Raw genomic sequence first — 57,671 nt, 5'->3', positions numbered from 1 at the left:
CAGCGTTTATAATTATAACGTCCTATTACAACTAGCTCTCTAAAGTTTGCTCCCCAAAGGTGTGCCATTGGCTGATTAAAATGACCGTAATTAAGAATTTGTGTATTGTGCGAATACGTATAAGGTCGCACTCTATTAAATTCTGCTTGAAGTAATAAGTTATCAACTTCAAAGGCATTAAAATACTTAACACCTAACTGAAATCCGAATTTATTCTTCCAACTTTTTTCACCTCCTTTAACATCACTCAATGAGAATTCATCCAATATAAATTGCCCATAAATATTAACTTTATTGTTCCATTTGTATTTAGAAGAAAGTCCAAGAATTGCGTTTCCGGCACCTTGTCCTGTTTGAAATTCTATGGCTCTAAAAAATATAATAGGATTTAAGTAATTAACATCAAAACCTCTTCCGTTAGCATCAGCCCACATTACTGACTCAAACAAACCAATATTTAATTTTTTAGAAACATTCCAGCTTAAGTAGTGATTTGCCATGTATTTGGTTAAAAATGCTTTATCAACCACAACTTCATCTCTAACGTCTTTTAACCACATCCATGTACTTGTATATTTAATTTTCCAAAACGTAGCATTTAATTTTAAGAATGGATAAGGACTTGCAACATCACTTTGCAATAATGAACGGTAACCATCTCCTATAAAGTTTTTTCCATGACCAAATTGAATGTTTAAAAAATCTGCAGGAGTATACGACATATACGCTTCTGCAACGGGATAATCATAAGAATTCTCTTTGAAACGCTTGGCAATTCCTCGACCCGAAATAATAGCTGGATCTGGTCCAAATGCCTTTAAACTTTCACCGTATTGATTAAAATAATCTGCAAAACGCCCTTGGCTTTCATACACAGAAGCTGTTAAATTAAACCGTTTTCCTAAACCAGCTTGTATGTTAACACCTCGAGTGTTGTTCCAGGTTGAATTGAAGTCAGCTTCGGAATCTTTACCCACTTGTAAATCTAATATAGGATCTACGGTAAACCAATAATCTTTACCTTGTATCTCTACTAAATGTTCATTAAACACTTTTCGTCCTAACCAAGAATCAGTGTCCTTTGATAAGCTTTCCTTTTCGGCTTTAATATCATAATATCGTGCTACGTCACTATATAAAAATGGTTTTGCCGCAGTGTGACTATTAGTGCCAATAGCATTCATTTCGTCATCAAAACGTGCGTAGTACGAATGTGTAAAAGGGATGTTTAGCTCACTATTATATTCTAGTTTTTCATAATCCTGTATTGCCTTGTTCACATCATCAAACTCACTTGATAAGGTGGCATTAAGACTATCTTTTGCCGTAAGATTAACTTCATCCGTTGGTAGTACAGTATTTTCAACAGGTTCTACTAAAGGTATTGAAATACTAATACTATATTGAACAAATGTAGGATTACCATTATAAGTTGCTGGTTGTATTTTAGGGAGTGAATCGAAAACACGTTTGCTTTCCTCCTTTAATTCATCATAAATCGCATCAGTATAAATGGCTTTAAATTCACCATCTTTATTAACTTCAAACAGTACTTTAACATCACCAACGTAAGACTCGTCCGAAACTATTTGAGGCACTTTAAAGTTCTCGTAAATAAACGTGTTTAGTGTAAAATTGAAACAAGATTTTAATTGTTCAACAGCAACTGAATCACATTCTTCAAAAACTGGTGACTTTTCGTAAGTCAATAAGGTTTGCGTATAACCCAATGAGGTGGTTAACAGTATAGCAAATAGCACAATGCGCTTCATAAAGGACTAATTTTTAATGTGCGAAAGATACTTATTTTTTTTAGTAACCTAGAAACCAATTGTTGTATAAAAAACCGTTATTCTGAGAATAACGGTTATCTTTTTTACTGACCAATTGTTTTTCTAATATCTAGAATCAAAAACAATAGGTAATGTATAGATGACACCAACTGGAACTTGTCGCTGTAAACCAGGTTCCATTTTAGGGATTTTATTGATTACACGATTAGCTTCTTTTTCTAGAGCAGGATGTGGTCCTCTAATTTTTATATCTGTAACATTCCCAAATTTATCAATTGTAAACTGCGTAGAAATTCTTTGTTTTCCGGTTATCCCATACTTGGACCCAATATCTAAATTAAATTTCTTTCCAATTAATTTGGTGATTTTATCGGACATACATTTTTTACGATCACTATTAGTAGTGTATTTCTCGCAACCTGGATAAACTGGTACTTTTTCAATTAAAGGAAATGGCACAAAGACATCCGTATCTTCTGGGTCTTCTTCCTCAGGAATACTACTTGGTAAAATGGGTTTTGACACAGGCTCTTGCTCTTCTGGAGTGATCAATTTCTTTTCTATAATGTCCTTGTCATCTTCAACCGTCTCATATGCATCAATTAACTTTGTACTTCGGTCCATTTCTGGCTCAACTTTTTTAGGTTGAATAACTTCTGGCACCACTGCAGGCATAACATCAATTACAGCTAATTCATTGTCTGTTAAAGGGTCAATAGTAACAACCCGTTCTTGAAACTTCATTTCGAACAGTGCATAGGTACCCAATAAACAAAGAATCAACCCTATTTGAAAATAAAGGGTTGAGTTTTTTTGTAAATTTGCATCATGCTTGTGTGATTTCTTTGCTTCAGTGGTGCTCTGACCAGCAACACCGAAGTCTTTGTTAGAATTTTTCATAATATCTATGATTTAAATGTTAATATTATGTAAAAATCACAATAAGCATACCAAAACGAAAATCCCGCTCAATTAATTTTGAACGGGATTTTTATATAAAAACTGTTGACTTATGTTTTAGTCTTGTACTTGGAATACAATTGGAATAGAGAATGGCATAACCACTGACTTTCCTCTTTGTTTACCAGGTTGCATTTTAGGCAATTGACCAATAACTCGTTTTGCTTCTCTTTCTAGTCCTGGGTGAGGACCACGAGCTACAATGTTTGTTACATTACCAGATTTATCAACTTTAAACTGAACAAAGATTCTTTTTCTACCAGGAGGTAATCCTAAATCACCAGCTAAATCTGTATTAAATTTTCTACCAATGAATCTATTCACCTTTTCATTCATACATTCTTTCTTTGCTGCGTTAGTTTTTTCCTTTTCACAACCAGGAAAAACGGCAACATTTTCAATAACTGAGAATGGTACTTCTAAATCTTCTTCTACCTCTTCAACTACAACGTCTTCAACTTCCACAATTTCTGCTTCCATTTCCGTCTCTGTAGATTCTATAATAGTTTCTTCTACCTCTTCTTCATCTTCTACAACCTCTATAATTTCTGGTGCAGGTGGTGGTGGTGGTGGTGGTGGTGGTGGAGTCACAATCTGTTCTGTGATTGGCACTTCTTCATCTAATTCATCATCTAGGTTTAACGAATCTGCAACAACATCAACTTTATCGTAAGTTTTATAATTGATTGTCAAATAGGTAATACCCATCATTAAAGCTAAACCAACAGCAAAAAACAGCGAACTGTTTCTGCTAACATCTGATTTCTGATTCTTTTTAGGTTCCATAATATCATTTTTTAAACAACATCGCTAATTTAACTAAATAATAGTAAAATAAACAAGGGTTTGGGTTAATTTAATTTATATACATTTATTTTAACTGCAATTAGCGTACCAAAAATAGCACCAATACTGTTTGCAATTAAATCATAGGTGTCGTAGGTTCTATTAGGGTTAAGAAAATATTGTAACAGTTCTAATATATAACCGAGAAAAATAGCAGAAAGGCAAATGATAACATATAACCTCTTCTTTTTAATTGGTTTAATATATAAAAGCCATACTAATGTTAAACCACAATAAGCAACGACATGATATATTTTATCGTCGAAAGAAGTCCCAACACTTGGCATTCCAGACAATGTAATTAAGCTTGCTATTACCAATGCCAAGGTATAAACTATTGACACCAATAAGAACATTTTTTTAACCACTGATAAGTGCTTTATAATCTTCTGCAGAAAGCAAACCTTCTATTTGTGATGCATCTGAAAACTTTAATTTAATCATCCAACCTTCACCATAAGGGTCAGAGTTTACTTTTTCTGGTTCGTCTTCTAAGTTGTCATTGAACTCTATAATCTCACCAGATAAAGGTAAAATTAAATCTGAAACTGTCTTTACAGCTTCAACCGTACCAAATACTTCTTCAGCATCTAAAGTTTCATCTAAGGTATCTACTTCTACATATACAATATCACCAAGTTCTCCTTGTGCAAAATCTGTAATTCCAATTATAGCGCTATCGCCTTCAATTTTCACCCACTCGTGGTCTTTAGTATACTTTAATTCTGATGGTGCATTCATTTTTATAGGATATAAATTGTTTTGTGCAAATGTAATTTTTTAATGGGTTCAATTCAAACTTAATTCCCAAAATTATAACGTAAGGTAATTCCAGATCTTAGTGATGTTTGTGGGAATGATGTAGAAATTGCAAATTCTGAGAAGGTATAATCAAAATAGAAGATAGCTGTTAGGTTTTTGCTAAACGCGTAATCCGCATTGTATTTAAGTCCCCAAATAGTCTGACCCGCAGTAATCTGGTTATTCTCTAAATCTAAATACCTAATAATGGTTTTGTTATCTCTAACAGTAACATCTAAACTCATGTTTAAATCACTCACAACAATTTGCCTTGGTCCTGCAAGTTGCGACCTAATTCTTAAATCCTTAATACGATATCCTAATCCTAATGTGTATTCTTTACCTTGGATTTCAGTCATTAGATTATTATCAAAACTCAATGATAAAGTTCTATCCGTTTTCATTTCGGCTAAAACTTTTATAGAGTTTTTCATTTCGAAATCTAAACGGAACAATGGACTAAACTGCTCTTCTAAGTTAATGTTACTATATAGTGTTTCGTTTTTAAAATTACCGGCTTGATCTATGACATCGACCGACTGATTATCATAAGACAACCCTGGGATTAATTCTTCTGTATCTAAGTCTAAGTTCGTTCTAAACTGATTTATAGTGTAGCGTGATCTATAGCCATGCTGAACAGAGAAACGTTTAAACGTTTTCTTAAACCATGGCAATTTCATTAATCCTGTATATTTTAAAGTCCAATTTGGAATAGGAACATCTCTAAAAGCATCTGTACTTACTTTTTCTGGATCAGTGCCATGATATGCTGATAAAAATGCTGGCAACAATACGCGCTGGCTATTTTTACCAAAACCTTCTGGATAGCCTTCTGCATCTGTATTAAATGGTGTTGCTCCATAGAAATCTCTTGCTAAACGATTGGCGATAACTAATCGGTTGGCTCTAAAATCATTAAAAGCAGCGGATTGATTTTCATCACTTTGACTAAAAGCTGTTTTTATTAGTGCGGTTGAAATCATAAAATTCCCAAAAGAATTAGTGATTAAATCTTCATACGTATCACTTAAGCCATCACCATCATTGTCTATTGCTCTAAAACTTTCAGAGATATTTTCGGCATAGGTTCTATTTCCGGTTAAATCTATTTTTAAATCTCTCATCGGTTCTACATTTACCGAATAGTCGAGAGTCTTGTTTTCTACTTCTGTATATTGTTCGTTAAAATCAGGGAACGTGGTTAACCAACCATTTCTTGCTGTTAAATCTCGTATGTTTCGTTGGCTACCGAAAGTGTATCCTAAAGTTGGCCTTAACGTCCCTACAAATCCTGGTGTTGGTAAATAGCCTGGTAAAAATGTTCCATTGTTTTCAGCATAACTAAACTGAACTCGCTTCACCATAGTCGCCAAATCAATTAAGGTATTGTATGCTTTTTTTCCAGCACTTAGTTTATTTGGATCATCTGCATTCTCACCATTTTCCTGTCTATTATCTGGTGTCGCTCCTCGTCTCCTTACCGCTGTAGTTCTTGTTCTACCTCTAGCGTTTTGGTTCCCTGCCTTAACCAACCCTAAGGTTCTGTACAGGGTTTCCATATTAAGGGTCGTATTAATATTGTGGGTGTTTGAATTCTGAATTGAGTTTCCTAAATTATAGGTATTGTAAGTCCCTAAGTTATTAGGATCTTCAACTTGTAAGCCTTCATTTAAATCTGATCCTTTTTGCCAATCAAACGCACCATTATACGCATAAGTCGTTCTTAAGAAACTTAAAATTGGTATTTTATGTAGTGGTAATTCATAATTTACCTGCAATTGCTGTGTCTGGTAATTTGGGTCACCAAAATCAAAAAAGCCATCCCAAACATCGAGTTCTGGATCTTGCAATCCATTAATACGATTATCTACAAAATAATTACGGACTATATTGGTATTAGCGGCGTTAAAATTAACACTTAAAGCATCTGTTAGGTTATAATTTATAGCGTACTGAAAATCGAAGGTATAATTTCTTCGGAATAATTCTTCGATACCAATATTACCTTCTGCTAATTCAACCTCTCTAAATTTTTGTTTATTAAATTGCCTATTAACATCTGTATTTACAGAAAAACTAGATGGTAATAAATTCAAGTTAAAATCCTTTAAAATTTTCCAGTTTTTACCAGTGAATAACGAATCGTTCTTTTTAAAAGGTTCGTATTTTAATGGTTCAAAAGCAAAATTATAATTTACTCCGGCTCTTACCGTTTGGTCTAATGCATTTTCAATTTCAAAATCGCGATGCTCTACTTTATTATAAGAGTAATTAAATGTTAGGTTTTCTACATCGTAAACACGAGGTTTAGAATCTCCTGTTTTTTGCTTTCTTACACCAATAAAGTTAATGCTCTTTCGCTTGGTATAATCTTCAGATTGTTCTCGTATGCGATCTTCTTCGGCACTAGAACTCGCGGCATCTAATCGCGATTCTAAAGTAAGGTCATTATAAAACTGATCGAATTTAGGAGTTATCATCTCCTCACTTTGCGCATAATTGAATGGTAGCTGAATTCCCCATTTTTTTGGTAATAATTGTCCTAATTGAATATTAGTAACCACATCATATTGTGCTACGTCTTCTAAACTACGCTGGCTTGGTCCTTGCTCTACTCCACCAAAACCGATTGTGCTTCGTCTTCCTGTTGCACTAATACTTGCAAAATCTGCAATCTTGGTGTCCATACTTAAAACAGCTGCCCAACCACCTTCATTGTCCATATCGGACATACGCAGTTCATTAAACCAAAACTCTCCACAAGAGTTCATGCCAGTAGAACCAGAGTTTTTAACACCAACCATCAGTACTCTAATGTCTCCAAAATTTGGATTTCCTTTAATACCAATACGTTGTTGTTTTTGAGTTCCATCAACGGGATTATATGGTGGATTTAAAGTCGTTTCGTCTAGCTCACCGTCTATTACATTATAAAATGTGGGATCTTCACTATTTAGATTAGCACCAATACCAAGGGCTTTAATTTTTTGCAAAAACTCTAAAGGAATATTTATTTCATTCTGCTCTGGCCACACTTGTTCTCTAGGACTACCTTCTGCTTCTGATGATGGTAACAACGGTACTTCTATTTGATAATAGTTTTGAGTAAAATCACTACCCATTCTAATAAATGCAACCATTTCACCGGCTTGCAGCATAGAGCCTTCTTGTGCTTCAGCGTGTACAAACATACGTAGTTTCTTATACTGACGCATATCTACATTAATATTTTTATAAACTCCTTTTGCATCGGTTGGTCTTAGGTCACAAGCCTGAAGCACTAACGATTGCTCGTTTTGTCTTATAATAGTATTGTTATTGTTTAGCTCCTCTTGCTCAACTCCTGGAGGCCTTACATAACTTGCATTATCCTGTACGCCAACAACTCCAACATTAAATTCTGCATTTGGACTATTATTTGTATCGTCATTATCTAAGTCTAACGTATATCGTCTCCAGTCACTACGTACTAAATCTAAAGTCGCAAAACGCAAGACTGTATTTTGAGTAAAGTCAGACACATATAATCGTGCAAATCGAATAGATCTAATATCGGAAATTCCACCAATTGATTCACGAATATCACTCTCTGCTATAGGAATTCTAAATTGGTACCAGTTGACATCATTTCTAACATCTCCATTAGGTAAAACAACTTGCACATTTTCCTTTACATCATTAATATAAGGATTATCTAAATTTAAGCTAGATGGTGTAATATCTACTTCATACTCATAGTAGCTATCAATAGTATTCATGGTATTATCTCTATTGATATCTTCTACATCTGGCTGTGTTGTAGATCCTCTATTGGTATCGGTAAAGGTTTCTGGCGTATTACCTTCAGTACCGTTATATTTTTTATAGCGCTCAAAAATATCACCATCCGTATTTAAATAATACTCATAATTATCTTTTGAGGGATCATCTCCAAATTGTGCTCCAAATTCGCTAATCTCCTCCATATCATTCAAACCGTCCAAACCTACATCTTGATTTGCACGTTCTGCTCCTGTTGTTCCAAACGTATAAATTAAGGATTGATTTTGTGGTACAACAGTTCCAAATTCAGTTCTCTCTAAGTTTGATATATCACCATTTTCTGGTAAACCGTTTTCGAATTGTTTTTTGCCATCTTTAATAATGTCTTCTGAGATGTTACCAAGATTTACAAATAATTTACCACCTGTATTAGATGGGTTATCTAAAAACGGATCTTGAACCCAAAATTCTATATATTCAACATTAGCTTGTTCAAAATCTGTCGACGTAATTTGTCTTGTAATACCAGCCCAACTTTTTGATGGGTCTAAAGGATTTTCATTTGCAGCATTTGGATCAAAGTTATATGGTCCACGCTCTGTAGGATAATAGGCTAAATCTAATGTATTAATTACTGAAGATTGCCCTTGTACAATATCTTGATTAAATAACTCTTCAATAAAAATACGACGTGTGTATAAATCCGAAACATCATCGTCTGTGATACCATCTGGACGTTGATTACTATAAAATATAGGATCTACGGTGTACCAATTTAAAAGTGCTCTTCCGTAACCGTTTTGAGGACCATTAAGATCATTTCCTGGAATTGTATTTGGCAAACCTACTGGTCTACTAGATAAGTTCCAAGATAAAGGACTCAATAAATTTATGGCTCCTTGTGTGCCTTCAAAATCATCGATATAGGCCGTTGGTTCATTATTAAAATCTGCACCTTTTGACGCTCCTGGCAATAAATAGGCAAACTCACCTCTCAGTGAAAGATCAGAAGGTACATCTGTATCTATATTTGGTAGTTTATTGACCATTCGCGTTAAAAATGGAACTTCAGTTGAGTAGTTTCCATTAAATCCAAAAATGGTATTGTTTATAGGTTCAGAATTAAAATTAGCTTTTTGTGTTATCGGTCGTTCGTTAAGATTTAATAAGGTGGCACCTAAAACAAAATTTTCGTTAAATTGATGCTCAACATTAATTCCTGTAAAACGTTTTGTTTGCTGACCAAAAACAGCATTGTTTTCAACAGACACATTAATTGGTGTGTTAGATGCCTTTAAAGCTTCGTCTAAAATTTCTACACGTCCCAATTGGTAATTTACGGTATAATCTACACCTTCTACAAGTTGTCTACCACCTGCTGTTACTCTTACCGAACCTCTTGGCACATTAAAAGCACCTATAGGAATTCCGCTATCTCCACCACTACTTTTAAAACGGCCTTTTATTTGGAATTTATTCTTTTCAGCTTCATCTAAGGCTGCCGTTTTTGTTGATTTATAAAGTATATCGTAAACGTATTTTTTCTGATTCTCGTTAAATCCACTTTGCGTATCTGCAATATCCTCGTAGTCTGCCGCATTGTTATTTGGGTTACCGTCATTATCTAAAACATCGAATAAATACCGTCCAAAAGGTTCTGCTTTGGTAAAAATAATCTTTCCGTTTTGCGACAATACGGTGACTCCTTCTACATAATCGAAGAAACCATCTCCACGTTCTTGCGGATCGTTATTAAAATTTAATTGATCTAAATGGAATAATCGAATTAATGGTGTTTCACTAATCTCGGTATCATCGGCCGGATTATTTGGTGTATTACTATCAAAAGTTGGGAAAGGAACCTCTACACCACCGACAACAACAGGTTTAATGAAGTTTACAGCAGAAGCTTCTGTGTAAAAGATATTTAACTTAAAATCTTCTTGACTAAGTTGGAATGCTCCAGTATCATAAATGTTTTTCATCATTAAATCCCAAATAGGCTGATCTACCGAAGTAACCGCACTTTTTAGCATCTTAAGGACTAAACTTTGATTATTTACAACGTCATTACCAGATGTATTGTCTACTGTTGTAGCATCGACACCATCATTGGCAAACTCACCGACTTGAAACACTTCTCCTCCAACCGTATACTGGAATGCCACTGCTAAAACCTCGTCGTTAAGCAGACGTTGGTTTAACGATATATACCCTAATTTTTCATTTAGAACGTATTCTTGTCCTTCTCTTAGTTTCCTTGCAGATTCTAACTTACCAAAATCAAAACCTTCTTGAATATTTATATTTACACCTGCTTGCGTGTTGGTAATATTTCTAACTTGTTCTGTTAATAAAGATCCTGGGCCACCTATATTAGTTGGATCAAAATCGTTATTTTTATTATTTGGCTTTGCATTAGGAATATTTACAAAACCTGCAGGTAATGGGTCAAGTCCAATGTTTTCGGGCTTAGACTCTCCTAAATCTTGGAAGGCAACAATATTTCTAACGTTTTCTGTTTGATTATTTCTATTGGTTACCCAAACCTCAATTCTTGTAATTTGAAGGCCTTGATTATCAATAAAAGGATATTGTAATAACGATTTATCGTATGTTTCCTGAAAATGTTGCGCTAAAAAGAAGTGCCTATTTTCATCGTAATCTCTTGCAAAAAACTCAAATTCCTCTACAGTTCCACCACCTTCTGCGACTACCGATTTTGATTGCGACTGTTGCTCTGAAAATACTGCTGTCACTCTAGTTTTACCAAATTGCAACTCGGTTTTAACACCAAACAGACTTTGTGCACCTGTAATTAACGAACTGTTTAATGGCATGTTAACATTACCAACTTCAATTTTACGAATAATATCGTCTTCCGTTGGAGTGTACTCTAATTTTACAACCTGCTGAAAATCGAAAGTTGCTTCTGTGTCATAATTTGCCGTAACCTGAAGGCGTGTTCCTACTTTACCTAATAAACTCAGACTAATTCGCTGATCAAAATCGAAAGTAAAATTAGTTCTATTTCTTGGAGAAAAAGAAGGGTTATCTTGTTTTGAGAACAGCACTCCCAAATCTACCTCCACAGAACCTTGTGGAATAACATTTATGGTGTTACCTCCAAAAATGGTTTCAAACAAACCTGAGTTCACATAAAACTCTGGCAGTAAATTTTTCTGATCTTCTTCTGAACCTTCTTTTTGTCCAGCTTTAGCATCAGCCATTCGTTTATAATACGCTTTTAATTTTTCTTGCAACACAAGCTCCTGAAACTCTTCTGGAGTTAAAATTAAAGGGTAATTAATATTAAAATTTCCTATTTTTTCTGAATAGACATAGCGATCTAAAATAGGATCGTAAGTATATTTTGAAATGATGCTGTTTGGGTTAGGCATTTCCAATTTCCCAAATGCAAAGGTCGTCTTAGTAGAATCTTGTTCTGTTTCTGTTTCTTGCGCAAAAACAGAATTGCCAACTAGCATTGTAAAAGTTAGTACACATAAGTATACATAGGTAAAGCGTTGCTTATGTAGCGTTCTATTCAATTGCATTATAAATTTTTTAGAGCTGCTTTAATAATTTGCTCCACTTGGGCATCAGGTTGGGTTTGTAAAATTTTATCGACAACTTTTTCGGATTGTTTTTTATTAAATCCTAAAACATCTAAAGCAGATAACGCTTCTTCTTTGTGTGTATTGTTTGGTACTGAAGAAAGTTCATCTAAGCCATAGACTTTTAACACTTTATCTTTTAAATCAATAATAACACGCTGAGCGGTTTTTAACCCAATTCCTTTTACACTCTGAATTAACGCCACATCTTCACCTGCAATTCCTTCTTTGACTTGGTCTGGTGTTAATGACGACAACATCGTACGTGCTGTATTGGTTCCGATACCACTAACAGAAATTAATAATTTAAAAATCTCACGTTCTATCGTCGATGAAAATCCGTATAAACTATGAGAATCTTCACGCACTTGAAGATACGTGTAAAGTCTTAAATGTTCTTTATCCGGAATTTGGGAATATGTTTGTAATGATATATTTATAAAATAACCGACACCATTGCAATCAATAACAACGTCTGTCGGATTTTTTTCTACAAGTTTACCCTCTATATGTGTAATCATTTATAACCAAAAGTTGAAAAACCAAATGTAATAAAATTATTTTCATTAAAACATTTAGAGTCAAACTATGAAAATCAGATGCTTTTCACATCTGATTTTCTGAAATTTACGCTTTTTAAAACAAGAATTAAAAACAATTCCTACGCCTGTTTGTGCTGTCTTTTTTCTCTTTCTTGCGCATCTACAACGGCAATTGCAGTCATATTTACAATTTCGTCTACACTTGCACCTAATTGTAAAATATGAACAGGTTTACGCATTCCCATCATAATTGGTCCTATAGATTCAGAATTATTAAGCTCTTTTAATAATTTATAGGTAATATTAGCGGCATCCAAATTTGGAAAAATAAGCGAATTTACCTTTCGACCTGCTAATTTTGAAAACGGAAAAATGTCTTGAAGCATCTTTGCATTAAGCGCAAAATCTGTCTGTAATTCACCATCAACTATCATCTCTGGATAAGCCTTATGCAAATAAGCCACAGCTTCTCTTACTTTTTCTGCTCTTGGATTTTCTGAAGACCCAAAATTAGAATACGAAATCATTGCCGTTACAGACTCAATACCAAACATTTTGGCAACACGCGATGTCATTCTTGCAATTTTAGCCATGTCTTTAGCAGAAGGATCTATATTTATAGACGTGTCACTTAAAAACATAGGTCCTCTTTGTGTCATCATAACATTGGTCGTTGCAACTCTTGTCACTCCATCTGCCATCCCAATTAACTCTAACATTGGTCTTACCACTGAAGGGTAATTACGCGAATAGCCTGTAACAAGTGCATCTGCATCACCTTCATTAACCATCATGGCTGCGAAATAATTACGCTCTCTCATTTTCTTTTCAGCAGAATACAAGGTTACACCTTGACGTTTTCGTTTTTTCCAATACGCTCTTGCATAGTTATTTTTACGTTCGGTCTCTTCATCTGATTTTGGATCTATAATCGGAACATCTGCATCGAATTCAATTTCTGTCATCAATTCTACAATAGTTTCCTTTCTCCCTAAAAGAATAGGTTGTGCAATACCTTCATCATATGCAATTTGAGCAGCCTTTAATACATCTAATTGATCTGCTTCTGCAAAAACCACACGTTTTGCGTTTGTTTTAGCTCTACCTAACAACATACGAACTAACTTATTATCAGAACCTAAACGCTCTAATAATGAGTTTTTATAACGACCCCAATCTTCAATTGGCTCTTTAGCCACACCAGATTCCATGGCTGCTTTGGCTACTGCAGGAGGCACTTCAGAAATAAGTCGTGGATCAAAAGGTTTTGGAATGATATAGTCTCTTCCGAAAATCAATTTCGTTTCCGCATAAGCAATATTAACTTGTTCTGGAACCGATTCTTTTGCTAAATCAGATAAGGCTTTAACGGCTGCCATTTTCATAGCCTCGTTAATTTTTGTCGCTCTCACATCTAACGCTCCTCTAAAAATAAATGGAAAACCAAGCACATTATTTACTTGGTTAGGATGATCACTACGACCTGTTGCCATAATGATATCGTCTCTTGTATCAACAGCAAGTTGGTATTGAATTTCCGGATTAGGATTTGCCATTGCAAATACAATAGGATTCGCTGCCATTGATTTTAGCATGTCTGGTGTCACAATATCAGGTTGAGACAAGCCAATAAACACATCGGCATTTTTCATGGCTTCATCTAAGGTATCAATTCTTCGATGCGTTGCAAATTCTGCTTTTTGAGATGTTAAATTATCTCTATCATCTCTAATAACACCTTTACTATCTAACATCACAATGTTTTCGCGCTTAGCGCCAAAAGCTTGGTATAATCTTGTACAAGAAATTGCAGCTGCTCCTGCTCCACTCACTACAATGTTAACCTCTTCGATATTCTTTTCAGCAATTTCTAAAGCATTTAAAAGTGCTGCTGCCGAAATGATTGCGGTTCCATGTTGATCGTCGTGCATTACAGGAATGTCTAACTCTTCCTTTAAGCGACGTTCTATTTCAAAAGCTTCTGGTGCTTTTATATCTTCTAAATTAATGCCTCCAAAAGTTGGTGCTATATTTTTTACGGTTGCAATAAAAGCTTCAACATCTTCGGTATCCACTTCAATATCAAACACATCAATGTCTGCAAATATTTTAAACAGCAAACCTTTACCTTCCATTACTGGTTTAGAGGCTTCTGGTCCAATATTTCCTAATCCTAAAACTGCAGTTCCGTTAGAGATTACGGCAACTAGATTTCCTTTTGCCGTATATTTATAAACGTTTTCTACATCTTTAGCTATTTCTAAACAAGGCTCTGCTACACCAGGAGAATACGCTAATGAAAGATCTCGTTGTGACGCATACTTTTTAGTCGGTACAACTTTAATTTTACCAGGAGTTGGTTTGGCATGATATACTAGGGCTTCTAAACGTTTACTTTGTTTGCTCATAATCTTTAAAAGAATTAAGCTACAAAGATAAGAAAAGGAATGCACGAAATAGATGTCATATTTATTTAAATACATGAGATCTCTACATATCACAATGATAAAAACCGATAAGAATTGAAAAACCAAGAGGGTATTAGTGTAACTATCCCTTTAAAAACTTAATACTCCCCTTTAAACCATCAAACTTAGTGCGCTTCACTTCAGAATTCTGAAGCACTTTTTTAAAGGTATCTTCCGTGATTTCTTCCCAATCTTTGGCAAATTATTTCTAATAGAAATAACATTCATAAACTGGAGATTAGAAATACATTAAATCACTTTAGCCTCTATTAAATAGAATCTACTAGTGTTAAACCTACTTTTTATATCTTTAATTTCGACTATTTTTCTAATGTAAAAATAAATGTTGCTCCATGACCAAGTTCAGATACTACCTTAATTTGCCCATCGGATTTTTCAACTATCTTTTTCACCGTAGCTAAACCAATCCCATTACCTACAAGACCGAATCTATCTTGTTTAGCTACTTTTTCAAAAATATTAAAGATTTTACTGTGATTTTTAGAAGCAATTCCTGGTCCATTATCTTTCACAAAAAACTCATAATGTGTTTGGGTCTCAGATACACCTAACTCAATCTCAACTTTAGGCTTATCACTATATTTTATAGCATTAGATACCAAATTCATTAAAATATGATGGACTGCTGTTTTGTTGGTTTCTATTTGAGTTAAAGATGAATTTAAAACCAGTTTAAGGTTATGATCGTAATTAAACAGATCTTCAATTTCTGACTTTAGTTTTTCTAAATTAATGGACGTTTTCTTTTGCTTTAAAATGGTGTCACTTCTACTATAATCTAAAAGTCCATTGATTAATTCTTTAAGGTTGTCTGAAGATTTAATTATCATTTCTAACAATTCAATACCATCACTGTCGATCTGTAATTTATAGTCTTCTAAGAATAATTCTGCTAAACTAGCAATATTTATAAGTGGAGATTTAAGATCGTGCGCAGCGATATACGCAAATCGTTCTAATTCCTGATTTTTTTCTTCTAAATCCTTTAATGCGATATCTAATAACGACTTGCTTTTGCGAAGTTCTAATAAATTCATTACCTGATTTGAAAGTACCGACAATGATTTTAGTTGACTCTGACTGAGTAAATTTGGCTTATCGTCTAAAACACATAAGGTCCCTAAGGGCAATCCATTTTCACTAGTAAGCGGAACGCCAGCATAAAACACAATTTTAGGATCGCCAGTAACTAAAGGATTGTTTTTAAAACGATCATCTGTTCTCGCATCTTGAATAATAAATATATTATGTTCATCATTTATAGCATGCGCACAAAACGCATATTCTTTAGGTGTCTCGCTTTCGTCTGTCCCATGATGTGACTTAAACCATTGTCGTTTATCATCTATAAAACTAATGAGTGAAATAGGAGTGTTACAGATTTCTGCTGCAATGGCTGTAATATTATCGTAATCAATTTCTTGAAAGGTATCTAATATGTCATAGGATTCTAAATTCTTTAAGCGTTGTACTTCATTTATGTGTGGCTTTGGGGCGATCATAATAAATATTTATAATGCCCAAAGTTAAACATTACTCTTAAGCACATGTCATACAATTTTCATAAATTATTATTTAAAACCTTGTTAAATCACAAATTCACTATTTTAACTTATTGAAATACTAATTCTTAAACTAACATCATCAATGATTTTTTTAAAAGTATGCGTATCAGAAGGACGTGGTGCATTATCTAAAACAATTTCATTATTTTAATTGAAAATGACCTATCGTGGTATAAATTCAACTTTTAGTACTTAACCTAAAGAGGTATTTTTTCCGCCTAATATTAAATATTGATTTCTGACATTAAGAAACTTGCTTAACTCACTTCTCGATTTTTTCCAACTTTCTATATCTTTATCTATGGAGAGGTAGATCCACTCTACATTGTTTTCAATAGCTAATTCATCCTTAAAATCCGTTTCTTTTTTTATTTCATCAATGCAAGGCCTGCACCAACTGGCCCAAAAATTTCTAATCCTTCAAAAAATTAATATTCCGCTTTAAACCGTCAAACTTAGTCCGTTTTACAGCTGATTTTTGAAACACTTTTTTAAAGGTATCTTCCGTAATTTCTTCCCAGTCTTTTTTGGTCATTTCCAATAATTCAGGATGTGGATTAAACAACGGTTCATTATGTGATTTCGAAAACCGATTCCAAGGGCACACATCTTGGCAGATGTCGCAACCAAACATCCAATCGTCAAATTGGCCTTTGAAGTCGTTTGGAATATTGTCTTTCAGTTCAATGGTAAAATATGAAATACATTTGCTACCATCTACCACATAAGGTTCGGTAATGGCTTCTGTTGGGCAGGCATCTATACATTTTGTACAGGTACCACAATGATCAGTAACTGGTGTGTCATATTCTAGTTCTAAATCGATAATTAATTCGGCAATAAAATAGAATGAACCGACTTGTTGGGTTAATAAATTAGAGTGTTTTCCTATCCATCCCAAACCCGATTTTGCTGCCCAAGCTTTATCCAACACTGGCGCCGAATCTACAAAGGCACGTCCACCAACCTCTCCTATTTCATCTTGAATAAAATATAATAAAGATTTCAGCTTATGTTTAATCACATGATGATAATCGTTTCCGTAGGCGTATTTGGAAAGCTTATAAGAATCTTCATTCTGTATTTCAGAAGGATAATAATTCAACAATAAAGACACCACAGATTTTGAACCTTCGACTAATAAGGTTGGATCTAAACGCTTATCGAAATGGTTTTCCATATAGCGCATTTCCCCATTCATATTATTGTTCAACCATGTTTCTAGTCTTGGTGCTTCTGTTTCTAGGAATTCTGCTTTGCTAATACCACATGATAAAAATCCGAGGCGTTTGGCTTCGGATTTAATAATTTCAGTGTATTTAGCTTTATGATTTAACACTACTATCGTTTTTCAAACTTTAAAAAAGCGTTTTTTGGCTTTAGGGTAATTAATGGTGTGATATCAATGGTATCAAACGTTGGAATTATTTTAAAGGCAGAAACTAATTCTGAAACCGCAATAATCATTTCGAACATAGCGAAATTATTTCCGATACATTTTCGTGGACCGGCTCCAAAAGGAAAATAGTGTGAAGAAAATTTACGGCCTCCTTCACTAAACCGTTCAGGTAAAAACGCATCGGGTTGATCCCATAATTTAGGATGACGATGCATTTCATAAACCGAGAATAAAAGATTACATCCAGCTTCTATTTGCAAACCATTAAAAGTATCTGCCTCCTTATTTACACGATCTATAAAATAAACTGGTGGATATAAACGCATGCCCTCTTCAATGACTTGCTGACAGACTTTTGACTTGGTGACCAAATCCATTAAATCATCGCTATCCTCTAGAATTTTGCTCCGTTCTTTTATAATCTTTTCTTGCCATTTGGGATGTAAGGCTAACAGTTGCGTAATAAAAGTGAGCGCATTAGATGTCGTTTCATGACCTGCTGTGAATAGAATTAAGATCTCATCAATGAGTTGCTCTTCTTCCATTGGGTTACCATCGTCGTATCTAGCGTCTAAGAGCATGTCTAATAAATCGTTTTCCTTAACTTCGGACGCTCTTCGTTCATTAACAATACGCTTTAAAATTTGTCGTGCCTCACCAGTTAAATCAATATGCTTTTGAATTTCTCCACTAACATTAAACCACCAACCTAAATAAGGTTGACGTAATTCTTTAACCAACATTTTTTGAGCAGCTTCTGTGATATATTGAAGCCTGTTAATATCATCTTGGTTGGCCGCACTACTAAATAAGGATTTTACAACGGCTTGAAACGCTAAATCATTTAAGATTGGAAATATATCTATAACCTTATTCGTTGTAATCTTACTATATTCAGAAAGTATAGCATTTTTGATACTGTCTAAAAGATTTGCTAATTGTTTTTTATGAAAGGCAGGTTGAATAAGTTTGCGTTGTTTCTTCCAATGCTCGCCTTCTGCTGTTAACAATCCGGTACCAACATATTTTACTAAATCCTCTGTCTGGATTTTAGATTTGGTATAATTTTTCTGATTCTTCTGAAGTACATATTCTGCGAATGCCGCATCTCTAACAAAGACAACACTATTTTTAAATCCGATTTTCAATCTGAAAACATCTCCTTGCTCTTCAAAATTTTGATGATGAAACGGCAATGGATTCTTTAAAATTTCTAAAGAATGTTTAAAGAATCGACTTAAAGGAACTGTAGGTATGTTGCTTTCTAATTTCAATGTATAATTAGTGATATTTAAATTAAGTATAAAACGGGTTACACATAAGAACTATCCACTTTAAAATAGACCTCCTTGTGTTGGGCCTTTCACCTTCCCTAAATGTTTGTAAGCTTGTTCTGTGACTTCTCGACCACGAGGTGTCCGCATAATAAACCCTTGTTGAATGAGAAACGGTTCATAGACTTCTTCAATAGTCTCTGGACTTTCACTAACAGCTGTAGCAATAGTGGTAATCCCAACCGGACCACCTTTAAATTTATCGATTATAGTGGTTAGAATCTTGTTGTCCATTTCATCTAATCCGTAAGCATCAACATTCAGTGCTTTTAAAGCAAATTTGGCTATGGCAATATCAATTTTGCCATTGCCTTTTATTTGCGCAAAATCTCTAACACGTCTTAATAAAGCATTCGCAATACGTGGAGTTCCTCTACTTCTTCCTGCAATTTCAATAGCAGCTTCCATAGTGATTGGCATGTTTAGGATGGAAGCACTACGTTGAACGATGGTGGTTAGTAAGTCTGTTTTATAATATTGAAGTCTACTTTGAATTCCAAATCGTGCACGCATAGGTGCTGTTAATAAGCCTGAACGCGTTGTGGCTCCAATTAATGTAAATGGATTTAAATTAAGCTGAACCGTTCTGGCATTTGGGCCAGATTCAATCATAATATCAATCTTATAGTCTTCCATCGCAGAATACAAATACTCTTCTACAATTGGACTTAACCTATGGATTTCATCAATAAAAAGCACATCTCGGTCATCGAGATTGGTTAGTAGCCCTGCTAAGTCACCTGGCTTGTCTAAAACAGGTCCGGAAGTGACTTTTATACCAACATCTAACTCGTTGGCTAATATGTGTGCTAAAGTTGTTTTACCGAGTCCTGGAGGACCATGAAATAAGGTGTGGTCTAATGCTTCTTCTCTAAGATTTGCAGCTTGCACGAAAACTAACAAGTTTTCCAACACCTGATCCTGACCTGTAAAGTCTTCAAACGTTAAAGGTCTTAATTTCTTTTCAACGTCGAGTTCTTCAGGACTAAAATTATCGCTGTTTGGATTTAGGTTTTCGTTCATGCTACTTCCTGCGAAGGCAGGAATCTTATTGAGTTATACTGAGCTTAAAAATATATAATCTTCCCATCGCTTTAAACAACGTAGAAGAAAACAAATATAACGAAAAAGCCTTTCTGAAAACAGAAAGGCTTTGATATTGTGATTCTCTTTAATGAGATCCCTTTTTTCAAAGAAATTTTAGTGTTGTAATTCCTCTTCACCTTCCTTTAATGGTATATTTTGAGGAACGAAGTCTTCTTCATGTCCTGGCTTACTGTAATCGTAAGACCAACGGTATACATGAGGTATTGCTCCTGGCCAGTTACCATGTATATGTTTTACAGGTGTTGTCCACTCTAAAGTTGTAGATTTCCAAGGATTTTGAACTGCTTTTTTACCATAGAATATACTGGCAAAAAAGTTATATAAATAAATGATCTGTGCTAAACCACCAATTATAGCAAATATGGTAATGATCACATTGGTATTTGCTAAATCATCGAATAATGGGAAGCTAGAGTTGGTATAGTAACGTCTTGGTAAACCTGCCATTCCAATAAAGTGCATTGGGAAGAATACTCCGTAAGCACAGATTGCGGTAATCCAGAAATGTATATAGCCTAAATTTTTGTTTAACATACGACCAAACATTTTTGGATACCAATGATAAATACCAGCAAACATTCCATATAAAGCCGAGATACCCATTACTAAGTGGAAGTGAGCAATAACAAAGTACGTATCGTGTACGTTGATATCTAATGCACTATCACCTAAAATAATTCCTGTTAATCCACCAGTTATAAATGTTGAAACGAATCCTATACTAAATAACATGGCCGGATTCATTTGGAGATTTCCTTTCCAAATTGTGGTTATCCAGTTAAAGGCTTTCACAGCTGAAGGAATAGCAATCAATAAGGTTGTAAATGTAAATACAGATCCTAAGAATGGATTCATACCAGATACGAACATATGGTGACCCCAAACAATTGTTGATAGGAATGCAATAGCTAAAATTGAAGCAATCATCGCACGATAACCAAATATAGGTTTACGTGAATTTGATGCCATAATTTCAGATACTAATCCCATTGCTGGAAGAATAACGATATATACTTCTGGGTGACCTAAGAACCAAAATAAGTGTTCAAATAATACAGGCGAACCACCTTGGTAATGTAACACTTCACCTTGTATGAATATGTCTGATAAGAAGAATGATGTCCCAAAACTTCTATCCATTATTAACAATAATGCAGCAGAAAGTAAAACTGGGAACGAAACCACACCAATAACAGCTGTTACAAAGAAAGCCCAAATCGTTAAAGGTAATCTCGTCATAGACATCCCTTTTGTACGAAGGTTAATAACTGTAACAATATAATTTAATGATCCTAACAATGACGAGGCAATAAAGATAGCCATAGATACAAGCCATAAGGTCATACCTAATCCTGAACCTCCAGAAGCCATCGGTAATGCCGATAACGGTGGATAAATTGTCCATCCTGCAGCAGCTGGACCAGCTTCTACAAACAATGAACCTATCATTATAACACAAGATATAAAGAATAACCAATACGATACCATATTAAGAAATCCTGATGCCATATCTCGCGCCCCAATTTGCAATGGTATCAATAAGTTACTAAACGTACCACTTAAACCAGCTGTTAATACAAAGAATACCATTATGGTTCCGTGTATGGTTACTAATGCTAAATATACATCGGCATCCATAACTCCTTCTGGAGCCCATTTTCCTAATAATGCTTCAAATAATACGTTTGGCTCTTCTGGCCACGCAATTTGTATACGAAACATAATAGACATTAAAACACCTATAACACCCATTAACGTACCTGTAATTAAGTACTGCTTAGCAATCATTTTATGATCTTGGCTAAAGATATACTTCGTTACAAATGTTTCTTTGTGATGATGTACGTCGTGGTCTTCGTCGTGCACGTGTGTATCTACTGTTGCTGACATAATCTCTTTATCTTTTTCTTAAAACCTTTGTTAATTTAATGAATTTGGGAATGTTTTTTGTTCTTTCATCCATGCATCAAATTCTTCTTGAGTTTCTACAATAATCTTCATTTGCATATTGTAGTGCGATTTTCCACAAATTTTATTACATAATAAAAGGTAATCAAATTCGTACAATAATTCTTGACCAGATTCTTCAATCTCAACGACTCTTTCTTTTCGAAGGTCATTAATATTTTTTACTTTCTCAATAATGTCTGGATTCTGACGCATCTCTTCAGTAGTTACAGTAGGAGTAAATGCAAATTGCGTTACCATTCCTGGCACACAATTCATTTGTGCTCTAAAATGCGGCATATAAGCTGAGTGTAATACGTCTTGAGAACGCATTTTAAAAACGACTTGTTGCCCCACTGGTAAGTGCAATTCTGAAACAATAACATCATCTTGCGCATTAGGGTCATCTTCATCGATTCCTAATACATTAGCACGATTAATATCAATTAATCTTACGTTTGCTTTTCCTAAAACATTGTCATTACCACTATATCTAGCCGTCCATTTGAATTGTTGTGCATATAATTCGATAACCATAGGATCTTCATCTTCGTCGACATTCATAATATCATTCCAAGTGAATAAACCATATATTATTAAACCAGCCAAAACAATAACAGGAATAACAGTCCAAATAAATTCTAAAGTATTGTTATCAGCATAGAACAAGGCTTTTTTACCTTTCTCACCTCTATACTTATAAGCAAAATAGTGTAATAAAAATTGGGTGATAGTTTGAACAATAAAGATCACTACCATAGAGATAATCATAAGATTATCAATCCCCTGTCCATGCTCTGATGCAGCATTAGACATTAAAGGAAGATCACCAATAAACCAAAAGCAAAGGATAGTCATTACATAGATGAAAACTAAGAATCCCATCATTAGGTAAGCATTTATCTTGTTGTCCTGATCATCCGCAATTTGCGTATTAGTCGTTCCAACCTGAGCTAGGTCAAATATTTTCACCATTTGCCATAAGGCAACAGCTACAAAAAGTACAATTATAATCGTTAATAAAGCAGTCATTATCGTTTCTGTTCTTATTTAAAATTAATAATGGAAATGTTCACTTTCCTTAACAAAAGGGTTTCCTTTTGCTAATAATGGATACTTGCCAAGTGCCGTAAATACGATAAGCAAAAATAATCCACCAAAGAATAAAATTGATCCTATCTCTGGAATTCCAATAAACCATCTGTCACCAACGGTTGCCGGCATAATCATATTAAATATATCTAAATAATGACCACCAAGAATTACAATACCTGTCATTATTACAAACCAATTTACACGTTTGAAATCACTATTCATTAATAATAATAGTGGGAAAATAAAATTCAATGCAACCATACCGAAAAATGGTAAATTATAGTCTTCAATACGTGTTATAAAATACGTTACTTCTTCAGGTATATTAGAATACCATATTAACATAAATTGAGAGAACCATAGGTACGTCCAGAAAATACTAAAACCAAACATAAATTTACCTAAATCGTGGATGTGACTATCGTTAACATATTCTAATAAGCCTTTAGATTTAAGATAAATCGATATCATAGCAATAACAGTAACACCACATACAAGCATACCAGATAATACGTACCATCCAAATAAAGTACTAAACCAGTGTGGATCTACACTCATTATCCAATCCCAAGACATTACTGATTCTGTATAAATAAAGAATACTAAGAAACCAGCAGAAATTCTGAAATTCTTTTTAAAGTTACTATTATCATTGATATCTGCGTTGTCTTGTGCTAATGAGTATTTTCTTGAAAAATACTGATACGCTGACCAACCTGCTAAGAAAATTATAGCTCTGATAAAGAAACCTGTTTTATTTAACCAACCCGATTTATTAGCTACTAAAGCATCATAATTATGACTTCCTTCCGTAGTCATTCCATCCGTTAACCATATAAACACATGACTATCTGCAAAAAATGCTACCACTAATAGAAGTATTCCACCAGGTAAAACATACGATGTAATACCTTCCATCACTCTAAATAATACTGGAGACCAACCTGCTTGCGATGCATGCTGTATGGCATAAAATGCTAATACTCCTAAGGCTATCATAAAGAAAAAGAAACCTGCGACATACAATGCTGCCCAAGGTCTATTATGAACTTGGTGTAATACGTGCTCAACATGTTCTTTATGTTCATCAGCATGATCACCTTCTACATTTGAAGCACCATGAGCTTCCTCAACAGAAGCAACTTCAGAAACTTCACCGTGATGACTTTCTTCGCTTAGCATTGTTTCGACATCCTCAAAAGACTTGTGAGAATCAATGAATCCATAACCAACACCTAATGCTCCTAAAACCATTAAAATGATCGCTCCTATTCTTAATCGATTTGAAATTTTATATTCCATTATATAATCTTTATCTAAATCTTATTTTTCTAAATCAGCCTTAAGTTTCTCAACATAAGCAACTACTTGCCAACGCTCTTCTTCATTTAATTGGTTAGCGTAAGAACCCATTGTATTTTTACCATAATATAACGTATGATAAATACTACCTGTTGTAATCGCTCTACCTACATCATCATAGCTAGGTACACCTAAAATCTTTTCGCGCTGTACCAATTTTCCTTGACCATCTCCTTTATTTCCATGACAAATACCACAATAAATGGCAAACAGTTGTCCTCCTCTTTCATAATCAACCGCACTAGAATCTAGAGGACTTTCTAAATTTTCTTTAGCGAACTGAAACCCTTCTGTCGTATTTTCTATTTCAAAAGGCATAAAATCTCCTCTTGGTATTGTTCCTTCAGCTGGTAACTGACCTTGTTTACCATTTGCAAAAGCATCAGATTCTTGATATGTTTCATAACCAACCGGTTCATACATGTTTGGCATGTATTGATAGTTTGGCCTAGAATTCTCTTGGCAAGATACAAGACCTACCAATAATCCTAACACTACGATATATTTTGCGACTATCTTCATATTAATGTGCATCTTCATCTTTATCAATAATATTTATCTCAACAGCACCTGTATCTTTCAACAGATTAGTTAATGATTCTTCGTTATTATTAACCGAGATTTCCATTAAGAAATGGTCATCCGTAGTTCTTGGATCTGGATTTTCAGCGTCTTTAAATGGCCACATTCTACTTCTTAAGTAAAACGTAATAACCATTAAATGCGCTGCGAAAAATACCGTTAGCTCAAACATTATTGGCACAAAGGCTGGCATGTTTTCTATATAACTAAAGCTTGGTTTACCACCAATATCTTGCGGCCAATCTTCTATCATTATAAAATTCATCATAACTGTAGCTACAGCTAATCCAACACATCCATATAAAAACGCTGTTATTGCCAAACGTGTAGGTGCTAGTCCCATTGCCTTGTCTAGTCCATGAACTGGAAAAGGCGTATAAATCTCTTCAATGTGATGTCTTTCTGCTTTCACCTTTTTAACGGCTGACATTAATACATCATCATCTGTATAAATAGCATGAATTACTTTCGAAGCTTCCATAGACTATATTAGTTGTTTAATAATTCTTTAGCTTGTCCTGACCAATCATCACGTTCTGCTCTTCCTGGGAAAGAACCTGTAATTTCGTCTAACAAGTCATATTCTCTTTTTGTCATTTTACTTACTTGTGCATAAGTAAATATACCAATGTTATTAAGGACTTCTTCCATTTTTGGCCCAATTCCGCTAATAACTTTTAAATCATCTGCCGTTTGTACAGAAGGATCAAATCTTCCAATTCCTTCTAGTAAGTTACCGACTTTTTCAACATTATCTTGTGTTGGTTTTGAAGCCGTAGTAGTTTCTGGAATTTTATAATTTGATGTTCTATTATCTGCACCAGTTCCTACTAAACTATCTCCACGCTCTCTAATATTCTTATAGCTTTCACCTGAAGACTTTAAAATTGTTTTCACTTCAGCTTGTGCAATTACTGGGAATGTACGTGAGTACAATAAGAATAACACAAAGAAGAATCCAATGGTTCCGATAAAAATTCCAATATCAACAAATGTTGGAGAGAACATTGTCCAAGAAGATGGTAAGTAATCTCTATGTAATGACGTTACAATAATTACAAAACGCTCAAACCACATTCCGATGTTTACAATAATTGAAATAAAGAATGAGAACATTATACTTGTTCGTAATTTCTTAAACCACATAAATTGTGGAGAGAATACGTTAAAGGTCATCATGCACCAGTAAGCCCACCAGTAAGGTCCAGTTGCTCTATTCAAAAAGGCAAACTGTTCGTATTCTACACCAGAATACCATGCAATGAATAACTCAGTAATATAAGCTACACCAACGATAGAACCTGTAATCATAATTACAATGTTCATTAATTCGATGTGTTGTACTGTAATATAATCTTCAAGGTTACACACTTTTCTCATAATAATAAGAAGTGTATTTACCATAGCGAATCCTGAGAATACAGCACCTGCTACGAAGTAAGGTGGGAAAATCGTTGTATGCCAACCTGGAATTACCGAAGTAGCAAAATCAAAAGATACAATGGTATGTACAGAAAGTACTAAAGGTGTTGCCAAGCCAGCAAGTACTAAAGATACTTCTTCAAAACGTTGCCAATCTTTTGCACGACCCGACCAACCGAAACTTAATAAAGCATAAATTTTCTTTTGAAAAGGACGTATAGCTCTATCTCTTAACATCGCAAAATCTGGTAATAAACCTGTCCACCAGAATACCAATGACACAGATAAATAGGTAGAGATTGCAAATACATCCCAAAGTAATGGTGAGTTAAAATTTACCCATAACGAACCAAATTGATTTGGAATTGGTAATACCCAATACGCTAACCATGGACGACCCATGTGAATAATAGGGAACAATCCTGCCTGGAATACTGCAAATATTGTCATGGCTTCTGCAGAACGGTTAATAGCCATTCTCCATTTTTGACGGAATAATAATAGTACTGCAGAAATTAATGTTCCTGCGTGACCAATACCAACCCACCAAACGAAGTTAGTAATATCCCAAGCCCAGTTTACGGTCTTGTTTAAACCCCAAACACCAATACCAGTAGATACGGTATAAATAATACAACCTATTCCCCAAAGGAATGCGACCAAAGAAATACTGAAAACAATCCACCATGCTTTGTTGGCTTTGCCTTCTACTGGTCTTGCTACATCTAATGTAACATCGTGATACGATTTCTCGCCAGTTACTAAAGGTCTTCTAATAGGTGCTTCGTAATGAGACGCCATAATTATATACTTGTTTCTTTAATTATTCTATTATTATGAAATTGAAACCAAATTGACTTAAAATTCCAACTTCAGACTTTCAACTTTCTATGAGTTTCTAACCTTTGTTTGATAAATTACATTAGGTTTTGTACCTACGTATTCTAACATATGATACATACGGTCATCTTCTTTTAATGCTGATATCTTACTGTCTTTATCATTAACATCACCAAATATCATTGCACCATTTCCACAAGCTGCTGAACATGCTGTTTCAAATTCACCATCTTTAATTGCTCTACCATCGCGTTTAGCATCTAGAATTGTTTTTTGTGTTTTTTGAATACACATAGAACATTTTTCCATTACACCACGAGATCTCACTACAACATCTGGATTTAATACCATACGGCCTAAATCGTCATTCATGTAATAATCAAATTCATCATTCTTGTTGTATAAGAACCAATTGAAACGACGAACTTTGTACGGACAGTTGTTTGCACAATAACGTGTACCTACACAACGGTTATAAGCCATTTGGTTTTGACCTTGACGTCCATGTACTGTTGCAGCAACTGGACAAACTGTTTCACAAGGTGCGTGATTACAATGCTGACACATTACAGGTTGAAAAACAACTTGAGGATTATCTGCAGGATCTTCTAACTCACCAAATTCACTTAAAGAACTACCTAAACCAGAAATATTATTTTTCTTATCTAAGTCATCTTTAAAGGTATCTTCAGATGAATAATAACGATCAATACGCAACCAGTGCATATCTCTACTACGTCTCATTTCAGATTTACCAACGACTGGTACATTGTTTTCGGCATGACATGCAATTACACATGCTCCACAACCTGTACAAGCGTTTAAGTCGATAGATAAGTTAAAATGATGACCTATAGAACGATCAAACTCATCCCATAAATCTACATCTGGAGATGATACAGGAGTTGAAATATGATTAAGTGAAACTTCTGGAACGGCATTCCAGTGTTTCTTATCTTTTGTATTAAATACCTCTAGGGTTGTTTCTTTGATGATATCACCACGCCCCATTAAAGTATTATGCAATTGTACACAAGCAAATTCGTGCTCTCCAGCAACTTTACTAATCGTTACTTCCTGTACGGCATTGAAATCTTGATAAAGTGGGTATGCATTCACACCCGTTTTCATTTCCTCTTTAAGGGCTTTAGACGTTCTTCCGTAACCAAATGCTAAACCAACAGAACCTTTAGCTTGTCCTGGTTGAATTAAAACTGGTACCTTAGGAACTGTAACACCATTTACGGTAACATCTACATAACTTCCATTAAGACCACCATTAGCAACATTCTCATTAATTAAATCGTATGCTTTAGCGTCTGCTTGCGATAATGTAATATAGTTATCCCAAGTTGCTCTTGTTATAGGATCAGGAAATTCTTGTAACCATGGATTGTTAGCTTGTTGTCCATCTCCCATACCTGTTTTAGTATAGAGTGACAATTCTAACTTACCTTCTTTTGCAGAAGCTGCTAAAGCTCTTGCTGCTGTACCGCCAGTTAAGACAGCTGACGTATCTAAGCTATTACCATTGTTTACAGTAGTTGTAGTTGTCGTCGTTTTATAGACGTCTTTATCTTCGTCCTTAATACCAACACCGACAGCTACATCATGTATTACTCCACCTAAAAAGGTTCTATCCTTTTTGTCTTGTAATTCTGATGACGTCGTTGTTGTAGTTGATGATCCATTTGCACCAAATCCTGATGAACCGGTTACAAAAACACCATCTTGAACTGCTTTATTAAATGAAGAACCATTTAAAATACCCGCCGTCCAAACAGATTTAATATAATCTCTATACGTCCCAGACGTTTCTGTCCAAGCCATTAATACGTCTTGAAATTGCTTGGTATCAAACAACGGACGAATTGTAGGCTGCATCATTGAATAATGACCAGTTTTGAATTCGAAATCTCCCCAAGACTCTAAATTGTGTGGAGTGGCAGCAATATATTCACAGTTTGTTGATGTTTCATCTTGCTTCATTGAAAACGCAACTGACAACTCTGTTTTTGCTAATCCTTCTTTAAAGTCTGAAGCGTTTGGTAACGTATACATTGGGTTAACACCATTCATAATGATGGCACCAATTTTACCAGCTTTCATATCAGCTACTAATTGTGTAACTGCTTTATTACTCCCTTGTCTAATTTTAATCGTTGTTTTAGGATCAAAAGCTTTACTTCTTAAGTGCTCATTGATCTCTAAAACTGTCGTTTGTGCATTCACATCCTGTATACCAGAAACCACAACACCATTACTACCAGCTTTACTTAATTCTTTTGCTGCATCTTTTACCGCTTTATCTAAAGCTTCTGGCAAAGATCCTGGCAATGCTACACCTGTTACATAACTATAAAGTTTAGCAAGTGCTAGTTTTTGTTGGCTTGGCGTTAATGACACACGCTTATCTGCATTTGCACCAGATAAAGACATATTAGATTCAAATTGAATATGTCTCGACATTTTTCCATTCTCTGGAATACGCTTTTTAGCATAAGCAGATTCAAATCCTCCGCCTTGCCAGTCTCCAAGAAAATCAGCACCAACCGACACAATAGTCATTGCTTTAGAGAAATCGTAATTAGCCATTCCTCTTGTGCCATACTTTGCTTGGTAGGCATCTAAAGTTGCAGACTCTGAAACTGCATCATAAGACACGTGACTTACGTTGCCATATTTTGCTTTAAACTCTGCAATTAATTTATTAGTTGATGGACTCGGCATAGATTGCGTTAACAATACAATTGGCTTACCGTTTAGACCATTTAATTTTGACGTTGTCTCAGACATAAAAGTTTCCCAAGAGATTTTTGAATCTCCTTTCATAGGTGACTTTACTCTTAGGTTATCGTACAATCCTAAAACTGAAGCATTAACTCTAGCATTGGCAACACCATTTGATGCAGCATCTAAGTTGTTTTCAATTTTAATTGGTCGACCTTCTCTTGTCTTAACTAAAACACTTGTAAAATCAAAACCATCTGCAATTGTCGTTGCATAATAGTTAGCAACACCTGGAACAATCTCAGTTGGCTGTACTATATAAGGAATGGATTTAATCACAGGTCCTTCACAGGCAGCCAAAGAAGCTGCTGCTGTACTAAAACCAACGTATTTTAAGAAATCACGACGCGATGTAGATGAAGACTCTAAAGACTCTTTATCTCCCAAAAAATCGTCTGTAGGAATCTCTTCCACAAATTCATTTTGTTGAAGCGCCTCAACAATAGAGCTATTTTCGTTTAGCTCTTCAACACTTTTCCAGTATTTCTTGTTTGATGACATAGTGTTTATTTATAATTTTCGATTTTAGAATTTAATATTAAAGTCTTAAAACTTCAATCAATTCAATCTAAATATTTAATTCCTTTAAATTTAATTCTCTTCTTTTGTGCTTCTTGACACAATCACGCTAACGCGTTTTTAATAGTGACACTTACCACATTCTAAACCACCCATTTGTGCGACTGTCAATTCCTCAACACCATACTTTTTAGAAAGTTCTTCGTGAATTTTAGTGTAATATTCGTTATCCTTAACTTTTACGTTAGTTTCTCTGTGACAGTTAATACACCATCCCATAGTTAATGGCTCATGCTGATACATAATTTCCATTTCTTCAACAGGACCATGACACGTTTGACACTCAATACCACCTACTTCTACGTGCTGTGAGTGATTAAAGTAAGCAAAGTCTGGTAAGTTATGAATACGAATCCATTTTACAGGTTTTGCTTCACCAGTATAACCTGTACCATCCCAACCAACAGCATCGTATAATTTTTGAATTTCTTTATTGTAATCTACTCCGTATTCATTCATACCTTCTGCATGAGTATCAGCAGACACTTCTGAAATTGACTTATGACAATTCATACATACATTCAACGAAGGAATACCAGAGGTTTTACTCACTCTAGCAGAAGAGTGACAAAACTTACAATCGATGCCATTATCTCCAGCATGAATTCTATGTGAGTAGTGAATTGGCTGTACTGGTTCGTAACCTTGATCTACACCCACTTGCATAAAGAAGCCATACACAAAGTAACCAGCTGCTAGTAAAAATACGATTGCAGTAACTAATACCAAAAATTGGTTTTGAGCAAAAGCTTTCCATAACGGTGTGCTTTTTTCACGCTCTGCCACAACAGCGATATCTTTAGCCTCAGCAAAACGATTTAATGTACGATTTACTAAGACAAGTGCAACAGCTAACAATCCGAATAGTAAAGCAAGTGCTCCAAGAATTATATCGTTAGATATTCCGCCTGCTTGAACAGGATCTCCTTCAGCACTACCCTCCACAACAACAGGCTCTGGTTTTGGCTCAGCCGTATACGCTAAAATATCAGAAATATCTTGATCACTTAATTGTGGGAACGGTGTCATTGGAACGTTGTTCCATTCTGCAAACACTTTGTTAGCATACGAATCACCAGAACTAATTACACCTGCACTATTTCTAATCCATGCTTGAAGCCAATCTCGACCTAAACCTTGCTCATCCATTAAACGGGCTTCAACACCACGTAAAGCCGGACCCGTAAGTGGCTTATCTAATCTATGACAAGCTGCACAATTAGTGTTATACAGTGATTTCCCTTTTACTGGGTCACCTTCTTGAGCCGCAAGAGCTGTTGAAAAAGAAAGCAATAGAACAAGACAAAGATTAAACATCTTCGAGGTTAAACTACAGTAAATCACCTGTTTCATATTATAAGTTGGATTATCTTCTAAACTTTGGTACGATTTTTTCATTAAAAATAGTAAAAAAAGACGTTATAAAAACTCTGGCAAAAGTAACATTTAAAGTCGATTTTGAAAATCTTAGAGAAGTGTTAATAGATAATTTATACTTATTCTAAATAACATTTTTAGAATTTTTTATGCGAATATTCGTTACTTATATATCGAGCGCTTGAAGCGCAATTGATTACAATTAAAATGTCAATAAAAAATAATTGTACATGTTAATTTGAATGCTTTACCTTTGCCATAATAATTTGAACTTATGAAAATAAAAAATAAAAATTTAGCACTATTAGCTTTAGGTTTAGGCCTAACATTTTCGTTACACGCACAACAAGGGGTTGTTAATATCAGTCAAGATAGTGATATAGATAAGCTACTTGAATTTAAAAAAGATGTAAAAACCTCAAAGGTTTATAAAATTCAAGTGTACCAAAGTAACGACATTGATAAGGCGCAGCGCGAGAAAACAAACTTCTTAAACACCTATAACGAATGGCCTACAGAAATTATCTGGAACACTCCAAACTACAAGGTATGGGTAGGGAATTTCGCTACTAGACTTGAAGCGGATCGCGCGTTAGTTAAAATTAAAGAAAACTATATGTATGCTAACATACTTCAACCAAAAACGGATTAAAAACGCATTTCATTTTATCCCATAAAAAAAACCGACAATTGATTGTCGGTTTTTTTATTTCTATCAGTTTTTAAAGTTGTTATTTCAACTTTTTCTTTACTTCTACTTCTTGGAATGCTTCTATAACATCACCTACAGCGATGTCGTTATAGCCTTTAATTTGCATACCACAATCATATCCTTTAGATACTTCCTTAACATCATCTTTAAAGCGTTTTAGAGCTTCTAACGATCCTGTGTGAACTACAACACCATCTCTAATAATTCGGATACCAGAATTTCTAAAGATCTTACCATTCATTACCATACAACCAGCAATGTTACCAACTTTAGAGACTTTAAATATTTCTCTAATTTCTGCAGTACCTGTAACTTCCTCTTTAACTTCTGGAGATAACATACCTTCCATAGCGTCTTTAAGATCGTTTATCGCTGCATAGATAATTGAGTATGTTCTGATATCGATTTCCTCTTTATCTGCAATCATTCTTGCATTTCCTACAGGACGCACATTAAAGCCGACGATAATCGCATCAGACGCTGTTGCTAACAACACATCACTTTCTGTAATGGCACCAACTCCTTTATGTATAATATTAACTTGAATTTCTTCAGTAGACAACTTCTGGAATGAATCTGTTAAAGCTTCCACAGAACCATCAACATCACCTTTAAGAATAATATTTAATTCTTGGAAATCACCAAGTGCAATACGTCTTCCTATTTCATCAAGTGTGATATGACGTTGTGTTCTTACAGATTGCTCTCTTTGTAACTGCGTACGTTTTGTAGCAATTTGTTTCGCTTCTCTTTCATCTTCAAAGACATTGAACTTATCACCAGCCTGTGGCGCACCATCTAAACCTAGAATTGATACTGGAGTTGCTGGACCAGCTTCTTCAACATCGTTACCACGTTCATCTTGCATGGCTTTAACTTTACCACTATTCTTACCTGCTAAAACATAATCACCAACGCGCAATGTACCTGCTTGTACTAAGATTGTAGACACATATCCTCTACCTTTATCTAAGTAAGCTTCTACTACAGTACCACTAGCAATCTTATTAGGATTCGCTTTAAGCTCTAACAATTCTGCTTCTAGCAATACTTTTTCTAATAATTCTTTGACACCAGTTCCCATTTTAGCAGAAATATCGTGAGATTGAATTTTACCTCCCCAATCCTCTACTAAGAGATTCATTTGTGCTAATTGTTCTTTCACTTTTTCAGGATTAGCACCTGGCTTATCTATTTTGTTAATTGCAAATACAATTGGTACTCCTGCTGCTTGCGCATGAGAAATAGCTTCTTTTGTTTGAGGCATTATAGCATCATCTGCTGCAACAACAATAATAGCGATATCAGTTACCTGAGCTCCACGTGCACGCATTGCCGTAAAGGCTTCGTGACCTGGTGTATCTAAGAAGGCTATTTTTTGCCCGTTTTCTAATTGTACTCCATAAGCACCAATGTGCTGTGTAATACCACCAGACTCACCTGCAATTACATTTTCTTTACGTATATAATCTAAAAGCGATGTTTTACCATGATCTACGTGACCCATAACGGTAACGATAGGAGCTCTTTCTATTAAATCTTTTGGGTCATCTTCAACAACCTTTATTGATTCTTCGATATCTGCTTTGATAAATTCTACATCGAAACCAAATTCTTCTGCAACAATGGTTAAGGTTTCTGCATCTAATCTTTGGTTCATGGTTACCATCATACCTAAAGACATACATGCTGAAATAACTTGTGTTACTCCAACTTCCATCATTGTAGCCATTTCACTTACAGTTACAAACTCAGTAACCTTTAATGTTTTACTTTCTGCTGCTGCAATTTCTTGATCGATTTCCGTTTGTTGACGGTGTTGATCTCTTTTATCTCTACGGTATTTTGCTCCTTTACCTTTATTTGATTTTCCTTGAAGCTTTTCTAAAGTTTCGCGGATTTGCTTTTGTACATCTTCTTCACTAGGTTCTTCTTTAACCACTTTAGGTCTAGAATTTCCTCGACCTTTTTGACCACCTCTTTTATTATCAAACCTTGATTTATTTGAGGTATCATTTCCAGTTTTACTAATTCTACGTCGTTTACGTTTATTAGAATCACCTGTACTTTTTGCCTTATCGTCTTTCTTCTTTTTAGGCTTGTTAAATTGTGATAAATCAATTTTTTTACCTGTAATATTTGGTCCAGAAAGCTTTTTATACTGCGTCTTTAACGTTTCTTCTGCAGGCCCTGTAGATGTTTTTTCTTCTTCTTTTTTAGGGGCTTCTTTTTTAGAATCAACTTTAGGTTCTGACTTTTCTACATCTTTAGCCTTAACCTCCTTTTCAACTGTTTTAGCCTCTACTGGTTTTTCAACTTTCTCAGCTTTTTCAACCTTTTCAACCTTTTCAACCTTTTCAGTCTTTCCTACCTTCTTAGGCTCCTCTTTAGGTTTTTCAGTTGATTTCTCAGGCTTTTCGGCTTTAGGCGTTGCCTTAGTTGCTTTAGGAGTTTCCTTAGTTTCAGGAATTTCAGAATCTTCCTTTTCTTCAGCTTTAGCTTTCTTATCTAAGTCAATTTTACCAACTTGTTTTGGGCCACTTAACTCAGCTTTAGCTTTAACCACTGATTCTCGTTCAGCTTTTTGCTTTTGCTTTTCTTCAATTTCGCGTTCTCTCTGTTCGCGAAGCTCTTCTTTTTCTTTAAGTTTTGCTTCACTTACTTCTTGAGCTTTTTCACGTTTTGATGCATCTGTCTGAAATTCATCAGAAAGCGTGTTATAAACCTCTGCCGAAATTTTAGTATTAGGACTTTTCTCAATTTCGATGCCTTTGGATTCTAAAAAATCCACAGCACGATCTATTGAGATGTTTAATTCCCTTAATACTTTGTTTAATCTTGTTGTTTGAGCCATAAACTGCTTTAAAATACTTAAATATATTATATATTAATTTTAAATTAAAATTAATATGAAATCAATTCAACTTAAAATGAATTTATGCTATTCATTTTAAAGTTAATTTGATGTTATTCTTCAAATTCTTCTCTTAGAATTCTAATGACATCTAAGATCGTTTCCTCTTCTAAATCCGTACGCTTCACTAAATCATCTACATCTTGCTCTAAAATGCTTTTTGCAGTATCTAATCCAGCTTTACTAAATTCAGAAATTACCCAATCTTCAATTTCATCAGAGAACTCTTTTAATTCTACATCTTCTTCTGCACCTTCTCTAAATACGTCTATTTCGTAACCTGTTAACTGACCTGCTAAACGTATGTTGTGACCACCTCTACCAATAGCTTTAGAAACCTCTTCTGGTTTTAGCAACACTTCTGCACGCATATTTTCTTCATCTAATTTTAAAGATGTTACTCTTGCAGGACTTAATGCTCTTGTTACAAAAAGTTGAATGTTATTAGTATAGTTAATAACGTCAATATTTTCATTTCCTAATTCACGAACAATACCGTGAATTCTAGATCCTTTCATGCCAACACATGCTCCTACCGGATCAATTCTATCATCATAAGAATCTACAGCTACTTTAGCTTTTTCACCAGGAATACGCACTACTTTTTTAACCGTAATTAAACCATCGAATACTTCTGGTATTTCTTGTTCAAATAATTTCTCAAGAAATATAGGAGCGGTTCTAGACATTATAATTGCCGGCTTACTTCCTTTTAATTCAACACTTTCAATAATTCCTCTGACATTTTCTCCTTTTCTAAAGAAATCTGAAGGAATTTGTTTGTCTTTTGGAAGTATAATTTCATTGCCATCGTCGTCTAACAAAATAATTGCTCTGTGACGAATATGATGTACTTCTGCGGTATAAATTTCACCTTCAAGTTCTTTAAAGTGCTTGTAGATGTTAGTATTATCGTGTTCGTGAATCTTAGAAATTAAGTTCTGTCTTAAAGCAAGAATAGAACGTCTTCCAAGATCAATTAACTTTACTTCTTCTGCAACGTCTTCACCAACTTCAAAATCTGGTTCTATTTTCTGAGCTTCTGATAAAGCGATTTCTTGGTTAGGTTCTTCTACTTCACCATCTGCAACAACGATACGGTTTCTCCAAATTTCTAAATCCCCTTTATCAGGATTAATAATGATATCAAAGTTATCGTCATCACCATACTTCTTCTTCAATGCATTACGTAATACATCCTCAAGAATCGCCATTAGCGTAACTCTATCTATTAATTTGTCGTCTTTAAATTCTGAAAATGACTCAATTAACGCTACATTTTCCATAATTGATATGAATTAAAATTTTATTTTAACTTTTGCTTCTTTAATATTATCGAAAGCAATAGTTGCTATTTTAGTTACTGTTACTTTTCCCTTTCCAACGGGTTTTGGCTCTCTTGCTTTCCAGTTTAAAACCACACCGTTTTCGTTTACCTCTGTGAGTTCTCCAGTTAATTCTTGATGATCTAAAGTCTTAACCTCTAAACTTCTGCCCACATGTTTATTGTACTGTCTTGGCAAAATTAATGGAGTTGCTGCACCAGATGACAAAACTTCTAGAGAAAAATCGTGTTCTTCTCTATCGATATTGTGTTCAATGGCTCTACTTACAAACATACAGTCCTCCACCAAAACACCATTATCACCATCTATGACTATTTTTATAGCATTATCTCCAGATAAGGTAAAGTCTATTAAGAATAGATCTTCTCTTTCTGTTAAAGCCGTTTGTAATAAGTCTTCTACTATTTTCTTAAACATTTCTTGATATAAAAAGAGAGGACTTTTCGTCCTCTCGCTTATTCATTTTTAGTAAATAACGGTGCAAATATACGATATTTATATTAATTAACCCAAGCGATGTAATATGGATTTATTTTCTTAAATTTAGAAAGACTATCTCTAACCAATAAATACAATAAATATGAATAGAATATTAGTACCAACAGATTTTTCAGAGCAAGCAGAAAATGCTTTAAAAGTAGCTGCTATGCTTGCTAGAACTCATAATTCTGAAATTTATTTATTGCATATGATGGAAATTCCAATGCAACATAAAGATCCTGCTCATGCTCAAAGCGACATTCCAGAAACTTTATTTTTTATGAATTTAGCCCGAAAAAGGTTTGAAAATCTAATGGCACAAGACTATTTAGAAAATATCACGGTTCATGAAACGGTTAAGGCAGACATAACATTTAATGAAATTAATGATTCTTGTAAAGAGTTTAATATAGATTTAATTGTTATGGGTTCTCATGGAGCTACAGGTCTTAAAGAAATGTTTGTAGGTTCTAATGCTGAAAAAGTGGTACGCTCTTCTGAAGTACCAGTATTAGTCATAAAAAATGAACATCAAAGCTTTAAAGTCTCAGACTTTGTATTTGCTTCGGACTTTAATAACGACAATAAAGAGACCTATAAACAAGCTGTAAAATTTGCACAAGCATTCGATTCTAAAATCCATTTAGTTTTGGTAATTACATCTAGCAACTTTATGACGTCTTATGAAGCAAAGACAAGAGTTACTGATTTTATTTCCGGAGAAGCGTTTGATAACTACACCATTACTATACATAATGACCATACTGTAGAACAAGGCATTTTAAACATCTCTAAAGATTTAGATGCCGATTTAATTGGTATTAGTACACATGGCAGACAAGGTATTGCGCATTTCTTTAATGGTAGTATTAGTGAAGATTTAGTAAATCATGCCAAACGACCAGTGATTACGTTTAAGATATAAAATAGAGTTAAGAATCAAGACCGCTTCGCTTTTAGAATCTAGACTCGCTTTAAAATCATAAGAAAGAGAGGTTTGCAACCTTCATTAAATGAAAAAATCCCAATCAAAACTGATTCGGATTTTTTTCTTTTGTTAGTCTACTAAGGTTTTACTTCGACTAGGCTCAGCATAAACTCCTCAACCTAAAAAAACCTTGCTAAAACAAAAAATCCTAACTCATTTCTGAATTAGGATTTAAATTTTGGTTGGCCTACTAGGTTTCGAACCTAGACTCTTCTGTACCAAAAACAGATGTGTTAGCCAGTTACACCATAGGCCAATCTCTCAAATTGAGGGTGCAAATTTAATACAAAGTTTTACTTTGACAAATAAAAATGAGAAAATAATTTAAAATACTTAACGTTAACTTAAAAATGTAGGCTTTTAGGTATTAATTAGTAAATTCGCGAGCATTAAAAAGCTAAGTTTTCATGAAAGATTTTAACTTTAAAAAGTGGAACAACATCCTAGGATGGTCTGTTTTTACCGTTGCAGTAGTCGTATACGGACTTACTATAGAACCAACCGTTAGTTTTTGGGACGCTGGTGAGTATATTTTAACCTCATCTAAATTACAAGTTGGTCACCCGCCTGGAGCTCCTTTATTTCAAATGCTAGGAGCATTTTTCTCAACTTTTGCTTTAGAACCTTCACAAATCGGAGCCATTATGAACATGATGAGTGGTGTGGCAAGTGCATTCACCATTCTATTTATGTTTTGGACTATTAGCCTTTTGCTTGTAAAACTAACCAAGTATAATGAAGACAAAGATACCAGTAAAGCCTATGCTATTTTAGGAAGTGCTTTAGTTGGTAGTTTAGCATTTACGTTTACAGATTCGTTTTGGTTTAATGCAGTAGAAACGGAAGTGTATGCCATGGCAACACTTATTATGGCTGTTTTGTTCTTTTTAGGCTTACGTTGGGAACGCGATATGAATGAGCCACGAGGTAACCGTTGGTTAATCCTCATTGCTTTTGTTATTGGCTTATCTTTTGGTGTTCACTTTATGGGATTATTAACCATTCCTGCGATTGGCCTCCTTTATTATTTTAAAAACTATAAAACAATTACAGTAAAGAACTTTATCATAGCAAATATTGCTTCAGCCGCAATTTTACTTTTTATTTTCAAATTACTTTTACCGTCAACTTTAGAGTTGTTTGGTAATTTAGAAGTGTTTTTTGTAAACTCAATAGGTCTTCCATTTAACTCTGGTACAATTATTACTGGCATAGTGGTTATTGCCTTATTTTATTTCGGACTTAACTACACGCGAAAAAAAGACATGAAACACACCAACACCTTAGTGTTATGTCTTATGTTTATTTTTATTGGGTTTTCGTCTTGGATGATGCTTCCTATTCGTGCCAATGCTAATGTCGTTATTAACGAAAATAACCCTTCGGATGCTAGAGAGCTTTTAGCTTATTACAACTTAGAACAATATCCTGAAACACACTTATTTTATGGGCCATTTTTTACAGAAGTGTATTCTGGTGCAGATAAAGACGAGCCTTTTATAGATGACAAAAAGAATTATGAGCGTGATTATGAAACTGGGAAATATGTAATTATAAACGATTGGGAAAAGAGTAAACAGAACTACAACCACGAACATGCGTCTATATTACCGAGAATGTGGAGCGCTGATCATGCTGAAAACTACATGATGTTTACAGGTTTAATTGATTTTAAAGTAAATCCTAACCTACAAACCCGTGCGTATAACGAAGCGATGAACGCTGGATTAACAGAAGAACAAGCTGCGCAATATGCACTTGGTGAAAAACAACAATTCGATCAGTTAGTTAACGATTTTAAAATGCGTGTTGCTAATGGTGAAATAGATTATAATGGTTATAATCAATTCTTAAGACAATACGGACAACAGTATTTAATTATTGAAAAACCGACCTTCATGGATAATATTATGTACATGTTTCAATACCAATTTGGTTACATGTATTGGCGTTATTTTATGTGGAATTTCACAGGGCGACAAGATGATATTCAGGGACGTTACACGCACAAAAATGGAAATTGGATCTCTGGTATAAATGCTATAGACGAACTGCATTTAGGTGTGTCTCAAGAGAATCTGCCAACAGATGTGCTTGAAAACAAAGCGCGGAACACGTATTACTTCTTACCATTAATACTAGGTTTAGTTGGTTTCTTTTTCTTAATGTATTCCGATTTAAAACGGTTTTGGGTGTTACTCGTATTCTTTCTACTGACAGGTTTAGCCATTCAGTTTTATACTAACGTGAGACCATTTGAACCAAGAGAACGTGATTATTCCGTTGTGGGATCATTCTATGTCTTTTCCATTTGGATTGGCTTTGGAGTTTATGCCATTTATGATGTATTAAAATCGCGATTAACAACTAAATTTTTAGCACCTGCTATTACAGTGGCTTGTATTGTTATTGTTCCTGGTGTTTTAGCTGCAAATAATTGGGATGACCATGATCGTTCTGGTAAATACACTACCGAATCCATGGCACGCAAATATCTGGAGTCTTGTGCTCCGAATGCTATTCTCTTTACCATTGGAGATAATGATACGTTCCCGCTTTGGTATTTACAAGAAATTGAAGAAGTACGTACAGATGTGCGTGTGGTAAATACCAGTTTATTTCAAACGGATTGGTACATTGACCAAATGAAGCGTAAGGCATATGAAAGTGACCCTATTCCGTCTCAGTTAACGCACAATCAATATCGCGGAGGCACAAGAGATGTGATTATTAGACGAGAAATCACTAATGACACGATCCCTATTAAAGATTTTATGGATTTTGTCTCGAGTGAAGAAGCACGTACAAAATTTAAGTTCATTGTCGAAAGACAAGGAGATGATCCAAGTCAATACCCTAAACATTTATTGAATTCTAATTATTTCCCATCACGCAATATTAGTATTCCTGTAAATAAAGACGTGGTTTTAGAGAAAGGTATTGTTAAACCAAAAGATGCCGATAAAATAGAAGACTACCTATTCACTCAAATTGAAGGCAGCTATCTTTATAAAAATCGCCTGTTAATGTTAGACATTATTGCTAATAATAATTGGGAACGTCCTATTTATTTTACAGGAGGAGCGTTTGGTGCAGAAGATTATATTTGGCTAAAAGACTATTTACAACTCGACGGTATGTGCTACAAGCTCGTACCTATTAAAACGCCTGTAGATAAAGCTAACCCTTATGATATGGGACGTGTCGATTCTGATTTAATGTACGACATGGTAAAAAACTGGAAATGGGGAGGCAGTGGAGAAGAGATGTACTACGACATTGAAACGCGACGAAATGGTATTACCTATAGAGGAAATTTAGCACGCTTAATTGAAGCTCTAATCAATGAAGATAAATTAAGCGAAGCTGAAGAAATAGCTGATATCGCCATGGAAAAAATGCCGGTTGATAAGTTTGGTTTCTATTCCTTATTAGAGCCTTATGTAAGCGCATATTACCAAATAGGAAATGTTGAAAAAGGACGCGCTTTGTATAAAGATGTCGCTAAGAAATACCAAGAAAACTTAGTGTATTATAGTGGTTTATCAATAGAAAACCAAGAACGTATGGTCGGTGAAGATATTTACTTAGACATACAACGTTACAGAGCTTTAATTGATATATTAATCATATACAATGATGAAGAGTTCGCCTTACAAGAAACAAAGACCTTTAATAGTTATTTAAGCTTGTTTGATAAACTTATGAGTCGTTATAATGACGAGGATTTACCAGAAATACCAGCTGATTTAGACCTTCAAGAAACTACAAAGGATACGATAGATTTATTAGCTCCAGAAAATTAGTATGCAGATTATTCCAGCTAAAACACCAGGCTTTGTTAAAACATTGTTCCCAAATTTTATCTGGAATATCGCTACTAAAAACAAAGAACTCTATTTAACTTTTGATGATGGTCCAACTCCAGAAATTACAGATTGGGTACTTGCAACCTTAAAAGCTTACAATGCAAAAGCTACCTTTTTTTGCATAGGAAACAATATTGAAAAACACCCAGAGATTTTTCAGAATATTATTACTGAAGGTCATACTGTTGGCAACCACACCTACAACCACTTAAAAGGCTGGAAACATAATACAAAGGATTACCTTGATGATGTCATCAAAACTCAAAAATTAATAAATTCCAGAATCCACAATTATCACACTGAGCACAGTCGAAGTGTCTATGGAAACAATTCTAATTTAAAAATGTTCCGCCCACCTTACGGGAAGTTTAAAACTAAGCAGAGTAAACAACTTCAAAACTTAGGTTACAACATTATTTTATGGGATGTTTTGTCTTACGATTGGGATGTATCAGTTACTGAAGCAACCTGTCTTAAAAATGTCCTTTCAGCGGCTAAAGAAGGCAGTATTATTGTATTTCATGATAGTGTAAAAGCATCACGAAACTTAAAGTATGCACTTCCAAAAGTTTTAGAGTATTATAGTGAAAGTGGTTTTGAGTTTAAAACATTGTCGTCCGTTTAGAGATATAAGACCGCTTTGCTTATAGAATCAAGAAAAAAGACTTAATTGTAACTAGCTGATATTAGATTCAGAAAAATACAAAATACTATTATCCGTAGGATGAGATTCCTGCTTTCGCAGAAATTTTAAACGTACTCTTGAATAATACCAATTAACGTATTAGCATCTTGTACTCCACTATGACGCCATTTCATTTCACCATTTTTGTAGATGATTAAGGTTGGTAAACCCTTCACGCGCAAAGCCTCTGCAAGTTCCTTGTTTTTTTCTACATCAATTTTAATCACTTTTGCTTTATCGCCTAAAGCAGCCGCAACATCTCTAAGTATAGGATGCATTGCTGTAGATTGATTGTCTTTTTCCGTATAAAAATCCAGAAGCACTGGAATTTCAACATCTATTAATTCCCCAAATTTTGACATACGTTATTGTTTTAGTCAAATGTATAAGTAGTTAAATTTGTAAATACTAAAAATAGTAATTCATTACCAATTAGATACTCATATCATAAAAATAAGCAATTCTTTACAATTACACACTTTTCGCCCCCTTTTTGAGTTCAATCACTGTGATTTCTGGCCAAATACCAACACGACCTGGATAGCCTAAATAGCCAAAACCTCTATTGACATTGATATGCTGATTTAACTCCGTATAAATACCTGCCCATTGCTTGTATCTCCATTTTGCTGGACTCCATTTTATCCAACCCGGAATTTCAATCCCAAATTGCATACCATGTGTGTGCCCACTCAACGTTAAATGATAGTGATACGGATCATTTAGCACTTTTGCTTCCCAATGGCTTGGATCGTGTGTCATTAATATTTTAAAATCATCAGCTTCTATAGCTGCAGAAGCTTTTTCTAAATCGCCAGCTTTTTTAAATCCTCCTTTTCCCCAATTTTCAACACCAACTAAAGCTAATCGTTGGCCATCTTTTTCTAAATAACGACTTTCATTTAGCAATAAATCGAAACCTATATCGCTTTGAATCGTTTTTAAATCTTCAAGATTTTTTGCTTTGTCTTCAGACGATTGCCAGTCGACATAATCTCCATAATCATGATTTCCTAAAACAGAAAACTTACCATCTTTCGCTTTCAATCGTCCAAAGGTATCCATCCATGGCAACATTTCTGAAGCCTTATTATTCACCATATCACCTGTAAATAATAATACATCAGACGCTTGTTCGTTTATTAAATCTACAGCGTATTCAATCTTTTCACGATTATCAAAACTACCCGAATGAATATCACTAATTTGAGTTATTCTATAACCATCAAAGGCTTCAGGTAAATCTTCAAAATGTAAAGTGTAATTAAGAACTCTAAAATCGTATTTCCCTTTAAACATTCCATAAAGCAATGAAGACAACGGTATTGCCGCAACACCCAAAGCTAATTGACTTATAAATTTTCGGCGCGATGGTAAATAAAACGTATCATTTTTAGTCACAAATTTATCGTACAGACTAATGATGCCTCTAATAATATCTTCACCAATTAAAAATGGCAACAAGACCAAGTTAAAAGCCATAAATGCTAATATAAACCCAAAGGCAAAACTTTTTGCCGTTGTTAAAACACGACCTTCACTTGCTGTTGTAAACTGAAAGATAAAATTACCCACAACAACAATGGCTATAATAAAAAATACGTAGTACACCCAAGTTTGTTTGGTTACTGTTCTTATAGCTTGAAAACCATAAATGGTAACTATGATAAATAAAATGGCAAATAGTATCCAGCGAATCATGTTGTGTCTTTGAGTTTACAAATTTAAAGTTAATAACGAGCCACTTATCTTATTAAAGTGTTAAAGCTTGAGCATAATATCGTATCAATTGTTATCAATTATTACCAATAAGTAATTCCTAATATATCGTCAAAAACCCGAAAACAAGTTATACGTAGGTCATGATTGTGGCAAAGAAACTGATGAAAGTTCCAGAATGGCACTCGGATTATCATTTACAGGTGAAAAGTTCGATTTTTGTGGATGAAAGTCCAATAATTTAACAATAATCTATTAGATTTATCAGCTTATTAAAACTTGAAACGCTTAACAAAACAATAATCTCTACCAGCTATAACTAACGAAACAAATTATGAATGAACAAAAATCCTATCGTTCCTCATTTATTTTATTAACCACCTTATTCTTCCTTTGGGGCTTTATAACAGTTTTGGTCGATGCTTTAATTCCGCGACTTAGAGAACTATTTACGTTGTCTTACTTTCAAGCCGGAATGGTACAATTTTCCTTCTTTGGTATGGCTATAAAAACGGTCGGAAGAATGTTGCCATTGCCAATTAAAAAACGATAGTCATAAAACGATTTTATTAACTAGAGTTCTTTCATTAATCCTAGAATCGCATCATTTATATGCATTACTCTATTGGTAAGTACATATAGATTATTAAGGAGATTGACATTATCAAAATTATATAGCACATCATGAAACGTAGAAAATTTATAAAAGCAGCATCTTTAACTGGAGTAGGTTTCGCCGTAGGAAATTCATTGACTAGTTGTGATGAATCCGTTTCTGAAAAAGCAACGGAACAACAAAAGAAAGCTGTCAATGACTTGTTTGGTTTACCATTAGTTGTTGCGACTTGGCATGTTAAAAATGCAACAGCAAAAGCTATGGCCGTTTTACAAGCTGGTGGAAATGCTTTAGATGCCGTAGAACAAGGCTGTAGAATTGAAGAAGCCAACGAAAAAGGACAATCAGTTGGAAAAGGGGGCTTACCTGATAGAGATGGAAATGTCACATTAGATGCGTGTATTATGGACAAACATGGTGATTGCGGTTCGGTAGTTTATCTTCAAAATATTACACATGCTGTTTCTGTGGCTAGAAAAGTGATGGAAGACACTCCACATGTTATGCTCGCTGGTGAAGGTGCCAAACAATTTGCTATTTCAAAAGGGTTTCAACCCGAAGATTTATTAACCGACGCTTCAAAAAAAGCTTGGGAGAAATGGAAAGTTGAAGCCAAATATAAACCCATTATAAACATAGAAAACCACGATACTATAGGAATGCTCGCCATTGATAAAAATGGCGATATTTCTGGGGCGTGTACAACGAGTGGCTTAGCATATAAACTTGGAGGACGTGTTGGTGATTCTCCAATTATAGGATCAGGATTATTTGTAGATAACGAAGTTGGTGGTTGTGTTGCTACGGGTTTAGGTGAAGAAGTGGTGAAAACAGTGGGTAGTTTTTTAGTAGTAGAACTTATGCGCCAAGGCAAAACACCTCAGCAAGCTTGCGAAGAAGCCATTGGTAGAATTGTAAACAAACCCAATAGTAATTATAAGAATTTTCAGGTTGGTTATGTTGCGGTTAATAAAAGAGGAGAAACTGGCTGCTACTCCATTCATCAGTGGTTTAGCATGACTAAATTTCAGGATGGTAGCAATGAGCAAATTCAATCTGATTATTATAATAAAGCTTAAAACCACTTAATAGTCAAACGCGCCAATTTTTCTTTCATATTAGTATAAGGAGGAAACAATAGTTCAGTGACACCAAAGGTATGTTGTTTCATAACAGCACGTTCATTACTAAACGCTTTAAAACCGTAAAATCCATGGCTCTTACCTATACCACTATTATTAACACCTCCAAACGGTAAATTATGATTGGCATAATGTAACACACTATTATTAATGCAAGTTCCTCCTGCTCTAGTAGAATTTAAAATCTTATTCGTGTTAGATTTACTTTTACTATAAATATAAAGTGCTAGTGGGCGTGGTTTCGAATTAATATAAGTAATAGCCATATCTAAACTCTTATAAGTCACAATCGGTAAAATAGGTCCAAAAATTTCTTCTTCTAAGACTATAGCTTCAGGTTTTAAATCAGAAATTATAGTCGGTTCAATATATTTTGAAGCGCTATCCGTTTGCCCACCAACCTCAATTGTAGCCTGTAGTGACTTTGCGTTATCAAGATAAGCACTTAAACGTTCAAAGTGTTTGTCGGTGACTATTTTACCATAAGAATCTGATGACTTTGCTTGATCATTATAAAATGTTTGCAACCATTTTTTACAAGATGTAATAAATTCTGCTTTTACACTGTCATCAATTAAAACATAGTCTGGTGACACACATATTTGCCCACAGTTCAAAAATTTTGCCCACATTATTTTTTTTGCTGCCTTATCAATGTTTGCCGTTTTATCTACAATGGTTGGCGACTTACCTCCTAGTTCTAACGTAACAGAAGCTAAATGTTTAGAAGCGGCTTCCATAACAATTTTACCAACCTTGGGCGAACCTGTAAAAAAGATATGATTGAAAGGGAGTTTTAATAATTGGGTAGAGACCTCAACGTCACCTTGTAATACAGCAACTTCATCTTCAGCAAATATGTCAGAAACAATCTTAGCCATTAGATCTGCTGAATTTGGTGTCATCTCAGAAGGTTTAATAATAGCCGTATTCCCAGCTGCAATAGCTGAAATTAATGGCCCAAAGGTGAGATTAAACGGAAAATTCCAAGGTGATATAATTAAACAAACACCTTTAGGTTCATATGTTATATAGGAGCTAGAACCTAATAACGATAGCGGTGTTTCTACATTTTGCTTGCGCATCCATTGATGTAAATGTTTCTTGGTATACTTTAGGTCGCCAATAATAGCATAGATTTCTGTAAGTTCTGTTTCTACAACAGGTTTCCCTAAGTCTTTTTGCAAGGCTTCTTGAATCTGAGTTCTATAGGTAACCTCAATGGCTTTCTGAAGTTTGTTCAAGGTATTCAACCGTTCTTTATAACTACGATTGCCTATTGCAAATTGATTTAAGCTTTGTTTTGAAAACAAGTCATAATATGGGTTGTTACTAAATTCAGTCATAATAATTATCTGTTTATCTGTTTACAGGTACTTCAAGCACATTTAATGCATTTCGTCGACAAAACTGTTTTTTTATCCAAAGCACTCCAACGTTCAACATAAAACACAACGTATTTAAAGGGCTACCGACGCATATTGTGTAGTTCGTCGATATTTTTTACTGCCGTTTACCACTTAACAGTTTATCGACATCCTTCATCTAAAAATTTTAACCACACGAGATATGTTGTGTTTCTTTGACTCGAAGTTAAAACAAATATAACGTCTTACGATTATGAAAAACGGTTTATTCATCATATTATTTTTAACCATGTCTTTAGCAAGTTTTGCACAACAAGACGTAACCGTTAACAATGAGACTGAAGTTATTGAAACTTCTAAAGATGCAAAATCTGAAACTACTGATGCTGTTATTTCTTCTAAAATTAAAGCTAAGGTTTTAAGAATGAATCGTAAAAAGAATACTGAAATCATCAGTATCAAAACATTTAGAAAAAGTCTTCAAATTAGAGTTAAGACTAAAAAGCTTTGTTAAGACACGATAAAAAATGCTATTAACCATATATTGTTAAAAAAAGCCGAAACACAAGTTTCGGCTTTTTTGTTTTTAGTTTGAAACGGTATCGCAACAACTTTAATTTTTCAAATTTTAAAACCTTAGTAGTATAATTCTGCATAATTAAATATTTCGATAAGCACTTACCCTTTATTATTTAGAATGAGAAAATATCACGTACAAAATAAACTCCGTAAGCACTGCTTCTTAAATTTGAATTCATTTAAGCCTTTAATAACATCGTGTAGATTGTTTAAGTTTTGATCCTTTCATATCATGACTATTGATTCGTTTTCAAAACAATTCATAATAGAGGTCAAAATTAAATTCAGTTATACTAAGGTGGTATAGGCATAATTTATGCATTTCGCCGACAAAACTCAACCATAAGTGTTTTTTATCTTACAAAAAACAACACTCAGCTTAAAACCCAACACATTTAAAGGGCTACCGACGAAAATCATGTAGTTCAACGATATTTTTTACTATCATTTACCACTTAACAGTTTATCGATAGTCTTTATCTAAAAATTTCATCTACACTAGAAATGTTGTGTTTCTTTGACCCGAAATTAAAACAGTATAGCGTCTCACGATTATGAAAAAAGGTTTATTCATCTTATTATTTTTAACCATGTCTTTAGCAAGTTTTGCTCAACAAGACATAACCGTTAACAATGAGACAGAAGTTATTGAGACGCCTAAAGATGTAAAGGCTGAATCTACTGATGCTACTATTACTTCTGAAATTAAAGCTAAGGTTTTAAGAATGAATCGTAAAAAAAATACTGAAATCATCAGTATTAAAACATTTAGAAAAAGTCTTCAAATCAGAGTTAAGACTAAAAAGCTTTGTTAAAACAATAAAAGATTACTCGCTATTAACCATATATTAAAAAAGCCGAAACGCAAGTTTCGGCTTTTAGTTGTTATAGAAGTGCCTAATAATTAATCGGCATAATTCAATTCACCATTTGCTTCTTTTTCCTTAAATTTCTTAACCAAATCTAAGGCATCAGGTATTACATCACTACACAATACAATTAGTGACCCCTTTACCGCATTTTTCACCGCATAGGTAATCGCTTCTTTTTCCGATGGAATTATGGTCGTCTTTTTATTAGGATCTCTTTTCTTAATGCCATCATCGAGCATCTTAATTAATTCCTGCTCAGTTTTACCTCTTAAGCGTTTGTCTTGTCTAATAATAATTTCATCAAACATATCAGCAGCAATCGCTCCCATTTCGTTATTATCTTCTACACGACGGTCTCCGATACCTGCAATAATTCCCACTTTTACGGTTGCTTCAAGCTCGTTAGTAAAATTCTGAAGTGCTCTCATTCCTGCAGGATTATGAGCATAATCTAACAAAATAGAAAAGTCTTTAAACTTAAATAAATTTAAACGACCTGGTGTTTGTGATGCCGAAGGAATAAAAGTTTCCAAACCAGCTTTCATATCTTCAATACTCATACCTTGCACATGCGCACCTAAAATGGCAGCCAATACATTCTGAATCATGAATTTTGCCTTTCCACCATAAGTCAATGGAATATTTTCAGCTTTCATTAAGCGCATTTTCCATTCCCCTCTACAAATGGTTACATAGCCATTTTCATAAATAGCCGTAATACCATTGAGACGTTGTAAAGCTTTTATTCTCGGATTATTTTCGTCCATAGAGAACAAAGCAACATTACAGTTTACAGAGCGTCTCATGTCGTAAGCCAAATCATCATCGGCATTTAAAATGGCATAACCATCTGGCAATACCGTTTCTGGCACAACTCCTTTTACACGCGCTAATTGCTCTATCGTATGAATCCCTTTTAAACCTAAATGATCTGCAGCAACATTTGTCACAATAGCCACATCACATTTTTTAAATCCTAATCCAGCGCGCAATAAGCCTCCTCGTGCACATTCTAAAACAGCAAAGTTTACTGTTGGATCTTTAAGCACAAATTCTGCACTTGCAGGACCTGTACAATCACCTGTCATTAACAAACGGTTCTGAATATAAACTCCATCACTTGTGGTGTAACCTACGCGATAACCATTCATTTTGGCAATATGAGCCATTAGTCGAGAGGTAGTCGTTTTTCCGTTAGTTCCTGTAATTGCGATAATCGGAATACGTCCTGTATCTCCTTTTTGTGGAAATAATTTATCAATTACTGGTGCTGCCACATTACGAGGCAATCCTGTTGTTGGCGCTAAATGCATTCTAAATCCTGGACCTGCATTGACTTCTAAAACCGCTCCTCCAGTTTCGGATAAGGGTTGAGAAATATCTGTGGTCATAATATCAATACCACAAATATCTAAATCTATAATTTTTGAAATGCGCTCCGCCATACTCACATTAGACGGATGAATAATGTCTGTAATATCCTCAGCTGTGCCACCTGTACTTAAGTTGGCTGTGTCTTTTAAAATGAGTCTTTCATCCTTAGGTAGAACACTTTCTAAAGTATAACCAGCATCCTTTATAATAGTTTGCGTTAATTCGTTGGTGGTAATCTTGGTTAATACATTTTCATGTCCATAACCACGACGTGGATCACTGTTCTCCTTATCGATTAATTCTTGCACTGTAGATTTGCCGTCACCAATAACATGCGCAGGCGTTCTTATGGCACCAGCTACTAAAGTATTATTAATAACTAACAACCTATAATCTTCACCAACAATAAATTTTTCAACAATAATAGCTCCACTTTTAGAACTATCCTTGGCATGATGAAAAGCCACTAAGGCATCGTCATAATTTTGAATATCTACAGTAATACCACGACCATGATTGCCATCAATAGGTTTAATTACTAAAGGGTAACCAACATAACGACAAGCCTCTTTTAAACTACGCTCGCGACGAATAATATCGCCTTTTGGCACCTCAACTTCAGCTTGTTCTAACAAATATTTAGTGTCCTCTTTATCACATGCTAATTCTACACCAATACTACTCGTTTCAGAAGTTACTGTGGCTTGAATTCGTTTTTGATTGGCTCCATAACCTAATTGACACAAGGAATATTTATTAAGACGGATCCATGGAATGCCACGTGCTTCGGCTTCTTCAACAATAGAACCTGTACTTGGTCCTAAACGTTCGGCTTCGCGTAATTCTCTCATTTCCTGAATATCATCAGTCATATCATAATCTTCACCTGCAATAAGTGCTTCGCAGATTCTAACGGCAGATTTTGCTGCAAAACGACCTACGGATTCTTCCATATATGAAAACACCACACTATAAACTCCGTGTTCTCCATAACCTCTTGTACGTCCAAAGCCCGTATCCATTCCTGCCAAAGTCTGAATTTCTAGGGCAATATGCTCAATGATATGCCCCATCCAAGTACCATCATCAACACGCATAAAAAAACCACCTGCACAACCTTCAGAACAACGATGCGAATACATACTTGGAAACATGGCTTTTAAGCGCTCCGGAAACCCTTCAATTTTATTTGATGGTAACTCTTCCATTTCTTCAAGATCGAGAACCATTACTATTAATTTGTGTCGTCTTATTGACCAATAGTTAGGGCCTCTCATCGCATTAATTTCGCGTATTTTCATGTTCGTTGGTTTGTTTTAGTTATTGAAAGATTCTAATATAGCATTTTTCACTAAAAAAAATGCCTTATTTTTGCCCAATATTTTATGATGAAAATTATGCAGAAGATTAAAGGAACATTAATACCAATAGGAGGAAATGAAGATAAAGGTATTGAGGAAAGTGAAATTTACACTTTAGAATTTATTGACGAAGGGATATTATACCACGTTGTAAAAGAAGCTGGAGGAGTTAATGCAAAGATCGTTGTGGTGCCTACAGCATCAAGTATTCCGGTTGAAGTTGGTGAAAATTACTTGACTGCATTTGATACTTTAGGGTGTAAAAATGTTGACGTTTTAGATATTCGTTCTAAAGAAGATTCTGAAACCGAACAAGCTATTAAGCTTATAAAAAACGCAGATTGTGTGATGTTTTCTGGTGGAGATCAGTCTAAAATCACAGATAAAATTGGTGGTACAACCCTACATAATATTTTAGTAGAACGTTATAAAAATGACGCCGGATTTGTTATTGCTGGTACAAGTGCTGGAGCAATGTGCATGGCAAATGAAATGATTGCTGGAGGAAGTGCTTCTGAATCGTTTATTAAAGGTGCCGTAAATATGTATAAGGGATTAGGGTTGATTCCTGAATTGATTATAGACACGCATTTTATTCGTCGTGGTCGTTTTGGAAGACAAAGTGAAGCCGTTGCTAAATTCCCTAATCTTATAGGGTTCGGATTGGCTGAAGATACGGGTATGATTATAAAAAACGGTAACGATTGTACGGTTATTGGCTCTGGAATGGTGATTGTTTTTGATGGCAGTAAACTGACGCATAACAATGAAAAGATACTTGAGGAAGGCACTCCTATGACAATGGCTAATCTTACGATTCATGTCCTTTCTAATGGTGATGAATACAATATTAAAACTCGAAAAGTGAAGGTACTGCCTATTGAGGCTCCTTTTATCTAAAAAATCCCTTTGAAAAAAGGGATCTTATTACTGAATACTAGGTTTTACTTTTTACTTGTGATTGCGTAATTAATCTTTGCGACTTAGTGTCTTCGCGTGAAATTATGACACTGAGTTGTACAGAGGTTACACAGAGAAACACAGAGAAAAACACCTAAACAACAAACAATTTTACAATAAACCTAACTTTGCGTCTTTGCGTGAAAATTACACAGAGATGCACAGAGGTTACACGGAGAAACACAGAGAAAAGCATCTTAAGAACAAACAACTTTACAACAAACACACCTTAGCGTCTTTGCGCCTTCGCGTGAAAATTACACAGAGAAAACAACTTTACAACAAACAACTTACCGACTTCTCACTACCCATAAATAGCAACTTCCTCAATCCCATCCGAAGATTTCTGTCCACGATACATCCCTTCGGTATTAAAAGGCATCGCAATATTTCCTTTGGTATCTACAGCGATTAAGCCACCATCACCTCCGATTTCTAAAATACGTTTGTGAATCACTTCGTTAGAAGCGTCTTCCAAACTCATGTTTTTATGCTCCATTAAACAAGCCACATCGTAAGCCACTACTCCGCGTATAAAGAACTCACCACTTCCTGTACAACTAATAGCACACGTTTTATTATTCGCATAATTTCCTGCACCAATCATAGGAGAATCTCCCACGCGTCCCCATTTTTTATTGGTCATACCTCCTGTTGAGGTTGCAGCTGCAATATTACCATCTTGGTCACAAGCTACGGCTCCAACAGTTCCGAATTTGGAATCCTTTTTTGTTGAATGATCTAACTGAAAACTGTCGGTGTCTTTTATCTCTAACCATTGGTTGTGTCGAAACTCATCATAAAAATAAGAAGCATCCTCTAATGTATAATTGAGTTCTTTGGCAAATTGCATGGCTCCGTCTCCTGCTAAAAACACATGTTCGCTTTTTTCCATCACATCACGTGCTAAACTTACTGGATTTTTAATGCCTGTTATTAAACTTACACCACCTGCATTTAAGGTTTTGCCATCCATAATAGACGCATCCATTTCGTGCGTTTCGGTGGCTGTAAATACAGAACCTTTTCCTGCATTGAATAAATGTGAATTTTCTAGTAATTTAACCGCTACCTCAACAGCTTCAACAGCTGTTTTTCCGTCTTCCAAAATCTTATACCCTGCATTCAAAGCTATTTGTAATACCGATTTATATTGTGCTTCCAACTCAGCGGTCATCATGCCTTTGACTAAAGTACCTGCGCCGCCGTGTATGGCTATTGAGAATGTGTTCATGTTTAAAATTCTTAGGTTTCAAAGATACATCTTGGAATTGATAAAATAAGATGCTTTTCAAGTTTTAAAAACTAGAAAGGTCAAATAAGTTTTCGTAATTTGCAGGCTGTTGATTTTCTTAAATCAACCCATTATATTCTACTGTCATTTCGAACGCAGTCGAGAACTTAGAACCTCTAGTTTTAAAGACCTTTAGACAACGCTCAAAGTGACATCCATTTACAAATTGATAAATATGTCAGATCAAAAACGCTTATTCCTAGTCGATGCCTACGCCCTTATTTTCCGTGGGTATTACGCTTTTATAAAAAACCCAAGAATCAATTCTAAAGGAGAGGATACCTCTGCCATAATGGGCTTTATGAATTCCCTTTTAGATGTTATTAAACGCGAACGACCAGATCATTTAGCCGTTTGTTTTGATAAAGGAGGAAGCGCAGACCGTGTGGAACTATTTGAAGCTTACAAAGCCAACAGAGACGAAACGCCGGAAGGTATCAAAACTGCCGTGCCTTATATCTATGAAATCTTAAAAGCCATGCACATTCCAATTATGGTGAAAGAAGGTTTTGAAGCGGATGACGTCATTGGAACTTTAGCTAAAAAAGCTGAAAAAGAAGGCTACAAAACCTTTATGGTGACTCCAGATAAGGATTTTGCACAATTGGTTTCAGAAAACATCTTTATGTACCGACCAGTTTTTGGTGGTGGTTATGAAACTTGGGGCATCCCAGAAGTACAAAAGAAATTTGAAGTTACAGACCCGCTACAAGTTATTGATTATTTAGGCATGATGGGAGATGCTTCTGATAACATTCCTGGCTTACCAGGTGTTGGTGAAAAAACAGCCAAGAAGTTTCTAAAAGCATACGGCAGCATGGAAAATTTGTTTGCCAATACGCACGAGCTAAAAGGCAAGATGAAGGAAAAGGTGGAGGCCAACCAAGAACTCGGTTTATTATCTAAGCAATTGGCCACCATTATGCTCGATGTGCCTGTAGAATTTAATGCCGAAGATTTTGAAATGTCAGAACCAGATGTGCCTAAGGTGACGGAGATTTTTCAAGAATTAGAGTTTAGACGTTTAATTGATAATTTTACAAAGACATTTTCTGCTGAAGCTAAAACAGCACCTAGTGTCACTTCGAGCACTTCGACTTCGCTCAGCACAGGCTCTGTCGAGAAGTCTCAATCAACTTCAAATTCAACTCCAACTTCAAGTTCGTCAGCAGGAGCAGGTCAATTCTCACTATTTGGGAGTGCTGGTGCCGATTCAGGAGCTACGGACACAAGTTCAGCATCTGAGAGAAAAACAGTAGCAACCTATTCGCACTTCTACCAAAGTGTGGCGTCTGGCATGGCAACCAAACTGTTTGTCACCAATTTAATGAAGCAAACAGCAGTGTGTTTTGATACGGAAACCACAGGCTTAAACCCATTAACCGCAGAATTAGTCGGTATTGCTTTTTCATGGGAAGTCGGGAAAGGATTTTACGTCCCATTTCCAGAAGACAAAACCGAAGCACAAGAACTTATTGAAACCTTCAGACCCTTTTTTGAGGACGATAACATCGAAAAAATAGGTCAGAATTTAAAATACGATATTAAAGTATTAGCCAAATACAACATACAGGTAAAAGGCAAACTTTTTGACACCATGTTAGCGCATTATTTAATTAATCCAGACATGCGTCATAATATGGATGTTCTTGCTGAAACCTATTTAAACTATACACCAATTTCAATTACAGAACTCATTGGTAAAAAAGGTAAGAACCAATTGTCCATGCGCGATGTGGATTTAGAAAAACTAACCGAATATGCGGTAGAGGATGCCGATATCACCTTACAACTCAAAGAACACTTTCAAAATGAATTAGGCGAAGCCAACACCCAAAAATTATTCGATGAGATTGAAATTCCACTATTGCGTGTGTTAGCCGCTATGGAATTGGAAGGTATAAATCTCGATACCGAATTTTTAAATTCACTTTCAGATGCGCTTAACAACGACATCCTTAATCTCGAGCAAAAAATTTATACTACAGCAGGCGAAGAATTTAACATTGCTTCACCAAAGCAGTTAGGGATCATTTTATTCGAAAAACTAAAACTAGTTGACAAGCCTAAAAAGACCAAAACCGGACAATATAAAACAGGTGAAGATATTTTGTCGTACTTAGCTAAGGATCACGACATTGTTCAGCAAGTTTTAGATTACAGAGGACTTGCCAAATTGAAGAGTACTTACGTGGACGCCTTACCATTGCAAGTAGAACCATCTACAGGCAGAGTACACACCGATTACATGCAAACCGTTGCAGCTACTGGCCGTTTAAGTAGTAATAATCCGAATTTACAGAATATCCCAATCCGTACCGAACGCGGTCGCCAAGTGCGAAAAGCCTTTGTGCCAAGAAATGAAGATTACACCTTACTCGCTGCCGATTATTCGCAAATAGAATTACGAATCATCGCTGCCTTAAGTGAAGAAGAAACCATGATTGAAGCTTTTAAGAATGGTGAGGATATTCATGCCTCAACGGCTTCAAAAGTATTTGGTGTTCTACTAGAAGAGGTGACCAGAGCACAACGTAGTAATGCTAAAACCGTTAATTTCGGAATTATCTATGGCGTATCAGCCTTTGGATTAAGCAACCAAACGGATTTATCGCGTGGTGAAGCCAAAGAACTCATTGACACCTACTACGACACCTATCCAAAATTAAAAGCCTACATGAGCAAGCAAGTCGATTTTGCAAGAGATCATGGTTATGTCTCTACCGTTTTGGGTCGTCGTCGATATTTAAAAGATATCAATTCTAGAAATGCCGTAGTCCGTGGCGCAGCAGAACGAAATGCCGTAAACGCACCAATACAAGGAAGTGCAGCAGATATTATAAAAATTGCCATGATTAATATTTATAATAAGCTAGAAGCAGGCAATTACAAATCAAAAATGCTCTTACAAGTGCATGATGAATTGGTCTTTGACATCTACAAACCAGAACTCGAAGAACTCACCACATTAATTAAAACAGAAATGGAAAGTGCTTTTAAACTGGAAGTGCCTTTGGATGTTGAAGTAGATACAGGTTTGAATTGGTTGGAGGCGCATTAGGACAATGAAAATCAACATCTCGTTCACACCCCTAAAGTCCCCTCAAGGGGACATTTGATAAAGGAAAATAGAATATTCACAGGGTTTACCGTTTGGGTATTGGTAAAATAAATTTAATTT

The 57,671-nt window shown here is 34.9% G+C and carries 38 protein-coding genes, 1 tRNA gene and 1 pseudogene (1 of these 40 running past the window's edge); 10 read left to right on the top strand and 30 right to left on the bottom strand.

Translation table 11 applies throughout. From position 1 onward, the window contains the following. The 21 genes from ITJ86_RS14885 to ITJ86_RS14785 form a co-directional block, all read right to left on the bottom strand. Positions 1-1,772: the 5' portion of a gliding motility protein RemB gene (locus ITJ86_RS14885; protein WP_195872448.1), read on the bottom strand. It extends 337 nt beyond the left edge of the window; 1,772 of the gene's 2,109 nt are visible here — the first part of the coding sequence; its start codon is at positions 1,770-1,772; its stop codon lies off the left edge, out of view. 123 nt (positions 1,773-1,895) lie between these two features. Beyond that, positions 1,896-2,693, bottom strand: a complete 798-nt coding sequence (locus ITJ86_RS14880) for an energy transducer TonB (RefSeq protein ID WP_195872447.1) — start codon at positions 2,691-2,693, stop codon at positions 1,896-1,898. A gap of 117 nt (positions 2,694-2,810) precedes the next feature. After that, positions 2,811-3,539, bottom strand: coding sequence for an energy transducer TonB (locus ITJ86_RS14875; protein WP_195872446.1), 729 nt, complete (start codon positions 3,537-3,539; stop codon positions 2,811-2,813). Between the two features lie 65 nt (positions 3,540-3,604). Next, complete coding sequence (locus ITJ86_RS14870) at positions 3,605-3,943, bottom strand: VanZ family protein (protein ID WP_317190637.1); 339 nt, start codon at positions 3,941-3,943, stop codon at positions 3,605-3,607. Positions 3,944-3,959: 16 nt separating this feature from the next. Beyond that, positions 3,960-4,340 (bottom strand): glycine cleavage system protein GcvH, encoded by a 381-nt coding sequence (gene gcvH, locus ITJ86_RS14865; RefSeq protein WP_195872445.1) that lies wholly within the window; start codon positions 4,338-4,340, stop codon positions 3,960-3,962. A gap of 59 nt (positions 4,341-4,399) precedes the next feature. Further along, positions 4,400-11,722, bottom strand: coding sequence for a T9SS outer membrane translocon Sov/SprA (gene sov / locus ITJ86_RS14860; protein WP_195872444.1), 7,323 nt, complete (start codon positions 11,720-11,722; stop codon positions 4,400-4,402). Further along, a complete protein-coding gene (gene ruvA / locus ITJ86_RS14855) occupies positions 11,722-12,303 on the bottom strand; it encodes a Holliday junction branch migration protein RuvA (protein ID WP_195872443.1) in 582 nt (193 codons plus the stop codon). Before ruvA ends, sov begins: the two co-directional genes overlap by 1 nt. 140 nt (positions 12,304-12,443) lie before the next feature. Further along, positions 12,444-14,732 carry an NADP-dependent malic enzyme gene (locus ITJ86_RS14850; protein WP_195872442.1) on the bottom strand — a complete coding sequence of 763 codons (2,289 nt, stop codon included), beginning with the start codon at positions 14,730-14,732 and terminating at the stop codon, positions 12,444-12,446. Positions 14,733-15,112: 380 nt separating this feature from the next. Next, the gene (locus ITJ86_RS14845) at positions 15,113-16,315 is read right to left on the bottom strand and encodes a sensor histidine kinase (RefSeq protein WP_195872441.1); all 1,203 of its coding nucleotides are present in this window, start codon (positions 16,313-16,315) and stop codon (positions 15,113-15,115) included. 255 nt (positions 16,316-16,570) lie between these two features. Then, positions 16,571-16,795 (bottom strand): TlpA family protein disulfide reductase, encoded by a 225-nt coding sequence (locus ITJ86_RS17635; protein WP_195872467.1) that lies wholly within the window; start codon positions 16,793-16,795, stop codon positions 16,571-16,573. Continuing rightward, positions 16,791-17,717: a tRNA epoxyqueuosine(34) reductase QueG gene (gene queG, locus ITJ86_RS14835; protein ID WP_195872440.1), complete on the bottom strand. Its 927-nt coding sequence runs from the start codon at positions 17,715-17,717 to the stop codon at positions 16,791-16,793. Before queG ends, ITJ86_RS17635 begins: the two co-directional genes overlap by 5 nt. Positions 17,718-17,719: 2 nt before the next feature. Further along, the gene (locus ITJ86_RS14830; protein ID WP_195872439.1) at positions 17,720-19,051 is read right to left on the bottom strand and encodes a cytochrome P450; all 1,332 of its coding nucleotides are present in this window, start codon (positions 19,049-19,051) and stop codon (positions 17,720-17,722) included. A gap of 60 nt (positions 19,052-19,111) precedes the next feature. After that, positions 19,112-20,134 carry a Holliday junction branch migration DNA helicase RuvB gene (gene ruvB, locus ITJ86_RS14825; protein WP_195872438.1) on the bottom strand — a complete coding sequence of 341 codons (1,023 nt, stop codon included), beginning with the start codon at positions 20,132-20,134 and terminating at the stop codon, positions 19,112-19,114. 177 nt (positions 20,135-20,311) lie between these two features. Next, complete coding sequence (locus ITJ86_RS14820; RefSeq protein ID WP_195872437.1) at positions 20,312-22,108, bottom strand: cytochrome c oxidase subunit I; 1,797 nt, start codon at positions 22,106-22,108, stop codon at positions 20,312-20,314. A 30-nt stretch (positions 22,109-22,138) separates the two neighbouring features. After that, positions 22,139-23,197 (bottom strand): cytochrome c oxidase subunit II, encoded by a 1,059-nt coding sequence (locus tag ITJ86_RS14815; protein WP_195872436.1) that lies wholly within the window; start codon positions 23,195-23,197, stop codon positions 22,139-22,141. 24 nt (positions 23,198-23,221) lie between these two features. Then, positions 23,222-24,562 carry a quinol:cytochrome C oxidoreductase gene (locus ITJ86_RS14810; protein ID WP_195872435.1) on the bottom strand — a complete coding sequence of 447 codons (1,341 nt, stop codon included), beginning with the start codon at positions 24,560-24,562 and terminating at the stop codon, positions 23,222-23,224. Positions 24,563-24,583: 21 nt separating this feature from the next. Further along, on the bottom strand, positions 24,584-25,144 hold the full coding sequence (locus ITJ86_RS14805) for a c-type cytochrome (RefSeq protein ID WP_195872434.1): 561 nt from the start codon (positions 25,142-25,144) through the stop codon (positions 24,584-24,586). Between the two features lies 1 nt (position 25,145). Then, positions 25,146-25,685 (bottom strand): DUF3341 domain-containing protein, encoded by a 540-nt coding sequence (locus ITJ86_RS14800; protein WP_195872433.1) that lies wholly within the window; start codon positions 25,683-25,685, stop codon positions 25,146-25,148. Between the two features lie 8 nt (positions 25,686-25,693). Next, positions 25,694-27,427, bottom strand: coding sequence for an NrfD/PsrC family molybdoenzyme membrane anchor subunit (nrfD, locus tag ITJ86_RS14795; RefSeq protein WP_195872432.1), 1,734 nt, complete (start codon positions 27,425-27,427; stop codon positions 25,694-25,696). 87 nt (positions 27,428-27,514) lie between these two features. Beyond that, positions 27,515-30,757 carry a TAT-variant-translocated molybdopterin oxidoreductase gene (locus ITJ86_RS14790; RefSeq protein ID WP_195872431.1) on the bottom strand — a complete coding sequence of 1,081 codons (3,243 nt, stop codon included), beginning with the start codon at positions 30,755-30,757 and terminating at the stop codon, positions 27,515-27,517. Positions 30,758-30,895: 138 nt separating this feature from the next. Continuing rightward, positions 30,896-32,188 carry a cytochrome c3 family protein gene (locus ITJ86_RS14785; protein ID WP_195872466.1) on the bottom strand — a complete coding sequence of 431 codons (1,293 nt, stop codon included), beginning with the start codon at positions 32,186-32,188 and terminating at the stop codon, positions 30,896-30,898. Between the two features lie 298 nt (positions 32,189-32,486). On the opposite strand from ITJ86_RS14785, the gene ITJ86_RS14780 reads away from it, so the two are divergent. Next, positions 32,487-32,864 carry an SPOR domain-containing protein gene (locus tag ITJ86_RS14780; protein ID WP_195872430.1) on the top strand — a complete coding sequence of 126 codons (378 nt, stop codon included), beginning with the start codon at positions 32,487-32,489 and terminating at the stop codon, positions 32,862-32,864. Positions 32,865-32,943: 79 nt separating this feature from the next. Here the strand turns inward: ITJ86_RS14780 and infB are convergent, their stop codons facing one another. From infB to rimP, 3 genes are all read right to left on the bottom strand, one after another. Next, complete coding sequence (gene infB, locus ITJ86_RS14775) at positions 32,944-35,778, bottom strand: translation initiation factor IF-2 (RefSeq protein ID WP_195872429.1); 2,835 nt, start codon at positions 35,776-35,778, stop codon at positions 32,944-32,946. 113 nt (positions 35,779-35,891) lie between these two features. Further along, entirely contained in the window at positions 35,892-37,124 is a 1,233-nt protein-coding gene (gene nusA, locus ITJ86_RS14770; RefSeq protein WP_195872428.1) for a transcription termination factor NusA, read from the bottom strand. A 12-nt stretch (positions 37,125-37,136) separates the two neighbouring features. Continuing rightward, the gene (gene rimP / locus ITJ86_RS14765; RefSeq protein ID WP_195872427.1) at positions 37,137-37,601 is read right to left on the bottom strand and encodes a ribosome assembly cofactor RimP; all 465 of its coding nucleotides are present in this window, start codon (positions 37,599-37,601) and stop codon (positions 37,137-37,139) included. A 163-nt stretch (positions 37,602-37,764) separates the two neighbouring features. Between rimP and ITJ86_RS14760 the strand changes: the two genes are divergently transcribed. Next, positions 37,765-38,589 carry a universal stress protein gene (locus tag ITJ86_RS14760; RefSeq protein ID WP_195872426.1) on the top strand — a complete coding sequence of 275 codons (825 nt, stop codon included), beginning with the start codon at positions 37,765-37,767 and terminating at the stop codon, positions 38,587-38,589. Between the two features lie 242 nt (positions 38,590-38,831). Here ITJ86_RS14760 and ITJ86_RS14755 read toward each other — a convergent pair. Further along, a tRNA-Gln gene (locus ITJ86_RS14755) sits at positions 38,832-38,908 on the bottom strand. Positions 38,909-39,059: 151 nt separating this feature from the next. Between ITJ86_RS14755 and ITJ86_RS14750 the strand changes: the two genes are divergently transcribed. Both ITJ86_RS14750 and ITJ86_RS14745 read left to right on the top strand, forming a co-directional pair. After that, on the top strand, positions 39,060-42,458 hold the full coding sequence (locus ITJ86_RS14750) for a glycosyltransferase family 117 protein (protein ID WP_195872425.1): 3,399 nt from the start codon (positions 39,060-39,062) through the stop codon (positions 42,456-42,458). Between the two features lies 1 nt (position 42,459). Then, entirely contained in the window at positions 42,460-43,146 is a 687-nt protein-coding gene (locus ITJ86_RS14745) for a polysaccharide deacetylase family protein (RefSeq protein WP_195872424.1), read from the top strand. Between the two features lie 125 nt (positions 43,147-43,271). On the opposite strand, the gene ITJ86_RS14740 is transcribed toward ITJ86_RS14745, so the two are convergent. Further along, positions 43,272-43,568 (bottom strand): thioredoxin family protein, encoded by a 297-nt coding sequence (locus ITJ86_RS14740; RefSeq protein ID WP_195872423.1) that lies wholly within the window; start codon positions 43,566-43,568, stop codon positions 43,272-43,274. A gap of 109 nt (positions 43,569-43,677) precedes the next feature. Then, positions 43,678-44,907: a metallophosphoesterase gene (locus ITJ86_RS14735; protein WP_195872422.1), complete on the bottom strand. Its 1,230-nt coding sequence runs from the start codon at positions 44,905-44,907 to the stop codon at positions 43,678-43,680. Positions 44,908-45,259: 352 nt separating this feature from the next. Between ITJ86_RS14735 and ITJ86_RS14730 the strand changes: the two are divergent. Both ITJ86_RS14730 and ITJ86_RS14725 read left to right on the top strand, forming a co-directional pair. After that, a pseudogene (locus ITJ86_RS14730) lies at positions 45,260-45,421 on the top strand (glucose/galactose MFS transporter); the annotation flags it as partial. Positions 45,422-45,609: 188 nt separating this feature from the next. After that, positions 45,610-46,620 carry a N(4)-(beta-N-acetylglucosaminyl)-L-asparaginase gene (locus ITJ86_RS14725; RefSeq protein WP_195872421.1) on the top strand — a complete coding sequence of 337 codons (1,011 nt, stop codon included), beginning with the start codon at positions 45,610-45,612 and terminating at the stop codon, positions 46,618-46,620. On the opposite strand, the gene ITJ86_RS14720 is transcribed toward ITJ86_RS14725, so the two are convergent. Continuing rightward, positions 46,617-48,029 carry an aldehyde dehydrogenase family protein gene (locus tag ITJ86_RS14720; RefSeq protein WP_195872420.1) on the bottom strand — a complete coding sequence of 471 codons (1,413 nt, stop codon included), beginning with the start codon at positions 48,027-48,029 and terminating at the stop codon, positions 46,617-46,619. The two genes, ITJ86_RS14725 and ITJ86_RS14720, sit on opposite strands and share 4 nt — an antisense overlap. A gap of 274 nt (positions 48,030-48,303) precedes the next feature. Between ITJ86_RS14720 and ITJ86_RS14715 the strand changes: the two genes are divergently transcribed. Together ITJ86_RS14715 and ITJ86_RS14710 are read left to right on the top strand one after the other, a co-directional pair. Continuing rightward, complete coding sequence (locus ITJ86_RS14715; protein ID WP_195872419.1) at positions 48,304-48,564, top strand: hypothetical protein; 261 nt, start codon at positions 48,304-48,306, stop codon at positions 48,562-48,564. A gap of 619 nt (positions 48,565-49,183) precedes the next feature. Further along, positions 49,184-49,444, top strand: coding sequence for a hypothetical protein (locus ITJ86_RS14710; RefSeq protein ID WP_195872418.1), 261 nt, complete (start codon positions 49,184-49,186; stop codon positions 49,442-49,444). Between the two features lie 89 nt (positions 49,445-49,533). Here ITJ86_RS14710 and cphA read toward each other — a convergent pair whose 3' ends face one another. After that, positions 49,534-52,176 (bottom strand): cyanophycin synthetase, encoded by a 2,643-nt coding sequence (gene cphA / locus ITJ86_RS14705; RefSeq protein WP_195872417.1) that lies wholly within the window; start codon positions 52,174-52,176, stop codon positions 49,534-49,536. A 96-nt stretch (positions 52,177-52,272) separates the two neighbouring features. On the opposite strand from cphA, the gene ITJ86_RS14700 reads away from it, so the two are divergent. After that, complete coding sequence (locus tag ITJ86_RS14700; protein WP_195872416.1) at positions 52,273-53,136, top strand: cyanophycinase; 864 nt, start codon at positions 52,273-52,275, stop codon at positions 53,134-53,136. A 364-nt stretch (positions 53,137-53,500) separates the two neighbouring features. Here the strand turns inward: ITJ86_RS14700 and ITJ86_RS14695 are convergent, their stop codons facing one another. Then, entirely contained in the window at positions 53,501-54,430 is a 930-nt protein-coding gene (locus ITJ86_RS14695; protein ID WP_195872415.1) for an isoaspartyl peptidase/L-asparaginase family protein, read from the bottom strand. 235 nt (positions 54,431-54,665) lie between these two features. On the opposite strand from ITJ86_RS14695, the gene polA reads away from it, so the two are divergent. Next, on the top strand, positions 54,666-57,551 hold the full coding sequence (gene polA / locus ITJ86_RS14690; protein WP_195872414.1) for a DNA polymerase I: 2,886 nt from the start codon (positions 54,666-54,668) through the stop codon (positions 57,549-57,551). Positions 57,552-57,671 lie beyond the last annotated feature (120 nt).

It is taken from the genome of Winogradskyella marina (genome assembly GCF_015645385.1).
GTDB lineage: Bacteria > Bacteroidota > Bacteroidia > Flavobacteriales > Flavobacteriaceae > Winogradskyella > Winogradskyella marina.
Note: the sequence above shows the minus strand (reverse complement) of the source record. Positions and strands in the feature narration are given on the sequence as shown.

Coding starts and splice junctions, on each gene's coding strand:
- ITJ86_RS14800 (WP_195872433.1), bottom strand. CDS start 25,685: ATGGAAGCTTCGAAAGTAATTCATGCTATTTATACAGATGATGATGTA.
- ITJ86_RS14790 (WP_195872431.1), bottom strand. CDS start 30,757: ATGTCATCAAACAAGAAATACTGGAAAAGTGTTGAAGAGCTAAACGAA.
- ITJ86_RS14845 (WP_195872441.1), bottom strand. CDS start 16,315: ATGATCGCCCCAAAGCCACACATAAATGAAGTACAACGCTTAAAGAAT.
- ITJ86_RS14880 (WP_195872447.1), bottom strand. CDS start 2,693: ATGAAAAATTCTAACAAAGACTTCGGTGTTGCTGGTCAGAGCACCACT.
- ITJ86_RS14710 (WP_195872418.1), top strand. CDS start 49,184: ATGAAAAAAGGTTTATTCATCTTATTATTTTTAACCATGTCTTTAGCA.
- ITJ86_RS14810 (WP_195872435.1), bottom strand. CDS start 24,562: ATGGAATATAAAATTTCAAATCGATTAAGAATAGGAGCGATCATTTTA.
- nusA (WP_195872428.1), bottom strand. CDS start 37,124: ATGGAAAATGTAGCGTTAATTGAGTCATTTTCAGAATTTAAAGACGAC.
- ITJ86_RS14785 (WP_195872466.1), bottom strand. CDS start 32,188: ATGAAACAGGTGATTTACTGTAGTTTAACCTCGAAGATGTTTAATCTT.
- nrfD (WP_195872432.1), bottom strand. CDS start 27,427: ATGGCGTCTCATTACGAAGCACCTATTAGAAGACCTTTAGTAACTGGC.
- ITJ86_RS14805 (WP_195872434.1), bottom strand. CDS start 25,144: ATGAAGATAGTCGCAAAATATATCGTAGTGTTAGGATTATTGGTAGGT.
- ITJ86_RS14725 (WP_195872421.1), top strand. CDS start 45,610: ATGAAACGTAGAAAATTTATAAAAGCAGCATCTTTAACTGGAGTAGGT.
- ITJ86_RS14735 (WP_195872422.1), bottom strand. CDS start 44,907: ATGATTCGCTGGATACTATTTGCCATTTTATTTATCATAGTTACCATT.
- ITJ86_RS14745 (WP_195872424.1), top strand. CDS start 42,460: ATGCAGATTATTCCAGCTAAAACACCAGGCTTTGTTAAAACATTGTTC.
- ITJ86_RS14780 (WP_195872430.1), top strand. CDS start 32,487: ATGAAAATAAAAAATAAAAATTTAGCACTATTAGCTTTAGGTTTAGGC.
- ruvB (WP_195872438.1), bottom strand. CDS start 20,134: ATGAACGAAAACCTAAATCCAAACAGCGATAATTTTAGTCCTGAAGAA.
- infB (WP_195872429.1), bottom strand. CDS start 35,778: ATGGCTCAAACAACAAGATTAAACAAAGTATTAAGGGAATTAAACATC.
- ITJ86_RS14750 (WP_195872425.1), top strand. CDS start 39,060: ATGAAAGATTTTAACTTTAAAAAGTGGAACAACATCCTAGGATGGTCT.
- ITJ86_RS14700 (WP_195872416.1), top strand. CDS start 52,273: ATGCAGAAGATTAAAGGAACATTAATACCAATAGGAGGAAATGAAGAT.
- ITJ86_RS14850 (WP_195872442.1), bottom strand. CDS start 14,732: ATGAGCAAACAAAGTAAACGTTTAGAAGCCCTAGTATATCATGCCAAA.
- ITJ86_RS14820 (WP_195872437.1), bottom strand. CDS start 22,108: ATGTCAGCAACAGTAGATACACACGTGCACGACGAAGACCACGACGTA.
- ITJ86_RS14715 (WP_195872419.1), top strand. CDS start 48,304: ATGAAAAACGGTTTATTCATCATATTATTTTTAACCATGTCTTTAGCA.
- ITJ86_RS14720 (WP_195872420.1), bottom strand. CDS start 48,029: ATGACTGAATTTAGTAACAACCCATATTATGACTTGTTTTCAAAACAA.
- ITJ86_RS14815 (WP_195872436.1), bottom strand. CDS start 23,197: ATGACTGCTTTATTAACGATTATAATTGTACTTTTTGTAGCTGTTGCC.
- sov (WP_195872444.1), bottom strand. CDS start 11,722: ATGCAATTGAATAGAACGCTACATAAGCAACGCTTTACCTATGTATAC.
- gcvH (WP_195872445.1), bottom strand. CDS start 4,340: ATGAATGCACCATCAGAATTAAAGTATACTAAAGACCACGAGTGGGTG.
- polA (WP_195872414.1), top strand. CDS start 54,666: ATGTCAGATCAAAAACGCTTATTCCTAGTCGATGCCTACGCCCTTATT.
- rimP (WP_195872427.1), bottom strand. CDS start 37,601: ATGTTTAAGAAAATAGTAGAAGACTTATTACAAACGGCTTTAACAGAA.
- ITJ86_RS14760 (WP_195872426.1), top strand. CDS start 37,765: ATGAATAGAATATTAGTACCAACAGATTTTTCAGAGCAAGCAGAAAAT.
- ITJ86_RS14740 (WP_195872423.1), bottom strand. CDS start 43,568: ATGTCAAAATTTGGGGAATTAATAGATGTTGAAATTCCAGTGCTTCTG.
- ITJ86_RS14695 (WP_195872415.1), bottom strand. CDS start 54,430: ATGAACACATTCTCAATAGCCATACACGGCGGCGCAGGTACTTTAGTC.
- ITJ86_RS14875 (WP_195872446.1), bottom strand. CDS start 3,539: ATGGAACCTAAAAAGAATCAGAAATCAGATGTTAGCAGAAACAGTTCG.
- ruvA (WP_195872443.1), bottom strand. CDS start 12,303: ATGATTACACATATAGAGGGTAAACTTGTAGAAAAAAATCCGACAGAC.
- cphA (WP_195872417.1), bottom strand. CDS start 52,176: ATGAAAATACGCGAAATTAATGCGATGAGAGGCCCTAACTATTGGTCA.